Genomic DNA, 57,671 nt, shown 5'->3' with positions numbered 1-57,671 from the left:
CCCGACATTCATCGCGGTCTGCTGCAACCCGCCCGCCACCCCGGCCGACTCGACCGGGCTCTGCCGTACGACGACATGGGTCGCCGCGACCATCACGGTCCCGAACCCGGCCCCCAGCAGCGCGAATCCCGCGCACAGCGCGAAGGTCCCCGACGCCCGGTCGAGCACCAGGACCCCGGCGGCCAGCACGACCATCGCCGCCGCCGTCGTACGACGGGCCCCCACCCGGCGCAGCAGCACCGGGCACCCCGCGGCGGCGGCCACCATCAACACCGCCAACGGCAGACAGCGCAGGGCGCTTTGGAAGGGGTCGAGACCAAGCGTCTCCTGGAGGACGTACGTACCCAGGAACAACGTGCCGGACAGGGCGGCCGACGCGGCCACGAGCACACCGAGGGGCGGACCGGGGATGCCCCGGGGGATGAGCGGGCCCGAGGTGCGGCGCCCGTGGCGCACGAAGGCGACACCGGCCACGACGGTCACTGCGGCTCCGGGCCACTGCGGGGAGACGAGCGTATGGACGAGGGCGCCCAGGGCGACGGCGAGCAGGAGGGCGCCGGGTATGTCCAGCCGGACGGCCGTCGGCGGCTCCGGCCCACTCCGAGCGGTCGTCGCTAGGCCGCCCCGGACGTCAGGCGTGCCTCCTGGCTGCCGCGCGGCTGGTGCGAACCCGCCTCGCACGTCAGTCGTGGGCCCCGAGTCCTGCGCGGCCAGGGCGAGCCCGTCCCGGACGTCCGTCGTGCGCCCCGGCTCCCGCACGGTCAGCGCGAGTCCGCCGAACACGACTGCGGGGAGTACGTTCAGGAAGAACACCGCCCGCCACCCGGCCCCGGCCACCAACACCCCGCCCACCAGCGGCCCCACCGCGGCGGACACCCCGATCGCCGCCGTCCGCAGCGCGATCGGCCCCCGCAGCCGGTCCGGCGGATACGCGGCCCGCAGCATGCCGAGCGTCGCGGGCTGCAACAGCGCCCCGAACACCCCCTGCACGACCCGCAGTCCGACCACCCAGCCGACCCCGGGCGCGAGGCCGATGCCCGCCGACGCCACCCCGAACCCGACCATGCCGACGCCGAAGACCCGCCGGTGCCCGTACCGGTCGCCGAGCCGCCCCGCGAACACCAGCAGGCTCGCCACGGCGATGAGATAGCCGGTGCTGGTCCACTGGACCTGGGCGAAGGTGGCGCCCAAGTCCCTTTGCAGCGTGGGCTGGGCGATGGTGAGCACCGTGCCGTCGAGGGCGACGATCACGGCCCCGGTGACACTGCTCGCGAGCACGAGACGCGGGTTCACGCGCCGTCCTTCCCCAGGTGCGAGTCGAGAGCGTTCCGCAGAAGGGGTACGAAGTCGTCGGCGCCCGTGGCGAGTTGGAGGCTGCCCCAGCCCCACAGCTGGGCGATGCCGTGCAGGTTCGCCCACAACGCACCCGCGACGAGCCGGGCGTCCGCATCCGGCCGGACCAGACCGACCAGCTCCACGAGGCGGCCGAAGAGCGGCAGGCTGGTGTCCCGGAGGCCCAGATGGCCGCTCTCCAGCAGATCATGACGGAACATCAGCTCATACATCCCGCGATGGTCCAGCGCGAACTCCAGATAGCAGTGCGTCAGGGCGGCCAGCTGAGCCCGAGGGCTCACCGCGCCGACATCGGCCCCCGGCGCTGTCGCTGCCGTCGCCCGCTCCGCCAGCTCGGCGAAGCCGCGGCGCGCGATGGCCGACAGCAGCTCCAGGTGGGTGGGGAAGTAGCGGCGCGGCGCACCGTGCGAGACGCCCGCCCGTCGGGCGATCTCCCGGAGGGTGAGTGCCTGCACGCCCTCCCGGTCCACCAGATCCACACCGACGTCGACCAGCCGGGCCCGGAGCCCGGTCTCGGGTTCATGCATAGACAGTGTCTACCAGGTCGACGTAGACAGTGTCTACGGAGTCGCTGTTCACGGGAATGCGTGCACCCAGGTACCGGTTGACCCAGATATGACTCAGGACGCCACGCAGAACGCACTGCTCGGGCTGCTCTCCGAGGGCCACGGCGGGGTGCTGACCACCCTCAAGCGCGACGGCCGGCCCCAGCTGTCGAACGTCAGCCACGCCTACTACCCCGACGAGCGCATCATCCGCGTCTCGATCACGGACGACCGCGCCAAGACCCGCAACCTGCGCCGGGATCCGAGGGTGTCGTACCACGTGACCAGCGCCGACCGCTGGGCGTACACCGTCGCCGAGGGCACGGCGGAGCTCTCGCCGGTGGCGCGGGACCCGTACGACGACACGGTCGAGGAACTCGTCCGGCTCTACCGCGACGTCCTGGGCGAGCACCCCGACTGGGAGGACTTCCGGGCGGCGATGGTGCGGGACCGGCGGGTGGTGCTGCGGGTCAAGGTGGAGCGGGCGTACGGGATTCCGAAGGGGGCGAACCGGGGCTGAGCGGGCGCCTCACCCGTGCAGGCGCAAGAGCGGTACCACAAAGCTTGATTGACGTGCCGTCACTCCGACCGCGGCTCGCTAGGGTTGATCCACTGCGAGTGACGCGGAGCCTCGGACGGGGGAGCGATCGGCATGATGGACCTGATCTCGGTGGGGGCGATCAGCGCCGTTCTCACCACGGTCTGGCAGGGGATGGGCAGCGAGGCGGGCAAGTCGCTCTGGGTGTCGGCGGGCGGGCTGGTCCGCCGGATCGCCGGGCGGGAGGTGACGGCGCCCGCCACGTCCGCCCAACTGGACGGCGTGGTCCGGCTGGTGCACGAGCGGGTGCACTCGGATCCGCAACTGGCCGACTCCTGGCTGATGTTCGCCCGCACCGTCCCCGCGTCCGGGGCGTCGCCGGTCCGCCGTCGCCCGTCCCTGCCCAACGCCCCGCGCTACTTCACCGACCGCGAGACAGCGCTGAGGCTCCTCGACAAGGAGGCCAACCGCGCCCATGACGGCCGCCCGAGGCTCGCCCTCCTGCACGGCCGCGAAGGCATCGGCACCAGCACCCTCGCCCTCCACTGGGGCTGGCGGCAGACCGCCCGCTTCCCCGACGGCCAGACCTACGTCGACCTGCGCACCCTCGGCCCCGACGCCGCCGTCGCCCACGCCCTGCGCCAACTCGGCCTGCGGGACGAGGAGATACCCCCGGCCGCCCGCGACCGCGCGGAACTCCTCCGGCACTGTCTGGCCGAGCGCCGGATGCTCCTGGTCCTGGACCACGCCCGGTCCCTGGCACAGATCGAACCCCTGCTCACCTCAGCGCCCGGCGTGTTCACCATCGTCGTCGCCCCGCAGCCGCTCGTGGGCCTCGGCGCCCTGAACATCCCGGTCGGGCCCCTGGCGAAACGGGACGCCCGCCTGATGCTGGACCGCATCACCGACAAGTCCGCCGTCACCACGGCCCTCGCCACCCACCCCACCCTCCTCGACCGCTGCGCCGGCTCCCCGTACGCCCTGCACGCCGCCGCGCTGAGGCTGGCGCCCGCGGATCCGGAAGGACGGCTCACCGCGGCCGGGGGTGCCCCGGTCCGTACCGCCGCCCAGCCCGAAGGGGCGTCCATCCTGCCCGACAGCGACCCCGTCCATGCCGCCGCCGAGGACTCGTACCGTCTGCTCACCCCCGACGCCGCCCGTCTCTACCGCCTCGCCGCCCTCCGCGACTGGCCCGCCCTCGACACCGCGGCGGCCGCTCGCGCCGCGGACGTCGACCTCACACGGGCCGGTGAACTCCTCCGCGAACTCGTCGACGCACTGCTCATCGAGCGCGTCGACACCGGCCGCCACCGCTACCGCCCCGCCGTCCGTGCCCACGCCGAACGCACGGCATCCCTGGTCGACGGAGTACCGGCCTGCTCGGCGGCCGTCGCCCGCGTCGTCGAGGGCTACCGGCACCTGGCCGTCGTCGCGGCCCGCGCGGCGCTGCCGCAGAGCTGGCGCATCCCACCGGAGCCACCGGCCGGGTACACCGACCCCGGCGTAGCCGGCGTACCCGGCGTACCCGGCGTACCCGGCGTACCCGGCGCACCCGTCGGCGACGGCGGCCGGCGACTCGGTCTCACCCCCGGCGCAGCCGTCGCCGCCCTCGCCGCCGAGGCACCGAGCCTGGTCGAGGCGGTGCGGACGGCCGACGACTACCGCGACTGGGACACCGTCGTCCTGCTCAGCCAGTCCCTGTGGCCGCTCCAGCTCAAGGCCGGTCACCTCGATGTCCTGCTCCCCGCCCTGCGCACCGCGGCACGCGTCGCCGACGAGCGCTTCCCCGGCAGCCGCACCGCAGGCGCCCTGCACTTCCAACTCGCCCACTGCCTGATGGAGCTGACCCGCTGGGCCGAGGCCGAGACCGAGGTGCTCGCCGCCGCCCGCGACGAGCGCGCGGCGGGACATGTACGGGGTCACGCCTCGTCGGTCGAGCTGCTGGGCATCCTGCGGCTGCGCCAATGGCGGTCCGAGGAGGCGCTGGCGTGCTTCGAGGAGGCGTACGACCTCTACGGCACCATCGGCCCCGGCGACGAGGGGTTCGCCGACCTGCCCCGCGCCCGGGCGTTGCTGGACCGGCACCGGGGTCATGCCCTCGGACAGCAGGGCCGGCGCCAGGACGCGGTCGAGCTGCTCGGCCGCGCCCTGCGCTTCTTCCGCGACAGCGGCGAGGCCTACAACACCGCCCGCACGCTCACCGACCTCGCCGGTCTCCACGTGGACGGCGGTGAGCCGGACCTGGCGCTGCCGTTGATCGACGAGGCGCTCCCGGCGCTCGACGGCGAAGCGGCCGAGCACCATGTGCGGCGGCTGCGGGTGCTGCGGGAGCGGTGCGTCAGGCCGGAGTGACGTTCACCGTGTGCGTGACGCGGCCCGTGCGGACCCGCAGCCCATGGGCGAGCAGTTCCTCCAGCGACTTGCCCGCCCCCAGCCACGCGTGGAGCGCGGAGGCGTACCCAGCGGGGTCCGCGTCCCCGTCCGCGCCCATGCCTGCCGTCGTGAGGCGCAGCAGCTCCCCGGCACGGGTACGCACGACACACGACCCCGGCCGGGTGACGTACGCCGCGAGCGCGCAGTACCGATGCCGGTCAAGGACCTCCGTCGTCCACAGCGCGGGTGATCCGAACCGTGGGTCGGCCGCGTCTCCGTACCGGAACACCACATCCGCCAGGTCGAGTTGATCCGTCTCCCGCGTGTCCTCATGCACCGCGACATGCGTCTCGCCCTCGCCCACGGGTGCCGGATGCGGGCCCGCGAACCGGGTCACCGCGACCTCGCCGGAGCCGAGCAGCCTGGTCCGGACGGTGAGGGGCACGGTGGGGACCGCCGGTTCGTACGCCGGCAGGGGGAGCGGTACGAGACGGGCGGGTTCCTCGGGTTCGGGGATGCCGATCCGGTCGTAGAAGAGGCGGCGCAGGCGGGGTGCCGACTCGCCGGGTACCGAGCTGATGAACTCGGCCTCGGGGCCCATGGGTTGGCGTGCGAGGGCGTCGACTTGCGGGCGCAGTGGGCGTGTCGGGTCCAGGCGTGGTGCCGTGCGGACGAACTCGTGCACCGGGGCCTGGGGATCGAGCCCGTCGAGCGGTGCCGCCCCGAGCAGGACCGGGGTGCCGAGGGCGGCGGCGTAATAGGTGACCGAACCGTGGTCGCCGATCAACGCGTCGGCGGCGAGCAGGGTCTGGCGCCAGCCGTGCAGGGGGTCGATCAGGGTCAGGCCGGAGCGGCGGGCGCGGTCGAGCCAGGCGCGGATCTGGCCGGGGCCGTGGCCGTGCCAGATGTTGGGGTGCAGGACGGCCGCGAGCCGGTACTCGTCGGCCGGGAGCTCCGAGGTCAGCCGGGGGAGCAGGGAGGGCAGTACGTCATCGCCGCCGTCGCCGAACAACCCCTCGGGATTCCAGGTGGAGTTGAGGACGATCAGGCGCTGCCCGCGGCCCACGCCCAGGGCGCGGCGATAGCGGTCGCGGTACGCGCGGGCCGCCAGCATGCGGTCCCAGCAGGGGTCCCCGGCGATGACCGCGGTGGACGCGGCCTCCGGGCAGACGGCGCGCAGTCGCTCGTACTGCTCGGGGTGGGAGAGCACGAGGGCGTCGGCGAGGGGTTTCCCGTCCTCGTCGAGCAGCCACTCCGGTGACATCCCGAAGACCGGATCCGACCGCTCGCTCCCACCGACGGCCGTCGGGTGTCGGGTGTCGGGTGTCGCCAGCCTCTTAGTATATCCGACACCATGTGACAACACGGTCAATACACCGGAAAGTGCTCGGAGTTGACCGCCGAAGCTCGCTGACAGCGCGAGTGCGACCGGAGTCCTGATCGCCTGCTCCCACGGCAGCACGCTCACCTCGGTCCCCGCCAGCAGTTCGGTCAGCCCCGACTGGAACGCCGACGAGCCGGGGGAGGTCGCCAGCAGCTGCAATCTCAAGTCGTCGTGGAAGAGCGGGAGTACGTCGAGGAGACGGGTCGCCGCGGTGACGTTGTGGACGACGAACAGCACTGGGAGGCTCTTGCCCCGCGTGGTCCAGCGGGCGGCGTCGTCGCCGACCGGCACCCGTATCCAACCGGCCCCCGTCACGCCCTCGCCGCCTCTCGCCGCCCGCTCCTGTGATCGGGCAACGATAGACAACGGCCGCTCCGCGCGTACCGGCCGCCCCTGAAACCGGCCGGTACGCGCGAAGCCCTCCCTCCCCGGGCCGACGGGAAGTGTGGCGCGCCTGTTCGTTTCTGCTCGCTCCGGCCGATGTTCTTGCTGAAAACGTCAGCTGTCAACGGGGGCGGAGCGGCTTGTGCGGTCCTAGGACCCGCGGCGCAGGACGGACGACCGATGGTCCCGCGATCACCCGTCCCCTAGGCTTCCGGAGGAGAATCCGCAGCTCAAGAGGACGTCAGGATGGTCGGAATGCTGTCAACGGCCGCAGCCACATCCGTATCGCCCGCCCCTCCCGCGACCTCACGGCCGCCGAGCGGTTCTGGGCCGACGGGCTCGGCCTGGCCGTCGTATGGCGGGCGGAGGGCGGCACCGAACCGGGCGAGCACGATCTGCTCATGCTCGGCTGGCCCGACGCCGAGTGGCATCTGGAACTCGTCCACGAGGCCGGGCACCCCGTCGAGCCCCGGCCCACGGAGGAGGACCTCCTGGTGATCTACGTGGACGGGCCGGTGCCGGAGGACCTCGTCGCGCGGCTCGAACAGCACGGCGGCAAGCGGGTCCCCTCGCCCAACCCCTACTGGAACGAGTGGGGCGTGACGGTCGAGGACCCGGACGGCTACCGGCTGGTGCTGTGCGAGCGCGCCTGGTCCAACTCATAGCCGGACCAGGCACGTTCAGGTTCACGCCCCGACATACTCCGCGAGATGCTCCCCCGTGAGCGTCGAGCGGTCCGCGATCAGGTCTGCCGGTGTCCCCTCGAAGACGATTCGCCCGCCGTCGTGCCCGGCGCCCGGGCCGAGGTCGATGATCCAGTCGGCGTGTGCCATGACCGCCTGGTGGTGCTCGATGACGATGACGGACTTGCCGGAGTCGACCAGCCGGTCGAGCAGGCCCAACAGCTGCTCCACATCGGCGAGATGGAGTCCGGTCGTCGGCTCGTCGAGCACGAGGACCCCGCCCTTCTCGCCCATGTGCGTGGCCAGCTTCAGCCGCTGCCGCTCGCCGCCCGACAGGGTCGTCAGGGGCTGCCCGAGGGTGAGATAGCCGAGGCCGACGTCCGCGAGCCGCTCAAGGATCTTGTGCGCCGCCGGCGTACGCGCCTCGCCCGCGCCGAAGAACTCCTCCGCCTCGGTCACCGACATCGCGAGCACCTCGCTGATGTCCCGGCCGCCCAAGTGGTACTCCAGGACCGCCGCCTGGAACCGCTTCCCCTCGCACTCCTCGCAGGTGGAGGCGACCCCGGCCATCATCGCCAGGTCGGTGTAGACGACGCCGGCGCCGTTGCACGTGGGGCAGGCGCCCTCGGAGTTGGCGCTGAACAGGGCCGGTTTCACGCCGTTGACCTTGGCGAAGGCCTTGCGGATCGGCTCCAACAGCCCTGTGTATGTGGCCGGGTTGCTGCGCCGGGAGCCGCGGATGCCCGTCTGGTCGACCGTGATCACCCCGTCCTGCCCGGAGACCGAGCCGTGGATGAGGGAGCTCTTGCCGGATCCGGCGACCCCGGTGACCACGACCAGCGCGCCGAGCGGGATGTCGACGTCGACGTCCCGAAGGTTGTTGGTGGCGGCGCCGCGCACTGCCAGCACGCCCGACGGCTCGCGCACCGAGTCCTTCAGCGAGGCCCGGTCGTCCAGGTGCCGTCCGGTGAGCGTGTCGCTGGCCCGCAGCCCCTCGACCGTGCCCTCGAAGACCACCTCGCCGCCCGCCGTACCGGCCCGCGGGCCGAGGTCCACGACATGGTCGGCGATCTCGATCGCCTCCGGCTTGTGCTCCACGACCAGCACGGTGTTGCCCTTGTCGCGCAGCTGGAGCAGGAGTTCGTTCATGCGGCGGATGTCGTGCGGGTGCAGGCCGATCGTCGGCTCGTCGAAGACGTACGTCACATCGGTGAGGGAGGAGCCGAGGTGGCGGATCATCTTGGTGCGCTGGGCCTCGCCGCCCGAGAGGGTGCCCGAGGGGCGGTCGAGGCTGAGGTAGCCGAGGCCGATCTCGACGAACGAGTCGAGTGAGTGCCCGAGGGAGGCGAGCAAGGGGGCCACGGACGGCTCCTTGAGCCCGCGGACCCAGCCGGCCAGGTCGTCGATCTGCATCGCGCAGACGTCGGCGATGTTCTTCCCCTTGATCTTCGACGCCCGCGCCTCCGGGCTGAGCCGGGTGCCCTCGCACTCCGGACACGTCTGGAAGGTCACCGCCCGCTCCACGAAGGCCCGGACGTGCGGCTGGAGCGCGTCGACGTCCTTCGACAGGAACGACTTCTGGATCTTCGGGATCAGCCCTTCGTACGTCAGGTTGATGCCCTCGACCTTGATCTTGGTGGGCTCCTTGTGGAGGAGGTCGTGCAGCTCGCGCTTGTTGAACCGGCGGATCGGCTTGTCCGGGTCGAAGAAGCCGCAGCCGCGGTAGATACGGCCGTACCAGCCCTCCATGCTGTAGCCGGGGATGGTCAGGGCGCCCTCGTTGAGCGACAGGCTGTCGTCGTACAGCGCCGTCAGGTCGAAGTCGCTGACCGCGCCCATGCCCTCGCAGCGCGGACACATGCCGCCAAGGCGGTGGAAGGTGGCCTTCTCCGCCTTGGTCCTGCCGCCGCGCTCCACGGTGATCGCGCCGCTCGCCGACACCGACGGGACGTTGAAGGAGTACGCGTTGGGCGGGCCGATGTGCGGGCTGCCGAGGCGGCTGAACAGGATTCGTAGCATCGCGTTGACGTCGGTGACGGTGCCGACGGTCGAGCGGGCGTTGGCGCCCATCCGCTCCTGGTCGACGATGATCGCCGTGGTCAGACCGTCCAGTACGTCGACCTCGGGACGCGCCAGCGTCGGCATGAAGCCCTGCACGAACGCGCTGTACGTCTCGTTGATCAGCCGCTGCGACTCGGCGGCGATGGTGTCGAACACCAGCGAGCTCTTGCCCGAACCGGAGACCCCCGTGAACACCGTCAGCCTGCGTTTGGGGATCTCGATGCTGACGTCCTTGAGATTGTTCTCGCGCGCGCCGTGCACGCGGATCAGATCGTGACTGTCGGCGGGGTGCGCCGCGGGCGACGGGGCGTTCGTCGTCTTGGCCATCTCATCGTCTCCATGTTCGGGAGCTCGGAGTCTTCGTGTGCGGGAGCTCGGAGTCTTCGAGCATCCTTCACGCTAGGCGCCGTCCAGGGGTGGGCGCTTCTCGAAAACTGACGGTTCCCTCCCGGCCGCGCCGTGCCCGAGCCGCCGGTCCTTGCCACCCGGCCCACGCCTCACTAGCCTCCCGCGCGTGATCAATGGGGCACATGTGGTGATCCACAGCCGTGACAGCGAGGCGGACCGCGACTTCCTGCGGGAGGTGCTGGGCTGGTCCCACGTCGACGCCGGACGCGGATGGCTGATCTTCAAGGCGCCGCCGACGGAGGTCGCCTGCCATCCCACGGACGGCGAGGCGACGTACGAGCTGATGCTGATGTGCGACGACGTCGAGGCCACCACCGCCGAGCTGGCGAACAAGGGCGTCGCGTTCGTCCGCCCGCTCCAGGACGCCGGCTGGGGCAGGGTCACCGGCTTCCGGCTGCCCGGCGGCGCCGAGGTCGGGCTGTACGAGCCGCGTCACCCGCGCCCGTAGCCCGTACGAAAGCCCGAGTCCCCGGAGCCGTTGCGGCGTCCGGGGACTCGGGAGTCCTGCGGGGGAGAGGTCAGGCGGTCACGGCCTCCCGCTCCGCAGCCGATCGCGGGGTGCGCTCGCCGAGCAGCTCCGTCGGGACCGTGTGGGTCTCGCGGGCCGTGAGGGCGGCGATGACCGGTGGGACGCACAGGGCGGCGGTGAACAGGGCGACCGACGACCAGTCGTTGCCGTCGGGGCCCGCGATCTGCGCGGCGAAGGTGACCGCGAACCCGGCCACGGCGAAGCCGATCTGGGTGCCGATCGCCATGCCGGACAGCCGGACGCGGGTCGTGAACATCTCGCCGTAGAAGGACGGCCACACACCGTTCGCGGCGCTGTAGACCACGCCGAAGGTGACGATGCCGAGGAGCAGGATCAGCGGGTAGTTGCCCGTGGAGATCGCCCACAGGTAGGCGAACATCGCGATCGCGCTGCCGACAGCGCCGATCAGATAGACCGGGCGGCGGCCGATGCGGTCCGACAGCGTGGCCCACGCCGGGATGGCGCCGAGGGCGACCAGGTTGGCCAGCGCGCCCACCCACAGCATCGAGGACCGGCTCATGCCGACGGAGTCGCTCGTCGCGTACGCCAGCGCCCACACCGTGAAGATCGTCGAGACCGAGGCGATCAGCGCGCCCGCGACCACCCGCAGCACGTCCGCCCAGTGGTTGCGGGCCAGGAACGCGAGCGGCAGCTTCACGACGCCCTCGGTGGCGGTCTGCTGCTCGAAGGCCGGGGTCTCCGCCAGCTTGCGCCGGATGACATAACCGACGACCGCGACCGCGATGCTCAGGAAGAACGGGATCCGCCAGCCCCACGACAGCAGCTGGTCCTCGGGGAGCGCGGCGATCGGGATGAAGGCGAGGGTGGCGAGGAGCTGACCGCCCTGGGTGCCGCTGAGGGTGAAGCTGGTGAAGAAGCCGCGCCGGTTCGGCGGCGCGTGCTCCAGCGACATGGAGTTCGCGCTCGCCTGCTCACCGGCGGCGGAGATGCCCTGGAGGACCCGGCACAGCACCAGCAGGACCGGGGCGAGACCGCCGACCTGGGCGCGGGTGGGCAGACAGCCGATGAGGAACGTCGACAGGCCCATCAGGATCAGCGTGAAGACCATGATCCGCTTGCGGCCGACCTTGTCGCCGAAGTGGCCCAGGAAGAGCGCGCCGATGGGACGGGCGGCGTACGCGACACCGAACGTGGCCAGCGACAGCAGGGTCGCGTTGGCCGGGTCGGACTCGTCGAAGAAGACCTTCGGGAAGATCAGCGCGGCCGCGCTGCCGTAGATGAAGAAGTCGTAGTACTCCAGCGCGCTGCCGATCCAGGCGGCAGTGGCCGCCTTCTTCGGCTGCCCGACGGATTCGGCAGGGTCGCGGGGTGCGGCGTTTGAGGCCACGGGGTTGCTCCTTTGGGGAACTCCAACGTAAGCGGAGTGAGCGGCGGGAAGAAGTGCCTGACCTCGTGGGGGTGTGCTGGGTCGGCCGCGCTGGCTCCTCGAGGGTCTGCGGTTAATTAACCCACTAGGTAGTTAGTAGCGCTTGGGTAGGGATGTTGCGCCCGCGTTTCCCACGTGTCAAGAGGTCGGGTCGAAGGATCTTCTAGTCCGCGATGCGCTCCGCGGTCAGGTAGGCGATCACCATGTCGCCCAGCATGTTCCGGTAGTGCTCGCGCTGCGCCGGGTCGATCAGGTCGCGGCCGAACAGAGCCCCGAAGGTGTGCCGGTTGGCGACCCGGAAGAAGCAGAAGGAGCTGATCATCGCGTGCAGGTCGACGGCGTCCACGTCGGCCGTGAACAGCCCGGACTCCCGGCCCGACGCCAGGATCCGGCGAATGACCTCCAGGGCCGGCGAGCCCATCTTCCCGAGTTCCTCGGAGGCGGCGATGTGCTCGGCCTCGTGGATGTTCTCGATGCTGACCAGGCGGATGAAGTCCGGGTGCTGCTCATGGTGGTCGAAGGTGACCTCGGCGAGCCTGCGGATGGCGGCGACCGGGTCCAGGTGCTCGACGTCCAGCTTCTGCTCGGCCTCGCGGATCACCCCGTACGCCCGCTCCAGGACGGCCGTGAACAGCTGCTCCTTGCCGCCGAAGTAGTAGTAGATCATCCGCTTCGTGGTGCTGGTGAGGGCCGCGATGTCGTCGACCCGGGCCCCGGCGAAGCCGACCCGGGCGAACTCGTGGGTCGCCACGTCCAGGATCTCGGCCTTGGTGCGCGCGGCGTCCCGCGTGCGCCCGCCTGGTCGTGCCGGTTCTTCGACGCTGGTCATCGGGTTCCTTCGGGTGTGCGGCCAGTGCCGCGATTCTAGAAGCCCGGTCATCCCGCGGGACGGGTGAGGGCTTCCCAAGCGAGCGCGACGGATGCTATGACTAACTCACTAGTTCGTACATTAGTGAGCCGCTCAGGAGGTCCGCCGTGGCCAAGGACTCGTATCTCGTCGGACTGATCGGTGCGGGCATCGGCCCCTCGCTCAGCCCGGCCCTGCACGAGCGGGAGGCCGACCGCCAGGGTCTGCGCTATCTGTACCGGCTCATCGACATCGACGTGCTCGGTGTCGCTCCCGAGGCGGTCGGCGAGCTGCTGCGGTCCGCCCGGGACACGGGTTTCGACGGGCTCAACATCACGCACCCGTGCAAGCAGCTCGTCATCGAGCACCTCGACGCGCTCTCCCCGCAGGCCGAGGCGCTCGGCGCGGTCAACACCGTCGTCTTCGAGGACGGCCGGGCGATCGGCCACAACACCGACGTGACCGGCTTCGCCGCCTCCTTCGCCCGCGGCCTGCCCGACGTACCGCTGGAGAAGGTCGTCCAGCTGGGCGCGGGCGGCGCGGGCGCGGCCGTCGCACACGCCACGCTCACCCTGGGCGCCGAGCGGGTCACCGTTGTGGACGCGCTGGCCGACCGGGCCGCGGAGCTGGCCGCGTCCCTGAACCGCCACTTCGGCGCGGGACGCGCCGCCCACGCGGGACCGGACCGCCTCCCGGAGCTGCTCGCGAGCGCCGACGGAATCGTCCACGCCACCCCCACCGGCATGGCCGCCCACCCCGGCCTCCCCTTCGCCGCCGAGCTCCTGCACCCCGGTCTGTGGGTCGCCGAGGTCGTCTACCGCCCGCTGGAGACGGAACTCCTGCGCACCGCCCGCGAGATCGGCTGCGCCACCCTGGACGGCGGCGGCATGGCGGTCTTCCAGGCCGTGGACGCGTTCCGTCTCTTCACCGGCCGGGAACCCGACAGCGCGCGGATGCTCGCCGACATCGCCGAGCTCGCCGGTGCCGTGGGAACCCCGAAGTAGGAAGAGGTACCGACGTGCGTACGTCCATCGCCACCGTCTCCCTCAGCGGATCCCTCACCGAGAAACTCACGGCCGCCTCCCGGGCCGGCTTCGACGGGGTGGAGATCTTCGAGAACGACCTCCTCGCCAGCCCCCGCACCCCCGAGGAGATCCGCACCCGCTGCGCCGACCTCGGCCTCACCATCGACCTCTACCAGCCGATGCGGGACATGGAGGCGGTCCCCGAGGAGCTGTTCGCGGCCAATCTGCGCCGCGCCCGCCACAAGTTCGAGCTGATGGGCCGCCTCGGCACCGACACCGTCCTCGTCTGCTCCAGCGTCCACCCCCTCGCCGTGGACGACGACGCCCTCGCCGCCGAGCAGCTGGGCCGACTGGCCGATCTGGCCCAGGAGTTCGGCATCAAGGTCGCCTACGAGGCGCTGGCCTGGGGCCGGCACGTGAGCACGTACGACCACGCCTGGCAGATCGTGAAGGCCGCCGACCATCCGGCGCTGGGCACCTGCCTGGACAGCTTCCACATCCTGTCCCGGGGCTCGGATCCGAAGGGTATAGAGGACATCCCCGGCGAGAAGATCTTCTTCCTCCAGCTCGCCGACGCCCCGCTGCTCGCGATGGACGTCCTCCAGTGGAGCCGCCACTACCGCTGCTTCCCGGGACAGGGCGGATTCGATGTACCGGATCTTGTACGCCGTGTATTGCATACAAGCTACGACGGTCCGCTCTCCCTGGAAGTCTTCAACGACGTCTACCGGCAGGCCGACGCAGTCCCCACCGCCGTGGACGCCCACCGCTCACTCCTGGTCCTCCAGGAGGCGGTCGGCGTGACCGCCCCGCCCGCGCCCGTCGTCCCCACCGGTGTCGCCTTCGCCGAGCTGGTCACGCCCGACGCCGAGCCGGTCTCCGCGGTACTCGGCGCGCTGGGCTTCGCCCGTACGGCACGGCATCGCAGCAAGCCGGTGGACCTGTGGCAGCAGGGCGAGGCACGGCTGCTGGTCAACACAGGGCCGGCCGGACGCCGGGACGGCACGGGGCTCGCCGCGATCGGTCTGGAGTCTCCCGACCCCGCCGGCGCGGCCCGCCGCGCGGAGGCCCTGCTGGCACCGGTCCTCCCGCGCCGCCGCGCCGTCGAGGACGCCCCGCTGGACGCCGTGGCGGCGCCCGACGGCACGGAACTCTTCTTCTGCGCGACGGACCGCCCCGAACTGCCCAACTGGCGGGGCGACTTCGGGGACGTGCCGCATGAGCCGGGGACGGGTGGGGAGGGGAGCACCGATCATCGGGTCCGCCGCATCGACCATCTGGCCCTCGTCCAGCCCTGGCACCAGTTCGACGAGGCGACGCTCTTCCATCGCAGCGTCCTCGGACTGCACGCCCAGGAGAGCGTGGACGTCGCCGACCCGTACGGGCTCATGCGCAGCCGCGCGGTGACCAACACCGACGGCAGCGTCCGTATCGCGCTGAGCGTCGGCGCGGCGCCCACGGACGACACCGTGCACGCCCAGCACCTCGCGTTCGCCACGGACGACGTGGTCAGCGCGGCCCGCCGCTTCCGGGACGCGGGCGGCCGCCTGCTGCCGATCCCCGCCAACTACTACGACGACCTCGCGGCCCGATTCGAGTTCGCCGACGGCGAGTTGGAGACCTACCGCGAACTCGGCATCCTCTACGACCGCGACGCGTACGGCACCTTCCGCCACTGCTACACCCGCACGGTGGGCCGGGTCTTCTTCGAACTGGTCCAGCGCGACGGCTACCGAGGCTACGGCGCCCCGAACGCGCCCGTGCGGCTGGCCGCGCAGCACGGGGTCACTGGCGGCTGACGGCCCGGGTCACACCGGTCACCACGGTCGTGGCGAGGATCCACCCGGTGATGACCAGGGCATAGGAGAGCGCCTGATACCCGCCCTTCGGGGCGAACGCGCCCTCCTGCCCGAACGAGATCACCGGCAGCAGCAGGTCCAGCGTGAAGAACACCGGGTTGAAGTCCGGGTGTTCGCCCGCCTTCAGCGGCGGCGGCTCGTGCACGGCGTACGCGACCGAGCCGAGCGCGAGCAGGGAGACCAGCCACGCGCAGGCGCGCAACGGGCGGAAGCCGTAGCCGACGGTGACGTCCTGGAGGTAGCCCCAGAGGCGGCCGTACCAGGCGCGGGTGCGTCTGAGCCTGCGCTGCTTGGCGAGTTGGACCTGGCGGGCGGCGTGGTCGTCACCGATGCGCTGGTACAGCCCGGTCAACTGCTCGTAGGCGTGCGGGACATAGCCGTCGACGTCCCGCTCCAGCACCGGCAGCCAGCGCTCGGCGGGGACGTGCGGGGACAGCATGGTGTAGCTGAGGCCGTTGAGCCGTACCTCGCCGGGCAGGGTCTCCGGGGCCACGCGCAGGAGGTCGGTCTGGGTCTGCCGGAAGTTCACCGAACCGGAGAGGGGCTCGGCTTCGTTGAGCCACAACTCCCCGATCACCGAGCTGCTCGCCTGGAGCACGGTGTGGCCGGGGTGCGACAGCCGGGAGTGGGCGAGATCGAGCCGGCCGGTGACGCGGGCGCCGCGCAGGTCCAGCCGGCCGAGAGCGGTGAGGCGCCTGGCGTGCAGGTCGGAGGCCACGGAGAGGGTCTCGGCGTCGAGGGCGGTGCCGCCGGGGTTCTCCAGCGTGGCGTCGTGGAGGTTGACCGACGCGGCGACGGTGGCGTCGTTGATGACCATCCGGCCCCGGACCCGCGTCCAGGACGCCACCAGGTCCTCCCCGATGGAGGAGTGGTTGAGCCGCAGCGCGGGCTCCTCGCCGCCGTCCGGGGCGTGGAACTCGGCCCGGTCGATGAACAGCGCCCCGGAGATCTGGGACCCCGCGAGGCTCACCGGGCCCCGGAACCGGCAGTCCGTCAGCCGCAGCACGCCCTCCACGCACAGGGTCGCGGCGGCCAGGCCCGGCAGTACCGAGCCGGTCAGGTTGAGCTGCCGGAACCGGCTGCCGTAGAGGCGGGGCACCTCGTCGAAACGGCACTGACTCAGCCGTACATACGTCTCGACCGTCCCGTACTGCACATCGAGCACCCCGGTGATCCGGGCCCCGGACACCTTCAGCCCGGGGATCTCCCCGTCCCGGCGGGGCCCGTTGAGCATGAGGGCCCGCAACACCGAGGCCCGCAGCGCCTGTTCGGGGCCGTCGCTCAGGTCCACGGCGGCCCCGGTCGGGAACGCCTCCCGCACCTGCCGCTCGACCGGGGTCAGCTCGTCGATCTCCACGCACCGGGACTCTAGTCCCACAACTCCGCATGCAGGGACGTCCCGTTTGTGTTCCGGGACATCGAGGCGGCGGTCGAGGACCCGTACCTTCGCCCGCAGGTAGTACGTGCCGGTGCCGTCGATCCGGTCAGCCCCGGATGTCCGTCAGCCGCCCTCACGCGCGCCGCCGTCGCCCGTCGGGCGTACCGTCCGCCACGGTGCGAACGCGCCGGCCCCGCGCGGCAGCAGGGCCGCAAGCTCCGGGCAGTGCCGCAGGACGACGGAGTTCATGCCGCCCTTCTCCACCCAGTCGATGCCGAGCGGTGTGTACACCTCGGGCCGGTAGTCGACGTTGAGGAAGCGGTCGGACTGGAGCCGCCTGCTCGCCATCAGGATGAAGACGCGGAACGCGGTGTCGCTGAAGCCGAAGCCCGTCGGCGGGTTCTCCCCGAACAGGCCCACCACGGTGTCGATCTCGTCGACCGAGCGGTAGACCTCCTTGAGCCGCGCCAACGTCTCGGCGTTCTCGGTGAGTTCCTCGAAGGAGCGGATGCGCTGCTTGTGCAGTCCCTCACGGAAGTCGTTGTAGCGCGGGACGCCCCGCCGCCGGGTGCGGACCAGGTCCACGACCGACAGATCGATGATCTCGCCGTCCCGCTCGAACGCCTGGAGCGAGCGAGGGAAGTTGTGGAGGGTGATCGCGCCCGGGTGCGCGATGCCGAAGGAGTACAGCGAGTTCGCCAGGCCCGTCTTGCGGATCCGGCTCTCCGCCGCGCCGCCCTGGATGTCGAGGAAGCCGACCTTCTCCAGGCGTTGTCCGAAGTGGTGCTCGCGCAGCTCGAAGTCGTCCGGGATCAGGGGGTGCATCCGGTAGACGGTGACGAAGTCCTCGGTCAGCGAGTACGGGGCCGCGTGATGGTCGGGCAGGGTCTTCGGGATGCCGGTCAGGGAGTGCGCCTCGAACAGCCACAGGCCCAGCTGGTTCAGCCAGTTCTTCGGCGGGCCCTGCCAGTTGGTCTTGAGGGCGATGTCGATGGCCTCGGTGGCGAGGATCGCCGGGGTCCACTCCACGGTGTGGATCTTCGCGATGAGAGCCGACACGACCAGACGGGCCGTGTGGTGGATGCGCTCCTCGCTCATCGACGGATACTCCGAACGCAGCGCCCCGCACACGGCGTTGTGCTCCCGCGCGAACAGCGTGTGCATGGCGCTCAGGCCCATCCACCAGCTGTCGTTGAACCCCGTCAGCGGGATGCCGCCGTTGGTCCCGGTCGGCAAGTGCCCGTCCTCCAGGCGGAGTTCGGCACGGCCGTCCGGCTCGCGCAGGAAGCGGGCGGTCTGTTCGTCGGCGCCGTACACCTCCGAGCCGTCCCACCAGTGCGAGGCGGTGTTGCCGAAGAGGATCGGCGGGCGGTCGCCGGGCTGCTCGATGCCCTCGTTCTCCGCGAACCGCATCACGCTCTCGGCGGGACCGCCCGGCGTGTTGTGCCAGGGTCCGCTGCCGGGCGGCAACGGCACCTCGACACTGCGCTCACCGGGCTTGTACCGGCGGTGGTTGACCCAGTCGTGCACCTGGAACTGGATCCAGGCCGCCGCCAGCACGTTCAGCGAGGTCGCGGGCACGAAGCTCTCGCGGTACAGGAGTTGGCGGCTGACGGTGACCGGGTTCGGGGTGTCGAAGAGGTCGGGCCGGTAGACCGGCGTCAGATTGCGGCCGAAGGCCGAGCCGACCGCGCCCATCGCGGGGGCCGACAGATCGTTGTGCGTCCCGTCGTACGACCGCTCGCCGCGCAGCCGCTCCGGGATCGGCGCCGGCACCGGCTGGGCGCGCGGCGGGGCCTCGCGCGGCTCGGTGTCGAGGAGGTTGCGGCGGCGCAGCACCTTGCGCAGGAACACCAGGTTCAGCAGGCTCAGCTGCAATGGCAGCCGGTGCCAGGGGACATACCGGTTCAGCAGGGCGAAGCCCGCCTCCAGGGGCCGGCCGAGCACCCGGTTGCGGAGCGGCTCCTCGGTGACGAAGCGCAGGCCGAGGCGGTGGGCGCCGCTCGCCTGGTACGCGGCCTTGCGCGCCCGGTTGATGTTGCCGAGCGGCCGGAACTCGTCGGTCGTGTACCAGGGATTGAATGCGATGTCCTGGATCCTGCGTACCGTCGCCCGCGCCTCCGCCGTATCCAGATCCTGGCTCGGAATGGTCAGCCGGGCCACCGGCAGCGCGGGGGAGACCCCGTCCCTCCACTCCACCGACGCGTCCTCGACCGGGGTGCGCCGCTCGTCGACGTACCGCTGCACGCACAGGTCGTAGCTCACGTCCGCCTGCGCGAGCCGGTGCGCGAACTCGCGGTGCAGGAAGTCCGGGTCCCGGCGGTCGGGGGCCGGCGCGGGCGGGCTGCCCGGGGCGGGGCGCAGCAGATAGCGCACGGGTCCGGCCTCGCCCCACAGGATCGCGCCCCGGCTCCAGAAGGTCTCCCCGGCAAGGGAGTTCACCGTGTGCCGAGTCGCCGCCTGAACGTTTCGCCTCATCCGGTTCGCGGTGCCGAGGCCCACCGCCAGCGGCAGCTTCACGAACAGCCCGAACGCCTTCTGGAGGGGGCTGCGCGCGCCCGCCATCGCCTTGGCGAACGCCACGAACTCCCGGGCGTCGCGGGCGTGCGAGACCGGATAGCTCGTCGCGAGCAGATCGTGGCTCTCCTCCTCCGACACCCGCACCCGTACCGCCGCGCCCCGCAGGTCCGGCGAGCCGTCGCCCTGCCGGATGCCGCTCGCGTTGGACAGCCGTACCACCGCCGGATACTCGGCGCCCGGCTGGGCGAACCCGACGCGCAGCGCCGCCGGGAGGTCGTCGTGGAAGCGCAGCCGCGCGTTCTCCACGGCCACCGGCGCCTTGGCGTGGAAGGCCCGCTCGATGCCCCCGCCGCCACCGGCCCGGCGATTCCTGACCTGCACCTTCATCAGCTCGCGGGCCAGCTGCTCGAACACCAGCCGTTCCGCCTCGGGGCTGCCGCCTTCGTACCGCTCGTAGAGCTGTTCGTGCCGCGCGGTCTCGGTCATCGGTCGCTTCCTTCGTGCGGATGCGTACGGGACAGGGGCCAGCACGCTACCGACGGCCGAAGAGCACGCGCAGCGAGGGTTCGCGCCGATGTGCGCCGTCTTGCGCCCCATGCGAACAATTGCACGGATGCGGTAATCAGGCACGTCAGCAAGGGGTGCCGGAGCCCCCGCTCACGACGCGCGCCGCCCCCGTTTCCCACCCACCCCATCCGGCCGCACCCGGCTTGGCCGGGGAGCGACGCCCCGCCGGTTGACGGCGCACGGCCGCGGTGGTGTGGTCCGTCCATGCGGGACAGCCATGTGAAGGGGCCTGGCTTCGCCGCCCTGCGCCCCTGCAAACAGGAGACCGATCCGAGCAGTTTCCCCGTCTACCCCGACCTGGTGGACCGGCTCGTGGCGAACAAGGAGCAGCCCGATCCCGACGGGGTGATCCCGCACGTCATGGCGGTCTGCTCCGCCTACTCGTACGCCGGTTTCCAGTACCGCGGGGACCCCGGGACCCTCGCGGTGATGATGGCGCGGCTCGGTCTGGACGAGAACGACATCCGGCTCTTCGAACAGCGGGTCGACGCCCTGTACATCGCCTCCGCCGCCTACCTCGTCCAGGACAAGGACCGCCGGATCGCGATCCTCTGCTACCGGGGCACCCAGCCCGAGGACATCATCAGCATCCTCACCGACGCCGACGTCCGCCCCGAGACCCTCGCCGTCGAACTCGAAGGCCGCCGCCACGAGGTCCACGCCGGCTTCTACCGCAACGTCCGCGCCACCCGCCACCATGTCGTCGAGGCCCTGGAACGCGCGGTGCGTGGCGAGTCCGTCGCCCCCGACGAGCCCGGCACCAAGGGCGACGGTCTGGAGGCGCTCTACATCACCGGGCACAGCCTCGGCGGCGCGATGGCCGCGATCATGGCGATGATCCTGGTGCACGAGCCCCGCTACCGGCACATCACCGAGCGGCTCAAGGGCGTCTACACCTTCGGCCAGCCCATGATCGGCGGCCCGGACCTCGCCCGCGCCTGCGAGGAGGCACCCGGACCGCACGACACCCACGTCCTGCGCGACCGGCTGCTCCGCTACATCTTCGACCGCGACGTGGTCCCCGCCCTGCCGCCCCGCCCCGTCGGCCCCTACGCCCCGTTCGGCCGCGAGTTCCTCCCCCACTGCCTAAAGGGCGTGGGAGGTGCCCCCACCGCAGGCCCCGCGGCCTCACCGACACGGCCCTCGCTTTCGCCGCCGACTCGGCGGTCGACACCCTCACCCTGCCCGCCGACGTCCTGCGCGCGACCGCGAACCGCGACTGGGGAGGGCTGGCGGTCCGTCTCACCGACGGGATGCGGCGGTCCGTACGACCCCTGCCGCGCACCGGCACCCAGGGCTGGACGGAAGTCCCCGAACCGGGCCTGCACTACCCCCAGACGGACAGCCTCGCGGGTCTCGCGGTGGTGGCGCCGCTCGCCTTCTTCGCCACCCGGCTCGCGCTGACCCGGACCATCCCGTTCAGGTACTCCTTCGACGACCACGGCCCGGGCCACTACGTCAACTCCCTCGCCCCACCAGGGGTGTTGAGCGAGTTCGGCGACGTGTTGTAGCCCGGGCCGGGGTGTTCAGAGCCGTGCGTTCCACTCCGCGATGACGGGGCGGCCGTGTTCGGTGGACAGCCGGCTGACCGTACCCGTCGCCAGCTGGAACAGCCGCCCGTCGGCGGGCTCCAGGCCCAGCCGACGAGCCGTCAGCACCCGCAGGAAGTGGGCGTGCGCCACGAGGACCACGTCCCCGTCCGGCAGCGCCGCGTCCACCCGGGCCAGCACCCGGTCGGCCCGCGCCCCCACCTCGGCGGGCGACTCGCCCGGATGCCCCTCCGGGCCGGGCGGCACGCCGTCGGTCCACAGGTACCAGTCGGGGCGGGTCCGGTGGATGTCGACGGTGGTGACGCCCTCGTAGCCGCCGTAGTCCCACTCGTGCAGATCGTCAAAGGGCAACGCCCCGGTGATGCCCGCGAGTTCGGCGGTGCGTATCGCGCGGCCCAGCGGGCTGGTCAGCGCGAGCGAGAAGGTCCGTCCGGACAGGAGCGGAGCGAGCGCCTTGGCCTGCTCCTCACCGTGCGAGGTGAGGGGCAGGTCGGTCCAGCTGGTGTGCTGTCCCGACACGCTCCACTCCGTCTCCCCGTGGCGGACCAGCAGGAGATCCCCCACGGTGCGCCTACTTCGACTCGACGGCGTGCCCGCCGAACTGGTTGCGCAGCGCCGCGATCATCTTCATCTGCGGTGAGTCGTCCTGACGGGACGCGAACCGCGCGAAGAGGGAAGCGGTGATCGCGGGCAGCGGTACGGCGTTGTCGATGGCGGCCTCGACGGTCCACCGGCCCTCGCCGGAGTCCTCCGCGTAGCCGCGCAGCTTGTCCAGGTGTTCGTCCTCGCCCAGGGCGTTGACGGCCAGGTCGAGGAGCCAGGAACGGATGACCGTGCCCTCCTGCCAGGACCGGAAGACCTCGCGTACGTCGGTGACGGAGTCGACCTTCTCCAGGAGCTCCCAGCCCTCGGCGTAGGCCTGCATCATGGCGTACTCGATGCCGTTGTGGACCATCTTCGCGAAGTGCCCGGCGCCGACCTTGCCGGCGTGGACGAACCCGAAGTCGCCCTCGGGCTTCAGCGCGTCGAAGACCGGCTGCACCTTCGCCACGTGCTCGGCGTCGCCGCCGACCATGAGCGCGTAGCCGTTCTGGAGGCCCCACACACCGCCGGAGACACCGGCGTCGACGAAGCCGATGCCCTTGGCGCCGAGCTCCTCGGCGTGCTTCTCGTCGTCCGTCCAGCGGGAGTTGCCGCCGTCGACGACCGTGTCACCGGGGGAGAGCAGGTCGCCCAGCTCGTCCACGACGGACTGGGTGGGGGCGCCGGCCGGCACCATCACCCAGACCACGCGCGGGCCTTCGAGCTTGTCGACGAGCTCGGCGAGGCTCGCCACGTCGGAGACTTCGGGGTTGCGGTCGTAGCCGATGACGGTGTGCCCTGCGCGGCGGATCCGCTCGCGCATGTTGCCACCCATCTTGCCCAGGCCGATGAGTCCGAGCTGCATCTCAGTGCACTTCCTTCAGTTCACGGTAAGCGGCCACGAGGGCGGCGGTTGACGCGTCGAGGCCGGGGACCGAGCCCGCCGCGTCAGCGGCTGATGTAAAGGTTTCGGTGAGGGCGGGCTCGACCCGCTTGGCGAGCACCTTGCCCAGCTCGACGCCCCACTGGTCGAAGGAGTCGATGTGCCAGACGGCGCCCTGTACGAACACCTTGTGCTCGTACAGCGCGATCAGCTGGCCGAGGACCGACGGGGTCAGTTCCTTCGCCAGGATCGTCGTGGTCGGGTGGTTGCCCTGGAACGTCTTGTGGCTGACCAGTTCCTCGGCCACGCCCTCCGCGCGTACCTCGTCCGGCGTCTTGCCGAAGGCGAGGGCCTGTCCCTGAGCGAACAGGTTCGCCATCAACAGGTCGTGCTGTGCCTTGAGTTCGTCGCTGAGCTCGTCCACCGGCTTGGCGAAGCCGATGAAGTCCGCCGGGATCACCTTGGTGCCCTGGTGGATCAACTGGTAGTACGCGTGCTGCCCGTTGGTGCCGGGCGTGCCCCACACCACCGGACCGGTCTGCCAGTCCACGGGCCGGCCGTCACGCTGCACCGACTTGCCGTTGGACTCCATGTCCAGCTGCTGCAAGTAGGCGGTGAACTTGGACAGGTAGTGGCTGTACGGCAGTACCGCGTGCGACTGGGCGCCCAGGAAGTTGCCGTACCAGATGCCCAACAGGCCCAGGATCAGCGGGGCGTTGGCCTCGGCGGGGGCGCTGCGGAAGTGCTCGTCGACGATGCGGAAGCCGTCGAGCATCTCGCGGAAGCGGTCCGGGCCGATGGCGACCATCAGGGAGAGCCCGATCGCCGAGTCGTAGGAGTAGCGGCCGCCGACCCAGTCCCAGAACTCGAACATGTTGTCCGGGTCGATGCCGAACTCGGTGACCTTGCCGCCGTTCGTCGACAGTGCGACGAAGTGCCTGGCGACCGCCTTCTCGTCCCCGCCCAGACCTTGGAGCAGCCAGGAGCGGGCCGAGGTGGCGTTGGTGATGGTCTCGATGGTGGTGAACGTCTTGGACGCGACGATGAACAGCGTCTCCGCCGGGTCCAGGTCGTGCACGGCCTCGTGGAGGTCGGAGCCGTCCACGTTGGAGACGAACCGGAAGGTCAACTCCCGTGCCGTGAAGGCGCGCAGCGCCTCGTACGCCATCGCCGGGCCCAGGTCCGAGCCGCCGATGCCGATGTTGACGACGTTCTTGATCCGGCGGCCCGTGTGGCCGGTCCACTCGCCGGAGCGGACCCGGTTCGCGAAGCCGGCCATCTTGTCGAGCACGGCGTGCACCTGCGGCACGACGTTCTCGCCGTCGACCTCGACCACCGCGTCGGCCGGGGCCCGCAGCGCGGTGTGCAGGACCGCCCGGTCCTCGGTGACGTTGATCTTCTCGCCGCGGAACATGGCGTCCCGCAGGCCGAACACATCGGTGGCGGTGGCCAGTTCCTGGAGCAGGGCGAGGGTCTCGTCCGTGATCAGGTGCTTGGAGTAGTCGATGCGCAGATCGCCGACGCGTACGACGTACCGCTCCGCGCGCCCGGGGTCGTTCGCGAACAACTCCCGCAGATGCGTGAGCCCTTGGGCGCGATGGTCCTCCAGGGCGGTCCACTCGGGCCGCCGGGTGAGGGTGGGGGTGTCGGACATCAGCCGTTCTCCTTGGTGCCCTCGCCCCGCAGGGCGACGGCGTACATCTCGTCCGCGTCGAGGCGCCGCAGTTCCTCGGCGATGAGTTCGGAGGTGGTGCGGACCTTCAGCGCGAGGGTGCGCGAGGGCTGGCCGGGCAGCGACAGCGTGGCCAGCGGGCCCTCGGGGCGGTCGATGACGATCTCGCCGCTCGCGGTGCCCAGACGCACGGCCGTGACGACCGGACCGGCGGTGACCACGCGGTCGACCTTGACGCCGAGACGCGCCTCCAGCCAGCGGGCCAGCAGCTCGGCGGCCGGGTTCTCCTCCTCGGCCTCCACGGCCGCCGAGGTGATCTTCGCGCGGGCCTGGTCGAGCGCGGCGGCCAGCATCGAACGCCACGGGGTCAGCCGGGTCCAGGCGAGGTCGGTGTCACCGGGGGCGTAGGAGTTCACCCGGGTCTTGAGGACCTCAAGGGGGTTCTCCACCGCGTACAGGTCGGTGATCCGGCGCTGCGCCAGCGCGCCCAGCGGGTCCTTGCTCGGGTTCTCCGGCGCCTCCACCGGCCACCACACGACGACCGGCGCGTCCGGCAGCAGCAGCGGCAGCACCACGGAGTCGGCGTGGTCGGACACCTCGCCGTACGTCCGCAGGACCACCGTCTCACCGGTGCCGGCGTCGGCGCCCACCCGCACCTCGGCGTCCAGCTTGGACGACTGGCGGTCGCGGGGGGTGCGGGCGTGCCGCTTGATGACGACCAGGGTGCGCGAGGGGTGCTCGTGCGAGGCCTCCTCGGCCGCCTTGATCGAGTCGTAGGCGTTCTCCTCGTCCGTGACGATGACCATCGTCAGGACCATGCCCACGGCAGGGGTGCCGATGGCGCGGCGGCCCTGCACCAGCGCCTTGTTGATCTTGCTTGCCGTGGTGTCGGTCAGGTCGATCTTCATGGCCTGCGCCAGCTCCGTCCGTCTCGTGCGAGCATCTCGTCGGCTTCCTCGGGACCCCAGCTGCCCGACGCGTACTGCGCGGGCTTGCCGTGCCGTGCCCAGTACTCCTCGATCGGGTCGAGGATCTTCCAGGACTCTTCCACTTCCTGGTGACGGGGGAACAGGTTCGCGTCACCGAGGAGGACGTCCAGGATGAGCCGCTCGTACGCCTCGGGCGAGGACTCGGTGAACGACTCGCCGTAGGCGAAGTCCATCGACACGTCCCGGATCTCCATCGAGGTGCCCGGAACCTTCGACCCGAACCGCACCGTCATGCCCTCGTCCGGCTGGACGCGGATGACGATCGCGTTCTGCCCGAGCTCCTCGGTGGCCGTGGAGCCGAAGGGGGAGTGCGGGGCGCGCTTGAAGACGACCGCGATCTCCGTGACCCGGCGGCCGAGCCGCTTGCCGGTGCGCAGATAGAACGGGATGCCCGCCCAGCGCCGATTGTCGACCTCCAGCTTGATGGCCGCGTAGGTGTCGGTCTTCGACTGCGGGTCGATGCCCTCCTCCTGGAGGTACCCGGCCACCTTCGCACCGCCCTGCCAGCCCTCGGCGTACTGCGCCAGCACGGTGTGCTCGCCGATGTTCTCCGGCAGCCGCACCGACTTCAGCACCTTGAGCTTCTCGGTGAGCAGCGACTCGGCGTCGAAGGCGATGGGCTCCTCCATGGCGGTCAGCGCCATCAGCTGGAGGAGGTGGTTCTGGATGACGTCACGGGCGGCGCCGATGCCGTCGTAGTACCCGGCACGGCCGCCGATGCCGATGTCCTCCGCCATGGTGATCTGTACGTGGTCGACGTACGACCGGTTCCAGATGGGCTCGTACATCTGGTTGGCGAAGCGGAGCGCCAGGATGTTCTGGACGGTCTCCTTGCCGAGGTAGTGGTCGATCCGGAAGACCTGCTCCGGGTCGAACACGTCGTGCACGAGGGCGTTCAGCTCCCGCGCACTGGCGAGGTCGCTGCCGAACGGCTTCTCGATGACCGCGCGCCGCCAGGAGCCCTCGCGGGCGTCCGCCAGGCCGTGCTTCTTCAGCTGCTGGACGACCTTCGGGAAGAACTTCGGCGGTACGGAGAGATAGAAGGCGTAGTTGCCGCTGGTGCCCCGGGAGGCGTCCAACTCGTCGACGGCGGCGCGCAGTTGCTTGAACGCCTGGTCGTCGTCGAAGTCGCCCGGGATGAACCGCATGCCCTCGGCGAGCTGCTGCCAGACCTCCTCGCGGAACGGCGTCCGCGAGTGCTCGCGCACCGAGTCGTGCACGACCTGCGCGAAGTCCTGGTCCTCCCAGTCCCGGCGGGCGAACCCGACGAGCGAGAAGCCCGGCGGCAGCATGCCGCGGTTGGCCAGGTCGTACACGGCCGGCATCAGCTTCTTGCGGGACAGGTCACCGGTGACACCGAAGATGACGAGCCCCGAGGGACCGGCGATGCGGGGCAGCCGCCGGTCGCGGGGGTCGCGGAGGGGGTTCTCCCAGTCGAACCCGGCCCAGGCCTCGGAGGTCACCGAGGCTGCTTCGGCCGCCTCGCCGGCTTCGACTGTCCCGGCGGTTGCGACCGTCTCGTTGGCAGGAGTCTCGGTCATTCCGCGTCGACCCCCTTGCTGTCCAGCGACTTGGCGACGGTGGCCAGCAGGTCGTTCCACGCCACCTCGAACTTGGCGACGCCCTCGTCCTCCAGCTGCTGCACGACCTCGTCGTAGGAGATCCCGAGAGCCTCTACGGCGGCCAGGTCCGCGCGCGCCTGCGCGTAGCCGCCGGTGACCGTGTCGCCGGTGATCTCGCCGTGGTCGGCGGTGGCGTTCAGCGTCGCCTCCGGCATGGTGTTGACGGTGCCGGGCGCGACCAGGTCGTCGACGTACAGCGTGTCCTTGTACGCCGGGTCCTTGACGCCGGTCGAGGCCCACAGCGGGCGCTGCTTGTTGGCCTTGGCGCCGGCGAGAGCGGTGAAGCGCTCACCCGCGAAGACCTCTTCGTACGCCTCGTACGCGAGCCGCGCGTTGGCGAGGGCCGCCTTGCCCTTGAGGGCGAGGGCCTCGTCCGTGCCGAGGACGGTCAGCCGCTTGTCGATCTCGGAGTCGACGCGGGAGACGAAGAAGGAGGCGACGGAGTGGATGGTGGAGAGGTCGATGCCCTTCGCGGCGGCCTTCTCCAGACCGGCCAGGTAGGCGTCCATGACCTCGCGGTAGCGCTCAAGGGAGAAGATCAGCGTGACGTTGACGCTGATGCCGAGGCCGATGACCTCGGTGATCGCCGGGAGACCGGCCTTCGTCGCCGGGATCTTGATCATCACGTTGGGGCGGTCGACGAGCCAGGCGAGCTGCTTGGCCTCGGCGATCGTGGCCCGCGTCCGGTGGGCGAGGCGGGGGTCGACCTCGATCGAGACGCGCCCGTCACGGCCGTTGGACGCCGTGTATACGGAATCCAGAATATCGGCGGCGGCCCGCACATCGGCGGTCGTCATCATTCGTACGGCCTCGTCGACCGTCACGCCGCGCACGGCGAGGTCGGTCAGCTGCTCCTCGTAGCCCTCACCCGAGCCGATGGCGGCCTGGAAGATGGACGGGTTCGTGGTGACGCCCACGACGTTCTTGTTCTCGACGAGCTCGGCGAGGTTCCCGGACTCGATCCGCTTGCGCGACAGGTCGTCCAGCCAGATGGAGACGCCCTCGTCGGACAGGCGCTTGAGTGCTCCCGCGGTCGCGGTTGCTTCGGTCACAGTGATCATCTTCTTTCTGGCGATCGGATCAACCGCGCGCGGCGGCGAGGGATTCCCGCGCTGCTGCGGCGACGTTCTCGGCGGTGAAGCCGAACTCGGCGAAGAGGGTCTTGGCATCGGCGGAGGCGCCGAAGTGTTCGAGGGAGACAATGCGTCCTGCGTCACCTGTGAACCGGTACCACGTCAGACCGATCCCGGCTTCGATCGCGACGCGCGCTCGCACGGACGGCGGAAGGACGGCGTCCCGGTACTCCCGCGGCTGCTCCTCGAACCACTCCACCGACGGCATCGACACGACCCGCGTCCCGACCCCCTCGGCCTCAAGCAGCTCCCGCGCGGCGACGGCCAGCTGGACCTCGGAACCGGTGGCGACGAGGACGACGTCGGGAGTCCCGGTGGACGCGTCCTTCAGGACGTAACCGCCCTTGGCGGCATCCTCGTTGGGCGCGTACGTCGGCACGCCCTGACGGGTGAGGGCGAGACCGTGCGGGGCCGGGTTCGTGGTGTGCCGCTTGAGGATCTCGGCCCAGGCGATGGCGGTCTCGTTGGCGTCGGCGGGCCGCACGATGTTCAGGCCCGGGATCGCGCGCAGGGCGGCCAGGTGCTCGACGGGCTGGTGCGTGGGGCCGTCCTCGCCGAGGCCGATGGAGTCGTGCGTCCACACGTACGTCACCGGGAGCTGCATGAGCGCCGACATGCGGACGGCGTTGCGCATGTAGTCGGAGAACACCAGGAAGGTGCCGCCGTAGATCCGCGTGTTGCCGTGCAGCGCGATGCCGTTCATCTCGGCGGCCATCGAGAACTCGCGGATGCCGAAGTGGACCGTACGGCCGTACGGGTCGGCCTCGGGCAGCGGGTTGCCCTTCGGGAGGAAGGAGGAGGTCTTGTCGATCGTCGTGTTGTTGGAGCCGGCGAGGTCGGCGGAGCCGCCCCACAGCTCGGGGAGCACCGCGCCGAGCGACTGGAGGACCTTGCCGGAGGCGGCGCGGGTCGCGACGGACCTGCCCTCCTCGAAGACCGGAAGGGCGTCCTGCCAGCCCTCGGGGAGCTGCCCCGCGACCACGCGGTCGAAGAGCTCGGCGCGCTCGGGCTGGTCGCCCCGCCACTCGTCGAGCTGCTTGTCCCAGGCGGCGTGCGCCTCGGCGCCGCGGTCGAGCGCCGTACGGGCGTGGGCGAGGACGTCGGCGTCGACCTGGAAGGACCGCTCGGGGTCGAAGCCCAGGACCCGCTTGGTGGCTGCGATCTCGTCGGCGCCGAGCGCGGAGCCGTGGGAGGCCTCGGTGTTCTGCGCGTTCGGGGCGGGCCAGGCGATGATCGTGCGCATCGCGATGATGGACGGCCGCTCCGTCTCCGCCTGCGCCGCCTTCAGCGCCGCGTACAGGGCGGGTACGTCGATGTCGCCGCTGTCGGCGGGCTCGACGCGCTGGGTGTGCCAGCCGTAGGCCTCGTAGCGCTTCAGCACGTCCTCGGAGAACGCGGTCGCGGTGTCGCCCTCGATGGAGATGTGGTTGTCGTCGTAGAGGAAGACCAGGTTGCCGAGCTTCTGGTGGCCGGCGAGCGAGGAGGCCTCGGCGGAGACGCCCTCCTCCAGGTCGCCGTCGGAGACGATCGCCCAGATGGTGTGGTCGAAGGGCGACTCGCCCTCGGGGGTCTCCGGGTCGAAGAGGCCGCGCTCGTAGCGGGCGGCCATGGCCATGCCGACGGCGTTGGCGACGCCCTGTCCGAGCGGCCCTGTGGTGGTCTCGACGCCGGCGGTGTGGCCGTACTCGGGGTGCCCGGGCGTCTTGGAGCCCTGGGTGCGGAACGCCTTCAGGTCGTCGAGCTCGACCTCGTACCCGGCGAGGAAGAGCTGGGTGTAGAGGGTGAGCGAGGTGTGGCCGGGGGACAGGACGAACCGGTCACGGCCGGTCCACTCCGGGTCCGCGGGGTCGTGCCGCATCACCTTCTGAAAGATCGTGTACGCGGCGGGGGCCAGGCTCATCGCCGTCCCCGGGTGGCCGTTCCCGACCTTCTGCACGGCATCCGCCGCCAGCAGGCGGGCGGTGTCGACGGCACGCCGGTCGAGTTCGGTCCATTCGAAGCTGTCCGGTGTCTGCGTGCTCATCTTCAAGAAATCCTCGGTTCGAGCGGGGAGCTGCTCTGACGCGTTCAAAAGTAAAAGTCTGACTTTTACGAGGGAAGGTCGGGGTGTGTCAGCCTGTGGTGAAAGTGGGACACGGACGGCTTGAGCTAGGCGGCACGAGTAGGACATGGCGGACAGACCCATCCAAGGCGGAGACGGCGACGGCGGTGTGAACGGGATCAGAACCTTCCCCTTCCCCATCGAGCTCAGCGTCGGCGGTGTCGGCATGCAGGTCGGCCCGATGGGCCCGCACCGCACCTGGCACGCCGACGCCCCGCTGCACCGCGTCCACCGCATCGACTTCCATGTCGTGATGCTCTTCGACAAGGGCCCCGTCCGCCACATGATCGACTTCGCCGAGTACGAGGCGTACGCCGGCGACGTGCTGTGGATCCGTCCGGGCCAGGTCCACCGCTTCTCGAAGTTCAGCGGGTACCGCGGAACGGTCCTGACCATGCAGCCCGGCTTCCTGCCGCGGGCGACGGTCGAGGCCACGGGCCTGTACCGCTACGACCTGCCGCCGCTGCTCCACCCGGACGCGGCGCAACTGGCCGGCCTCGGGGCGGCGCTCGCGCAGCTGCGCCGCGAGTACAAGGACACGGCGACCCTGCCCCTCAGCCTGCACACGGCCGTGCTCCGCCACTCCCTCACCGCGTTCCTGCTCCGCCTCGCCCATCTCGCGGCGAGTTCGCAGGAGGCGGCGCGGGGGCAGGCGGACACGACGTTCACCCTCTTCCGGGACGCCGTGGAGAAGGACTTCGCCACGAACCACAGCGTCAGCGCCTACGCCGACGCCCTCGGCTACTCCCGCCGGACCCTGGTCCGCGCGGTGCGCGGCGCGACGGGGGAGACCCCCAAGGGCTTCATCGACAAGCGGGTCGTCCTGGAGGCCAAACGGCTCCTCGCCCACACGGATCTGCCGATCGGGCGGGTGGGCGCGGCCGTGGGGTTCCCGGACGCGGCGAACTTCTCGAAGTTCTTCCAGCTGCACGCGGGGCGGACGCCGGTGGCGTTCCGGGCGGAGCTGCGCTGACCCGGCGGACCGCGGAGCCGCGCCGGCTCAGGAGACCGTCGGGGCGGCCAGCCACGGCATCCGGTGTACGAGGGTGTCCCGCATCCGGGTCAGGGCCTCGACGCGCTCGTTCAGCTCGGCCACCCGCTGGGCGCCGACCTCGTAGTTCGCGGCGCACGAGTCCGAGTACGCGAACACCTCGGGCAGATCGGCGTCCAGGAACCGTACGAACGACTTGACGTTCTCCACGGTGAACCCGGAGGCGAGCAGATCCCGGATGTTGCGCACCCGGGCCTCCGCCCCGGGCCCGTAGACGCGGTAACCGGCCGTGCTGCGGCCGGACTCCAGCAGGCCCTGCTCCTCGTAGTAGCGCAGGGCGCGGGTCGTCGTGCCGGTCCGCGCGGCCAGGTCGCCGATCAGCATCTGAGCCACCTCCGGGTTCTCCCTCTCTCGGCTGTCCTGGGCGTCAACCGCCCAGCCGTACCACGGTCTTCCCGGTGTACGCGCCGCGCACGAGATCGATCAGGGCGCGGGGCGCGTTCCGCAGCCCGTCGATCACCGTCTCGTCGTAGACGAGGGAGCCCTCGCGCAGCCGGTCCCGGAACAGTTCGCCGAACTCGGCCGCCAGGTCCATGTGGTCGCGGACGGTGAAGCCGCGGAGGGTCAGCCGCTTGCCGACGACGGTCAGCAGGTCGCCAGGGCCTTCGTCGGGGCGGCCGGTGCTCTGCCGGGCGAGTGCCCCGCACACGGCGATCCGGCCGTGCGGGTTCATCACCTCGATCGCGGCCCGCAGTTGCTCGCCGCCGACATTGTCGAAGTACACGTCGATGCCGTCGGGGGCGGCCTCGCGCAGCCGGTCCAGGACGGGCCCCTCGTGATGGTCGAAGGCCGCGTCGAAGCCGAGCCGCTCGGTGAGGTACCGGACCTTCTCCGCCGAACCGGCGCTGCCGATCACCCGGGCCGCGCCCATGAGACGGGCGATCTGACCCGCGAGGCCGCCGATGGCGCCGGCCGCGCTGGAGACGAACACCGTGTCGCCGGGCTTGAGTTCGGCCACGCGCAGGAGTCCGGCGTAGGCGACGAGACCGAAGCCGAAGTGCAGGGAGGGGTTCGGATAGGCGGTCCTGTCGACCTTGCGGAAGGCCTCTGCCCCGGCCACGGCGTACTCCCGCCAGCCGAGCCGGTGGGCCACCAAGTCGCCCTCCGCCAGGGACGGTTCGGCGGAGGCGACGACCTCGCCGACGGCGTCCCCGTACAGCACCTCGCCGAGTTCGTAGCGGGGCGCGGGCACGCCGGGGTGCTCCGCCGTCAGCAGCACCATGCCGGGGTCGAGCGACATGTACAGGTTGCGGACCAGCACTTGGCCGGGCGCCGGATCCGGCACCGGGACCTCGGCGAGCCGGAAGTCGTCGGGGGTGGGCAGTCCGCTCGGACGGGACGCGAGGTGGATCTCCAGTCCCGTACGGGAGTTGGAGGAGGGAGCGTATGGACGGAAAGGAGAGGAGGAAGTCGTCATGGCGGCGACGCTAGGCGTTGACCCATACGTCAAGGTCAAGCCGCCCAGCGTCGCCGACTCACGCCTCAGTGCCCGAAGGTGAACCAGTTGACGTTGACGAAGTCCGCCGACTGGCCGCTGCTGAAGGTGAGATAGACGTCGTGCGTGCCGGTGACCGAGCTGATGTTGGCCGGGACGGTCCTCCAGGTCTGCCAGCCGCCGGTGTTGGCGATCGAGAAGCTGCCGATCGGGGTGGCGGTCGCGCTGTCGAGGCGTACCTGGACCAGGCCGCTCACTCCGCTCGCCGCACCGCTCGCCACCCGGGCGTTGAACTGGGTCGCCGCCGTGGAGCCGAAGTTGACGCCCTTGTACAGGGCCCAGTCGCCGTTGGCGAGGTAGCCGATGTCCGAGCCGCCGCCGGTGTCCGTGGTGGTCTCCGTGGTGACGCCGGACTGGCTGTCGTAGGACTCGGCCTGGATGGTGCTGTAGGCGTCACGGCTGCCGGTCGGCGGGGGCGTGGTACCGCTCCCACTTGCCGACAGCACCTGGACGTAGTCGACGGTCATCGGAACGCCGGACTGGGTGCCGGAGTCGAGCCCGCCCCCGTACGCGTCCGGGAAGCCGCCGCCCATCGCCACGTTGAGGATGATGAAGAAGCCGTGGTTGGTGGCGTTGGACCAGGTCGTGGCGTCCACCTGGGAGGCGTTGACCGAGTGGAACTGGGTGCCGTCGACGGAGAAGCGGATGGTCTCCGGGCTCACCGAGCGGTCCCACTCCATGGTGTAGGTGTGGAACGCCGCCTGGCAGGTCGAGCCGGGACACGTCGTGTTGTTGCCGATGCCGGTCGTCTCGTTGCACGGCCCGCCGGGGCTGGTGCCGCAGTGCACCGTGGCCCACACGCGGTTGAGGCCCTGGACGTTCTCCATGATGTCCAACTCGCCGACGCTGGGCCAGTTCTGGTAGTTGCCCCGGTACGGCGCGCCCAGCATCCAGAACGCCGGCCAGTAGCCCTCGGCCGCCGTCCCGGTCACGTTGGGCATCTGGATCCGCGCCTCCACGCGCAGCTTCCCGCCGGACGGGGGCTGGAAGTCGGTCCGGTTGGTCTCGATACGGCCGGACGTCCAGTTCCCCGCCGAGTCGCGGACCGGGGTGATACGGAGATTGCCATTGCCGTCGAGCGAGACATTGGAGGTGCTGTTCGTCATCGTCTCGACCTCGCCGGTACCCCAGTTGGCGGGACCGCCGGGATATGAAGTCCCGGTCGCGTACTGCCAGTTGGAGGTGTTGACGCCGGTTCCGGCGGAGCCGTTGAAGTCGTCCACGAAGACCTGCGTCCAGCCGCTGGGCGGCGTCGGCGCGGAGGCGTTCGCAGGCAGGGTGGCGGCCGACGCGACGGCGGCCGCCAGGCCGAGCGTGGCGAGCACGGCGATGAGGGTCCGGCGGCGTCTGGATGTTCCGGAGGGTGCACTCATGGGGTGTGCCTCTCGGGTACGGAGTGAGGTGCGCGGGTGCCCCGAGAGTCCTTGAGAGCGCTCTCAGGGTGGGGTCAATGTGCTCTCGGCCACTGCGGTCGTCAAGAGGTGTAACCGTGAAAGTACTTGGCGGGCGGGCGAGTTCACCCCATGAAGGCATGAATGTGCCGAGAGGTCGCCGCCCGGGGGCGCCGACAGGCGTACCGTCGGACCGGGTCCCGGAGAAGTGGGGGCGTCATGAGCCGGCACTCCGTCACCGAATGCCATCTGCGGCTGATGCTCGACGTCGTCGACGAGGCACGGCACGACGAATCCGACGAGTTCCCGCCCTACTCCCTCCTCGAAGGGCTGGGGCGCCTGATCTCCTGCGACCTGGTGGAGTTCAGCGAGGTCGACCTCCCCACCCGCCGGGGACTGGGCTACCAAGCGGTGCAGTACGGCGGCCCGTACCCGGAGTGGGACGACGAGGTGTGGTGGCTCTGGAAGCACCAGCACCCGCACTGTGTGGACGTGGAGCGCAGCCACGGGCACCTGGATGTCGGCCAGTTGACGGACTACATGCCGACCCGGGAGTTCCGTGACACCGCGCTGTACACGGACTACATGCGGCCCTTCGTCGCCATGATGGTCGTCGCCCTGCCGACCGCGCCCGGGCGCATCCGCATGTACTCCGTGTCCCGTGATCGCGACCGGCCGTTCAGCGATCGCGACCGGCTGACCCTTCAACTGCTGCGCCCGCACCTTCACGCCGTCTACCACGAGGCGGCCCGGCGGCGGCGCGAGCCCGTGCGGCTCACCCCGCGCGAACTCGACGTGCTGCTGGCCGTGGCCAACGGGCTCGGGACCGAGGGCATCGCGGGGCAGTTCGTGGTCTCACCGAGCACGATCCGCAAGCACCTGGAGAACATCTTCCGCAAGCTCGACGTCTCCAGCCGTACCGCGGCCGTCGCCCGGGTCTTCCCGGAGCCCGAGGCGTCCCCGCCCTGACCGGTCCTACAGCGCGCTGCCCGCCTTCCACTCCGCCCAGGACAGGTTCCAGCCGTTGAGGCCGTTGGCCGGATCGACCGTCTTCTCGCCGGAGTTCTTCACGATGACGACGTCGCCGAGCATCGAGGACTTGTAGAACTTGTAGCCCGCGACCGAGCTGTCGTTCGCGCCCTTCGCGTCGTGCAGGCCGACGCAGCCGTGGCTGGTGTTCTGGCTGCCGAAGACCGAGGTGGACGCCCAGTAGTTGCCGTGGATGAAGGTGCCGGAGGTGGTGAGGCGCTGGGCGTGGGGGACGTCGGAGATGTCGTACTCGTCGCCGAGGCCGACCGTGGAGGACTCCATCCGGGTCTCCTTGAACCGCTCGCTGATCACCATGATCCCGGACCAGGTGGTGTGGTCGGAGTCGCCGCCGGAGACGGGGTAGGTGGCGTAGGTCGCCCCGTCCCGCTTCACGGTCATCTCCTTGGTGGCCAGGTCGACCGTGGTGATCTGCTCGCGGCCGATGTGGAAGGTGACGTCCTTCGACTGGATACCGTATACACCATCCTGTCCTTCGACGTCCTTCAACCGCAGACCGAGGGTGATCGTCGTACCCGCCGCCCAGTACGTCTCCGGCCGGAAGTCGAGCCGGGTGTCGCTGAACCAGTGGCCGACCACCTCGACAGCGGGGTCGGCGGTGACGGTGATCGCCTTCTCGACGGCGGCCTTGTCGGACACGGCGTGCGTGAAGTTGATCGACACGGGCATGCCGACACCGGAGGTCGAACCGGCCTCGGGGGTGAAGTAGCCGACGAAGGTCTCGCCGGGAGACTTGGTGGTGAAGGTCGCGGTCTCGGCGTCACCGCCCTCGGCCTGTGCCGTGACCGTGTACTTCGTGCCCGAGTACGGATTCTCCGTCGACGTCCACGAGGTCTTCGCGTCGTTGTACGTGCCGGCCAGCGTGGAGCCGTCGTTCCCGGTGACCTCGACGGAGGCGAGCGTGCCGTCGGTCACGGTGACCTCGACGGGACTGGTGAACGCGGCCTTCTTCGTACCGTCGGCCGGATTCACCGACACGACCGGCTTCTTCGTCGCCACGGCCTTCGCCGACGCCGACGCCGACGCCGACGACTTCGCCCCCTCCGAGGCATCCGCCGACCCGCTGCACCCGGTGAGCACCGCGGCCGGGACCACGCCCAGCACGGTGAGCACCCCGCGCCGCGACCACCTCTCCGACGACTGGTCGGAACGGTTCGATATGTGCGAGACGCCCACGGCAGGCCTTCCTGGGATATCCACCTTTTCCGGGTGCATCCTGCGCCGCGCAGATTTGCTGATCCTTTGAAACCCCGGGCCGTTTCCTGAGATTCCTGTGAGGACGCGGTCCGAGGGGACCCGGCCCCCGACCGGGTCCCCTCGGCGCCGGGCGCCCTCAGGCGTTCATCGGCACCTGCGGCTCCGGCTCGGCCCCCTCGCTCAGCCCGAACCGGTCGTGCGCCCGCCGCAGCGGCTTCGGCGCCCACCACGCCCGTCGTCCCAGCAGCGCCATCGTCGCCGGGACCAGCAGCATCCGTACGACGGTGGCGTCGATCAGCACCGCGAGGGTGAGCCCCAGTCCGATCTGGAGGATCGGGGAGAAGCCGCCCGTCATGAACGCGCCGAAGACGACGGCGAGCAGCAGCGCGGCGCAGGTGACGACGCGGCCCGAGCGGCGCAGTCCGGTGACCACGGCCTCCTGGTCGTCGCCGGTGCGGCGCCGGGCCTCGCGCATCCGGGCCAGGATGAACAGCTCGTAGTCCATGGCGAGACCGAAGGCGATCGCGATGATCAGCGGCGGGGCCGTGAGGCTGAGCGATCCCAGCCCCTGCGCGCCCAGCAGCCCGGCCAGATGACCGTCCTGGAAGACCCACACCACCACACCGAGCGCGGCCCCCAGACTGAGCAGGGTCGTGGCGATCGTCCGCAGCGGGATCAGCACCGAGCCGGTGAACGCGAACAGCAGGACGAAGATGCCGACGAGGACCGTCACGGCCGCCCAGGGCGCCCGGTCGGCGAGCATCGCGCGGAAGTCGACCAGCCGGGCGGCGGGTCCGGTGACCTGCACCGGCTCGGCGCCCCGCACCTCCCGTACGCGCTTCACCAGGTCCGTGGCCCCGTCGCCGTCCACGCTGCCGGGCGGTGGCAGTTCCACGACGGTGGTGCCGCCGGGCAGGTCCCGCGTCTCGGCGCGAGGACTGAGCGACTGTATGCGATCGACGGTCGACTGTCGTGTGCCCGGCTTCAGGACGACCGTCACCGGCGACACCCCGGTACCCGGCGGGAAGTGGGCGTCGACGGTGTCGTACAACTGGCGGGCCTCGGTGCTCGTCGGCAGCTGCTCGGCGCCGCCCAGGTTGATCCGCATCCCGGCGACCGGCAGCGCCAGCACCAGCAGGGCCGGGACGATCACCGCGAGGACGGCGACCCGGTTGCGGGCGGAGAAGCGGGCCAGCCGGGCGAAGACGCGGCCCTCCTCGCCCTCCGCCCGTACCTTCGCCGGCGGGATCCTCCCGCCGAACCGGGTGAGCAGCGCGGGCAGCAGGGTGAGCGCGGCCAGCATGTCGACGACGACCACGGCGGCCACCGCCAGACCCATGCTGCGCAGGAACACGCTCGGGAAGACCAGCAGCCCGGTCAGGCTGACCGCGACGGTGAGCCCGGAGAACAGCACCGTCCGCCCGGCCGCGGCGACGGTCCGGTGCACGGCCTCGGTGACGTCCTCGGTGCTGCGGCGCTCCTCCCGGAACCGGACCAGCATCAACAGGGCGTAGTCCACGGCCAGTCCGAGCCCCAGCATCGTGGTGACCTGGATCGCGTACACGGAGATGTCCGTGACCCCGCTGAACAGGAACAGCGCCAGGAACGCGCCCGCGATGCCGCTGACCGCGACGACGAGGGGCAGGGCGGCCGAGCGCAGCCCGCCGAAGATGACCAGAAGCAGGGCGAGGACGACCGGCAGGGAGATCAACTCCGCGTTCCTGACGTCCTCCTGGGCCCGCTCGCCGATCTGGAGCCCGAGCAACGGGCCGCCGCTGACGTGGACTTCGGGCGCGTCGATCCTCTCGAAGCGGTCGGAGACGTCGTTCACCGTCCGTTCCTCGGCGTCGTCGTCCAGGCCGCCCTCCAGGGCGACGGGGACGATCAGCGCCCGTCCGTCCTCGGCGAGCAGACCGGGCGTGCCGTACGGATCCGGCACGGCGGCGACCCCGGCGAGGTCCCGGACGTCGGCGACGGCCCGCTCGACCTGGGCCCGAACTCCCGGATCGGACACGGCTGTCGCTTCGACGACGGCCGTGATCGAGTCGCCGTCGGGGTCGACCCGGTCGAGATACTGCGCGGCCGCCTCCGACTCGGTGCCCGGGACCTCGGGCACGTTGTCCGACAGGCGGCCGAACACACCCGTCCCGAGCCCGAAGCCCAGCAGCAGGAAGACCACCCAGAGCGCGATGACGGTGAGCGGACGGCGCGTGGCCGTCCGGGCGAGTGTGGAGAGCACGGTCCCTCCCGGCGAGGCGTCGGTTGACATGCCCCTCAGGCTCGTGCGGGAAGGGGCGGTGCCGGATCGCCGGGGGGAGCGGTTTCGAGGGGTCAGCCGTACGGGGGAGTCGAGGGCGCGGCTCACTCCTCAGAGGGAGGAATCGACGGGACCGGTAACGGAGTTGACCATGGTGAACACCGATGATCCCGAAGGAGCCCGCATGTCCGACACGCCCGCAGTACGTGAACTCCGCCTCGTCGTCACGGCCGACGACTACGACGAGGCCCTGCGCTTCTACCGTGACGTCCTCGGTCTGCCCGAACGCGCCGCGTTCTCCTCGCCGGACGGCCGGGTCACCATCCTGGAGGCAGGCCGGGCCACGCTGGAGATCACCGACCCGAACCACGCCGCCTTCATCGACGAGGTCGAGGTCGGCCGCCGCGTGGCCGGACATGTCCGGGTCGCCTTCGAGGTCGACGACTCCACCGCCGCCACGGCGAGACTCGCCGAGGCCGGCGCCGAGGTGATCGCCGAACCGACCCGCACCCCCTGGAACTCCCTCAACTCCCGGCTGGAGGCCCCGGGCGCCCTGCAGTTGACGCTCTTCACCGAACTCGGCGAGAAGGACTGAGGCCCGCGACGCAGGCGTGATCCGCCGGACAGGCCTATCCGGCCCCCGGGGTCACCAGGCCGGTCTCGTACGCGCAGATCACCGCCTGCACCCGGTCCCGCAGCCCCAACTTGCTCAGCACATTGCTGACATGGGTCTTCACGGTGTGCTCGCTCACGAACAGCGTCGTCGCGATCTCCGCGTTGGACAGTCCGCGGGCGAGCATCCGCAGCGTCTCCACCTCACGGGCCGTCAGGACGTCCAGGCGCTGCGGGGTGACATCGGCGGCGGCCTCCTCGCGGCGGCGCCGCACGATGTCCGCGACCAGCCGCCGCGTCACCGCGGGCGCCAGCAGCGAGTCGCCGGCCGCGACCACCCGCACCGCGTGCACCAGGTCGTCCCGGCGCACGTCCTTCAGCAGGAAGCCGCTCGCGCCCGCGTACAGCGCCTCGTACACGTACTCGTCGAGGTCGAACGTGGTGAGCATGACGACCTTGCACGCGGACTGCGCGCACACCCGCCGGGCCGCCTCCAGCCCGTCCATCACGGGCATCCGGATGTCGAGGAGCAGCACGTCGGGCGCGTGCCGCCGCACCGCGTCGACCGCCTCCGTGCCGTCGCCCGCCTCGGCGACCACCTCGATGTCGGACTGCGCCTCCAGGATCATGCTGAAGCCGCTGCGGACCAGTTCCTGGTCGTCGGCGACGACCACCCGGATGCTCACCCCAGCGCCGCCTGCCGGTCCGCCACCGGAAGCCGTACGACGACCCGGAAGCCGCCGTCCGGACCGCGCCCGGCGCGGGCGTCACCGCCGCAGGCCGCGGCCCGCTCCCGGATCCCGATCAGCCCGTGCCCGCCGCCCGGGGCCGCGGGGCCCCGCCCGTCGTCCGTCACCGTCAGCGTCAACGCCTCCTCCGTCCAGTCGAGTTCGACCGTCGCGGAGGCAGCGTACGCGTGCTTTACCGTGTTGGTGAGGGCCTCCTGGATCACCCGGTAGGCGGCGATGTCGGTGTCCGGGGGCAGCGGACCGGGCTCACCGGTGGTCCTCAACTCGACGCGCAGGCCGGTGGATTCGCCGACCCCGCGCAGCAGGGCGGGCAGCGCCGCGAGACCCGGCTGCGGTGAAGTCCCGTTGCGCTGCTCCTCCTTGAGGACGCCGAGGATTCGCCGCAGCTGCCCCATCGCGTCCCGCCCCGCCGCCGCGATCGCGTCGAAGGCGGCCTCCGCGCGCGCCGGATCGCTGCGCACCACGACCGGACCGGCCTCCGCCTGCACCACCATCAGGCTCACGGCGTGCGCCAGGATGTCGTGCATGTCCCGGGCGATCCGGGCGCGTTCCTGCGCCGTCGCCCGCGCGGTGTCCGCGGCCCGCTCCCGCTCCAACCGCCGTGCCCGGTCCTCCAGTTCGGCGGTGTAGGCGCGCTGCACCCGGGCGAGCACCCCGAAGGCGTACGCGAGCGCCACGCTCAGCAACTGGAAGGCGTACTCGAAGGGTTCGGGCGACTCCTTGTGCGTCATCACGAGCGTGACACCGATCGTCCAGCCCACCAGCATGAAGCGGCGCTGCCAGGGTCTGCCGCCGGCGGCCATCGTGTACAGGACCACCATGCCGCCGTACATCAGGTCGGGCGGCGGCGCGTGATGGATCGCCTGGACCGGGGTGGCCACCGACACCGCGCACGCCGTCGCGAACGGCGCGCGCCGCCGCCACGCCAGGGGCAGCGCCGAGGCCGCGCCGAGCAGCCAGCCCACCAGGGTGAGCCGGTCGCCCCCCTCGTCCGGGAAGATCCACTGGAGCGAGGCGGCGAACAGGACGAGCGCGGCGAGCGCCGAGTCGACGACGTACGGATTCGTCGTACGCAGCCGGGCGGCGACCGGAGTGAACCAGGGCTGAGCGGACATGGGCGGCTCCTCGGGGCAAGGGCCGTACCAGTATCGCGAGGGGTGCGCCGCGCGGGCCTCGCCGGTGAGAGGGATATGCGGGGCTAGTCAGCGGTGCGCAGACCCGGCGTCCACGGTTCGTCCTCCTTTAACTACCAGCGCTTACCTACGCGTCCGTAACCTCACGGCTCCCTCTCACCGCACAGAAGGGACGCTCTGAGGTGAAGTCACGAAAACCCCTGCTCCTGGGCATCGCCGCATTACTGGCCGGCGCGCTGGCCGTCCCGGCCGTCAGCGCCCGGGCCGAGACACCGGCGCCCTGCTCCGCCGCCGACGCCACGATCTACCGGCCGCCCGCACAGCCGTCGGCCCCGGGCACCGTCATCGCCTGCCGCACGGTCGACTCGCTGCCGCTGGTCGGCGACGGCACACCGATGCGCGCGTGGAAGGTCCAGTACGGATCGACCGACGGACACGGGAGGCCGATCGCCGTGGCCGGCACGGTCGTCGTCCCCGACGAACCGTGGACCGGGCCGGGCGAGCGCCCCCTCGTCGCCTTCGCCCCCGGCACACTCGGCATCGGACCGCGGTGCGCCTTCTCCAAACAGCTCGCCGGGGAGTGGGTCGACGCCTACGAGGGCCCGAACATCGCCGCTCTCCTCAAGGCCGGCTACGCGGTCGCCGCGACGGACGGCGTCGGCTACCTCGACGGCCAGGTCCACCCGTACGTCTCCGGCCTCGACGCCGGTCACGCGGTCCTGGACATGGCCCGCGCCGCGTCCGAGGTGCCGGGCGGCGGGGTGAGTCCGGCGGCGAAGGTCGGCCTGTGGGGCTACTCCGAGGGCGGCTCCGGCAGCCTGTGGGCGGCCCAGCTCGCCGCCTCCTACGCACCCGAGCTGAACGTGGCCGGCGTGGCCTCCGGCGGAGTCCCGGGCGACCTCAGGCAGGTCGGCGCCCAGCTCAACGGCGGCGGCTTCGCCGGATTCCTCGTCGACGCGGTCATCGGCCTGTCTGTCACCCACCCCGAGATGCCTTTCGATGAACTCCTCGACGACGAGGGCCGCCAGGCCGTGGCCAAGGCCAAGTCCCTGTGCGCGGTCGGCACGGTGGCCCATTTCATCGGCGCCCGCATCGAGAACTACACCGCCGACCGGCTCTCCCTGGACCGTATCTACGCCCTGCGCGGCCCCGACGGCACCACCTGGGGCGAGATCGTCGACCGCAACCGCCTCGGCGTCGGCATCGGCCGCCCCGGCTCCGGCGCCCGCTACGAGATCGGCTTCCCGGTACTCCAGTACCGCGGCCTCCTCGACGAGGTGATCCCCGCCGAGACCGGCTACGGCACCCGCCGGGCGTACTGCGACGCGGGGATCGCGACACGGTGGAAGTCGTACGCCGGCGACCATCTGCTCGGGGATCCGCAGGCGATCGACGATGTGGTGACGTGGCTGGGGGACCGGTTCGCGGGGCGGGCGATGGCTGCGAGCTGCTGACGGGCGGGCGACGGCATACGGTCGACGGTCGGCCGCGTGTCTACCGTCGACTGTCGACCAGCTCCCTACCGTCGACTGTCGACCAGCTCCCTACTGTCGACTGTCGGCCGGGTGTCTACCGTCGACCGTCGAATGTCGACCGGCTGTCTACCGTCGACTGTCGACCGTCGACCGCCCGCCCACCGTCGACTGCCGCCCGTCGACCGCAGGCTGCCACCCCGCCGCCCGCGATATCCCCCGCGCCGCCACCCGCACCGCCGGTATCAACACCGGTACCTGCGCGTCGACTTGAGGCACCACGATCGACACGGCGGCCACCACCGCACCGCCCGGCCCGCGCACGGGGGCGGCCACCGACAGGGCGTCGTCGGTGACCTGGCGGTCGCTCACCGCCACCCCCGTGCGCCGTACGTCGGCCAGGATCCGGCGCAGCCGGGCCGGGTCGGTGATGGTGTACGGGGTGAAGGAGGCCAACGGGCCCGCGCAGTAACGCTCCTGGAACTCCGGTGACTCGGAGGCGAGGAGCGCGAGGCCGACGCCGGTGGCGTGCAGCGGCCAGCGGGCGCCGACGCGGATGTGGACGCCGACCGAGGAACGCCCCGACAGCCACTCGATGTAGACGACCTCGGCACCGTCCCGCACCGCCAACTGGACGTTCTCGTGCGTGGCTTCGTACAGGTCCTCCAGATACGGCAGCGCGATCTGCCGCAGCGCGAGGCCGCGCGGGGCGAGTGCCGCGAGCTCCCACAGGCGCAGTCCGACGTGGTAGACGCCGGACTCGTCCCGCTCCAGGGCGCCCCACTCGGTGAGGGCGCCCACGAGCCGGTGTGCGGTGGTCAGGGTCAGCCCGGCCCGCCGGCTGATGTCCGTCAGGCTCAGGGCCGGATGCTCGTGGTCGAACGCGGCGAGCACGGACAGCAGTCGGTCGGGCGCGGAGCGGACGGTCATGGCCGGGCGTCTCCCGGGTGGGCGAGGTCGTACGGGCGGGGGTAGGCGGCGGGGCGGTAGCTCACGTAACGCGGCTCGGACGCCGGATCCTCTTGCGCGGCACGGCTGTTGAGGGCCTCCGGTGAGGCGTCCCAGCGGCCCGTGTCCAGGCGGTGCTCCAGGGTGTGCAGGGCGCCGGTCATCTCGCCCGTGGTGAAGGCGCAGTGGCCGGGGCCGTCGACGTAGGCCTGGCGGAGCAGTGGCCCGGAGCCCGCCGTGGTGGCGGCCCGCCGGTAGGCGCTCTCGGCCTGGACGGGGATCAGCGCGTCGCCGGTCGTGTGGATGTTCAGCTGGGGGTCGGTGAGGCGGCCCGAGAGCACGCTGGTCCGCCGCATCCACCGTACGGCCTCGGCGTCGGCGGATATCCGGGGTGCCCGGTTCAGGGCCTTGAGGTCGGTGCGCAAGGACAGCCCCGCTTCCTTGTAGAGCTCCGTCACCTCTTTGTACAGCGGGGAGCGGCCGAGCATCGCCGTGTAGTCGACGCCCGTGTTCCACGACATGTTGCCGCCCGCCCGGCTCTCGGCCTCCTGCCGCCAGCTGAACGCGGGCAGCCCCAGCAGCCCGGAGACCGCCGCGTACTGGTTCGCCTGCTGAGCCGCCCAGTCGGTGGGGCCGGGCTCGGTCTGGGAGGCGTCGTTGTAGCCGGGGATGTTGTGCAGCGCGGCGGCCAGGGCGATACGGGCCCGGCCCGCCGGGGTCTGCTGGGCGTCGGTGACCTTCGCCGAGAGCGCGTTCGCGGCGCCGGCGGCGGCCGACTGGTCGGCGAAACCGGCGAGTTGGATGTCCGCGTCCGGCGCGAGCAGCGTCTTCAGCGCGAACACCGGGTCCAGGGTGCTGTTCCAGTTCGCGACGCCGCCCTGCACCAGACCGCACATCGACAGCGAACCGTCGAAGCGGTCGGCATACCGCTCGGCCAGGGTCGTCGTGACGAAACCGCCGTACGACGTGCCCCAGGCGATGCTCTCCCGCGCCTTGCCGAACTTCGCCGTGAACAGGTCCAGCGTGGCGAGTTGGTCCGGTACGGCGTCGGTGATCGCCCAGCCGTTCGTCGCGTACGAGGAGCCGATGAGCGCGTACCCCTCGGCGAGGAGCTTGGCCAGGACGGCCGAACTCGGCGCGTTCTGGGCGGAGACGGGGGCGCCGGCCGGGCGGTAGCCGTGGCTGTAGAGCAGCACGGTGCCGTTCCAGTCGGCGGGGACGTCCATCAAGTACTTGGCGCCAGAGGGGAGTTGGCCTTCGAGATGGGTGTCTGTCGCGGCGGCTGCCTGGGCGGGGACGGCGGTGGCCGCGCACAGGGTGGCGGTCAGTACGGCGAGAGCGGTGGGGGTTCTCAACACGGGGTCCCTTCCGATGCGGGGGCGGGGGTGCGGGACGCGAGTGAAGTTAGGCAACTCTCACACTGCCGTCAACAACTTGCACAACATTAGTTCAGTCCGTCCTCCGCGATCCGCAGCAGCAGCCCGTGCAGAGCCTCCCGCTCGGCCGCGTCCAGCGGGTCCAGGAGCTCGTTCGTGACGCGCAGGCCCGCCTCGTCGGTGTCGCGCAGGAACGCGCGGCCGTCCTCGGTCAGGACGACGATCCGGCTGCGGCGGTCGTCGGGGGAGGGCCGCCGCTCGGCGAATCCCAGCTTCTCCAGATCGTCGACCAGGCCGACGATTGCGCTCGGGTCGTAGCCGAGCCGATTGCTCAGCTCCCGCTGGAGCGCGCCCTCGGAACCGGCGAGAAAGCGCAGCACCGCGTAGTGGCGCAGTCGCAGCCCCGACTCCTGAAGAAACGTGTTGAACAGCTGACCCGAGCGCAGCCCCAGGCGGTACAGCAGATAGCCCGTGTCGGCGTGCAGCCCGCGCATCCATGGCTCGTCCGCGTCGATCGGGTTCGGATTCGTGACGTGCTGGCGTGTGATGGCGGGCTCCCTGGGTCGGTCTGTGGTGCAGATTCCAGCATGACCTACCCGTAGGTCATGAACAACTATTGACGTCAACAATTATTGCTCTTAGCTTCGATCTCGAAGCCGCACCCTCTGTGGGCAGCCGCACCCCGTGTGAGCAGCCGCACTCCATGTGAAGGGACCCTCCCGTGCCCAGCATCGATCTCTCCGGCAAGGTCGCCGTCGTCACCGGCAGTGGCCGGGGCCTCGGCCTCGCCTACGCGCACGCCCTCGCCGCCCACGGCGCGTCCGTGGTCGTCAACGACGTCGACGAGGCGGTGGCCGAGGCGGCCGTGAAGTCCATCGTCGAGGCGGGCGGCACGGCCGTCGCCGAGGTCGTCCCCGTCGGCACCACCGAGGCCGCCGAGCGGCTCGTGAACCGGGCCGTCGCGGAGTTCGGGCGGATCGACATCCTGGTCACCAACGCGGGCATCCTGCGCGACAAGGTGCTGTGGAAGATGACCGACGACGACTTCGACGCCGTCGTCGCCACCCACCTCAAGGGCACCTTCACCTGCGCCCGCGCCGCCGCGATCCGCATGCGCGAGCAGGGCGAGGGCGGCTCCCTGATCCTCGTCGGCTCCCCGGCCGGCCAGCGCGGCAACTTCGGGCAGACGAACTACGCCGCCGCCAAGGCCGGCATCGCCGCCTTCGCCCGCACCTGGTCCATGGAACTCGGCCGCGCCGGCATCACCGTCAACGCGATCGTGCCGGTCGCCGCCACCGCCATGACCGAGACGATCCCCGCCTTCGCCCCGTACATCGAGGCCATGAAGAACGGCGAGCCGCTCCCCGACTTCCTCCGCAAGGGCGAGGGCTTCGGCACCCCCGAGGACTGCGCGGCCCTCGTCCCCTTCCTCGCCTCCGAGGCTGCGCGGAACATCACAGGTCAGGCCATCGGAATCGGTGGCGACAAGGTGGCACTCTGGTCGCACCCGCAGGAGATCAGGACGGCGTACGCCGACGGCGGCTGGACCCCGGACACCCTCGCCGACGCCTTCCCGACGTCGGTCGGCGCCGAACTCCAGTCCGTCGGCATCCCGGCCCCGAAGCTTCCGGAGGCGTGACCATGGCGAACCTCAACGTCGAGGAACTCGTCGCGATCGACGTCCACACCCATGCGGAGGTCTCCTCCAAGGGCCACTCCTCCCTGGACGACGACCTGCACGACGCGTCCTCCGCCTACTTCAAGGTCGAGGGCAAGCGGAAGCCGACCCTTCAGGAGACGGCCGCCTACTACCGCGAGCGGAAGATGGCCGCCGTGATCTTCACGGTGGACGCGGAATCGGCGACCGGCACCGCGCCCGTCCCGAACGAAGAGGTCGCCGAGGCGGCCGCCGCCAACTCCGATGTCCTCATCCCCTTCGCCTCCATCGACCCCTTCCGCGGCAAGGCCGGGGTCAAGCAGGCCCGCCGCCTGGTCGAGGAGTACGGGGTGAAGGGCTTCAAGTTCCACCCCAGCATCCAGGGGTTCTTCCCCAACGACCGCTCGGTGGCGTACGACCTGTACGAGGTCATTGAGGAGACGGGCACGATCGCGCTGTTCCACACGGGCCAGACGGGCATCGGCGCGGGCGTCCCGGGAGGCGGCGGCATCAGGCTGAAGTACTCCAACCCCCTCCACGTCGACGACGTGGCGGCCGACTTCCCGCACCTCAAGATCATCCTGGCGCACCCGTCCTTCCCCTGGCAGGACGAGGCCCTCGCGGTGGCGACGCACAAGCCGGGCGTCCACATCGACCTCTCCGGCTGGTCCCCGAAGTACTTCCCGCCGCAACTGGTCCAGTACGCGAACACGCTGCTGAAGGACAAGGTCCTCTTCGGCTCCGACTTCCCCGTCCTCACCCCCGACCGCTGGCTCGCCGACTTCGAGAAGCTGTCGATCAAGGACGAGGTCAAGCCGAAGATCCTCAAGGAGAACGCCGCCCGTCTGCTCGGGCTGACGAAGCCGTAAGGGGCCGTACATGCGCAACGAGGGACTGGGGTCCTGGCCCGCACGCCGGGCCCGCAAAACCCCGCACCGCACGGCTCTGGTCCACGGTGAGCAGTCGACGGACTACCGTACATTGCATACACGCACCACGCGCCTGGCCCACGCCCTGCGCGCCCGGGGCGTCCGGCGCGGCGACCGCATCGCCTACCTCGGCCCGAACCACCCCTCCTACCTGGAGACCCTGTTCGCGGCCGGCACCCTCGGCGCGGTCTTCGTCCCCCTCAACACCCGCCTCGCGGGCCCCGAGATCGCCTACCAGCTCTCCGACTCCGGAGCGAAGGCACTCGTCTACGGCCCCTCGCACGCGGGGCTCGTCGCCGGCCTCCCGGGCAGCACCGACGTACGGACGTACGTCGAGGTGGGCGCCGAATACGAGGAGGCGCTGGCGTCGGCCCCGGCCGAGCCGATCGACGAGCCGGTCGCCCCCGACGACACCTGCATCATCATGTACACCTCGGGGACGACCGGCCGCCCCAAGGGCGCCATGCTCACCCACGCCAACCTCACCTGGAACGCGATCAACGTCCTCGTCGACACCGACCTGATCGCCGACGAACGCGCCCTGGTCTCCGCCCCGTTGTTCCACACGGCGGGCCTGAACATGCTCACCCTCCCCGTGCTGCTGAAGGGCGGCACCTGCGTCCTGGTGGAGGCCTTCGACCCGTCCGCCACCCTCGACCTGATCGAACGGCACCGGATCACCTTCATGTTCGGCGTGCCCACGATGTTCGAGCAGGTGGCCCGCCACCCCCGCTGGGCCGGCGCCGACCTTTCCTCCCTGCGGATCCTGACCTGCGGCGGCTCCCCGGTCTCCACGCCGCTGATAGCGGCCTACCAGGAACGCGGCCTCACCTTCCTCCAGGGCTACGGCATGACGGAGGCGAGCCCCGGCACGCTGTTCCTGGACGCGGAGCACGCGACCAGCAAGGCGGGTTCGGCGGGCGTACCGCACTTCTTCAGCGACGTACGCGTCGTACGGCCGGACCTCGGGGCGGCCGACGTCGGCGAGACCGGCGAGGTCCATGTCCGCGGACCCCACGTCATGCCCGGCTACTGGGGGCTGCCCGAGGAGACCGCCGCCGCCTTCGCGGACGGCTGGTTCCGCAGCGGGGACGCGGCGCGGATCGACGAGGACGGTTACGTGTACATCGTCGACCGCATCAAGGACATGATCATCTCCGGTGGGGAGAACGTCTACCCGGCCGAGATCGAGGACCTGCTCCTCTCCCACCCGGACATCGTCGAGTGCGCGGTCATCGGCGTACCGGACGAGAAGTGGGGCGAGGTGCCGCGCGCGGTCGTGGTACTCCGCGAGGGCGCGTCGCTGGACCCCGACGAGGTACTGGCCTCCCTCTCCGGCCGCCTCGCCAAGTACAAGATCCCCAAGTCGGTGGTCATCGCGGACGAGTTGCCGCGCACCGCCTCCGGAAAACTCCTCAAGTCCCGTGTCCGCAACCGGTACGGCAACATTTAAGGAACCCCATGAGCATCACCGTGAACGGCCTCGACGAACTCAAGAAGCTTGCGGGCAGCGACCTCGGCACCAGCGAGTGGATAGAGATCACGCAGGAGCGCATCAACACGTTCGCCGACGCCACGGGCGACCACCAGTGGATCCACGTCGACCCGGAGCGCGCCGCCGAGGGCCCCTTCGGCGCCCCCATCGCCCACGGCTATCTGACCCTCTCCCTCTTCATCCCGCTGTTCACCGAGCTGTTGGACGTCCAAGGCGTCACGACAAAGGTCAACTACGGCCTGAACAAGGTCCGTTTCCCTTCCCCGGTCAAGGTCGGTTCCCGCATCCGCCTCGTCGGGAAGCTGGCCGAGGTCGAGGACGTGGCGGGCGGAGTGCAGATCACCGTCGACGGCACGATCGAGATCGAGGGCGGGGCGAAGCCGGCGGCGGTGTTGCAGAGTCTGTCGCGGTTCTACGCCTGACGGGCGGGCCCCTGTCACCCGAGCGCGCTACTTCTGTCTCAGACACCCCACTGGTGACCTGGGAAAATGAACACACCCTGGCTGAAAAGGCTCCATAGCACCTCAACCAACGGTAGCGTTCTGTCTGAGACACTCCCTTCCCCGAATTTCCGGCGAAGGTCTTTCACCTCTGCCCCTCTGGGCACGCTTCCAACAGGGAACGCCGTGACGATTCAAGCAAGCCTCGCTGCAAGAGCAAGTGCGCAGTCAGCGATCGCCGTCGAATCTTTCGAGCCTGCGTCGCGCCATCATGCACTCGATGCAAGCCATGATCAGAAGAGTGCCCGAGGTGCGCGCCGGGCCCTCTCGTCCCCCGCGGTACGCAAGAAGGCAGGGACGGCTTTCAACTCGAGCATCTGACGACCATCAATAGCTTGTGAATGATCCGCACGTTCCGTTGCGGCAACTCGTACTCAAAGTACACAGCAGGTGCGATCTGGCCTGCCGTCACTGCTATGTGTACGAACATGCCGACCAAAGCTGGAGCGCCAGGCCCAAATTGATCTCTGACGAGGTCATCTCGCGGGTGGCCCTTCGGCTGGTCGAGCATGCCCGAGAACACCAACTCGCCTCCGTCCAGGTGATCCTGCACGGAGGCGAGCCTCTGCTCGCCGGACCGGTACGCCTGCGGCACATCTGTGAGACCCTGCGTGCCGCTCTGTACGGAGTGGCCGATCTCGATCTGCGGATCCACACCAACGGCGTCCAGCTGAGTGAACGTCACCTCGACCTCTTCGCCGAGTTCGACGTGCGCGTGGGCATCTCCCTGGACGGGGACCGGGCGGCCAACGACCGCTATCGGTTGTTCGCCAACGGCCGCAGCAGCTACGACCAGGTGCTCAAGGCGATCGGCCTGCTCAACCAGGACCGTTACCGCCACCTGTACGCCGGGATCCTCTGCACGGTGGACGTGCGCAACGACCCGGCCGCCGTGTACGACGCCCTGGCCGCCGCGGATCCCCCGCGCATCGACTTCCTCCTGCCGCACGCCACCTGGGACACGCCTCCCTTACGTCCCGACGGTGCCGCCACGCCGTACGCCGATTGGCTGCTCGCCGCCCACGACCGCTGGAACGACCAGGGCCGTCCCATGCGGGTGCGGCTCTTCGACTCCGTGGTCAGCACCCTCGGCGGCGGCCCCGCTCTCACCGAGTCCATGGGGCTGGAGGCGGCCGACATCGTCGTGATCGAGACCGACGGGACCTATGAGCAGGCCGACTCGCTCAAGACCGCGTACGACGGAGCGCCCGTCACCGGAATGAACGTGTTCCAGCACTCGCTGGACGACGTGGCCCGGCATCCCGGGATGACGGCCAGGCAGCACGGAATCGACGACCTCGCCGAGCAGTGCCGCACCTGCCCCGTGGTGCGCTCCTGCGGCGGTGGGCTCTTCGCCCACCGGTATCGAGGTGACGGAACGGGCTTTCACAACCCGTCCGTCTTCTGTGCTGACCTCAAGCAATTGGTCCTTGGCATCGATGCCCGCACCGGCGCCGGAGCCCACCGGCCGATCGAGGGCTTCGACGCCTTGGCCGAAGGCACCGACGACGGGGCGGCATTGGGGGTGCTGGTTCGCGCCAGGCGGGAGGTCACCCGCGAACTGCTGGTGATGCTGAACGAGCAACGAGGCCTCCACGAGGGCGAGTTGTGGGACTCGGCCTGGGAACTCGCCCTCGAACTCGGGCAGTCCGGCGGGGACTTCCTGGATTCCTTGTTGTCCCACCCCTACACGCGGACCTGGGCGGCACGCTGTCTCGACGGCGAGGCCCGTCCAGGAGACCTGGCCTGTCTGGTGGCCGCTGTCGCTCTGCCGACCGGACTCGTCGGTCAGGTCAGGGTGCCGGTGCGCGACGGCTTCGTCGCGCTGCCCGGCCTCGGACGTATTCGTGTCCAAGGCGATGGCACAGCAACGGATTTGACGTATTCTCACTTCTCCGACTCGGCCCCTGGATGGGAGCCGCTGCGGTGGATCCGCGCCGAGGGCATGGAAGTCGCCCTGGACGACGTCGACCCGCACCGGGACTGCTACGGCGCCCCGGTCTCCGCACGGCTGACGGATGAGGAGGCGGAGCAATGGCGACATGTTCTGCCGCAAGCCTGGGCACTGATCCACAAAGCCCTGCCCGAAGTCGCCTCCGCGATGGCTCAGGGCGTCCACGTCATCACACCTCTCGCCGACCCGGTCGATCCCGAACTGGCCACCCCCGGGGGCGGGTTCGCGGCGCTTGGTCTCCACCTCGACGCCGATCCGGCACGCGTCGCCGTCGATCTGGTGCGCGGATTCCGGCTCGGCCTGCTGGACGTCCTGCTCGACAGATGCGAACTGTACGACGAGACGGACAAGCGCGCCGGCAGGCTGCTCGCCGACACTTACGCGCGAGTGGCGACCGACGCTCTGCGACACGACCCGGAATCGGTCCGTCGCACCCGGGCGCAATGGGCGGAACTGGCCGCGTCCTCCGTGCTGACCTCGCTCGGGCGGCGGTTCGTCGACGGTATCGGACGATGCCTGTGAGATTCGGTCGCTCGCTCCGGGCGCAGCTCCGGGCGATGGGTGTCAGGCGCGGCGGCGTGCTCCTGGTGCATGCCTCCCTGCGCTGGGTCGGGGTCGGGCCTCATGAGGTCATGGCGGCTCTGCTCGATGTGCTCGGTCCCAAGGGAACGCTGGTCGTTCCCGCATTCACCCCCGGCAACTCCAAGACGTCACTGGCCTATTTGGAAGCCACCCGGCGCATGACCGAACAGCAGCGAGTCGACTATGACGAACGCATGCTGGCGTTCGAGCCAGGGAAGACGCCTTCAGAAGGCATGGGCGTGCTCGCGGAGACGGTTCGACTGCATCCGGACGCGGAGCGCAGTGCGCATCCTCAGACGTCGTTCGCCGCGGTGGGGTTCAGGGCCGCCGACCTGGTCGGAGGGCATGACGAGGAGTGTCATCTGGGAGAGCGGTCCCCGCTGGCCGGACTGTACGAAGCCAAGGCACAGGTGTTGCTTCTCGGTGTCGGCTACGACGTGTGCAGCGCCTTCCACCTCTCCGAGTATCTCGTCGACAGGCAACTGCCCTTCCGGGAGTACGGATGCTGGGTGCTTCGCGGCGGCGAGCGAATCTGGCTCCCCTACAAGGACGTTGACCTCGACGACAGTGACTTCGGGTTCCTCGGCGAGGACTTCGAGGCCGAGGACGCGCGGCGCGCGGAACCGGTCGTTCGGCGCCGGCTTCTCGGCGGGGCCGCCGCCCGACTGTTCCCGCTCACGGACGCCGTCGACTTCGCCACTCAATGGCTGACCGGAAATCGCCCCTACGGCATGGCTACAGACCAGTCACAAGAAGCGGCCACGTCCCTACACTGAGTGTCCGCACCTCCACGAGACGGGGACCGGGGCGGGATCGGGGGATCGCGTGGAGTCGTCGGAATCCTTGGGGGCGGGGGCAGCCGTCCCTTACTTCTTTCTGAGCTATGCACACATTCCCCCGGACGGTTCGTTCGACGACCCTGATCCGAACCTGTGGGTCCGGCGCCTCTTTCGCGATCTCTGCTCCCACATACGGAACATCACCAACGTGCCGGTCGGTGGGGCCGGGTTCATGGACGGTTCGATGCAGGCGGGGCAGATCTGGCCCGAGGAACTCACCCGCTCGATCGCCCGCTGCAAGGTGTTCGTGCCGTTGTACTCGCCCCGGTATTTCAACAGTGCTTGGTGCGGCAAGGAATGGGCGCTGTTCGACAGACGCCGGGTGCGGGTCGATGGGCAGGGAGACCACGGTGGAACTCCCATTGCGATGGTGCCGGCCCTGTGGTCACCGATAAGTGATCGTGAACTCCCGGAATGCGCCAAGGGCATCCAGTACGCGCATCCCGACCTGGGGGCGCGTTACCGATCATTCGGCTTGTACGGTCTCATCAAGGTCAAAGCCTTCCGCACGGACTACGAGCGCGCCGTGCTGCAACTGGCGTACCGCATCAAGGAAGTAGCGGAAAGTGTCAGCGTGGAGCACGGCATCGCCGCCGATCTGGCGAACGCACGCGATGCCTTCGCCCCGCCGGCGACCACGCACTCGTCCACAGGCCGCACACTGCGGATCAGCGTGGCTGCGGGCTCGACGGGCCGGTTGCCCCAAGGGAGCAGCCCCGAGTGCTACGGCCCTTCGCCGCTTGACTGGAACCCCTACCACGCCGACCCCGACCAGCCGCTCGCCAAGACGGCCGAGGCCATTGCCGCACGTCTCGACTACCGGCCCGTGGTCCAGGAATTCGACCCCGCCTTCGGACCGGCCGACGCTCCGGAGATCCTGCTCCTCGACCGCTGGATGCTGCGCGACTCGGAACAGCTGGAGCAACTGAGAGCGTTCGACAGCGACAACACGCGGTCGACCGGACTGGCCGTTCCTTGGAACGAAGCGGACGACGACAACAAAGGCGTCCGCCAGAAACTGGTCGACGACGTGGAGGCCGCCCTGCCCAACACGACGCGTCGGCAGCGTCCGGCGCTCAAGTCCACGGCACTGGGCATCCCCGATCACCGTACGTTCGACGACGTGCTGCCGAAGGTCGTCGCCTGGGCCTCCAGGGAGTACCTGCGCAACGCCCCACCCTGTCCGCCACCCGGCACTGGCCCCGAGAGATTCAGGGTCGGCGAGGCGGGCGGTCATGCCGGGCGGCCCATGGAACACCGTCGGAACGCCGAGGAGGGAAACCGCGATGAGCAGCCCTGACCGACCGGACGGCCGTAACGGCCGCATAGTGACGTTCTACTCCTTCAAGGGCGGCACCGGCCGGACGATGGCACTCGCCAACACCGCCTGGATCCTCGCCGCGAACGGCAAGCGCGTCCTCGCCGTCGACTGGGACCTGGAAGCCCCCGGGCTGCATCGTTTCTTCCACCCGTTCCTGGACCCGGCCACCATCGGAGCCACCACCGGGGTGATCGACCTCCTCAACGACTACGCGTGGGCGGCGACCGGCGACGCCGACAGCCAGAAGCAGCGGGCGGCGGACTGGCACCTGGAATATGCCCGCATCCAGCGCCACGCCGTCTCCCTGACCTGGCCTTTCCCCGAGACCGGAACGCTCGACCTGGTCTCCGCCGGACGGCAGAACCGCGACTACTCGACCTTCGTGAACTCCTTCGACTGGGACAACTTCTACGGCCGGCTCGGCGGTGGCCTCTTCTTCGACGCGCTGCGGGACGACATGCGGCAGAACTACGACTACGTGCTCATCGACAGCCGCACGGGTCTCTCCGACATCGCGGACATCTGCACCGCCCACCTACCCGACATCCTGGTCGACTGCTTCACCCTCAGCAGCCAGAGCATCGACGGCGCCTCCCTCGTCGCCCACGACATCGCCGAACGCTTCCAGAGCCGCGAGGTACGCATCCTCCCCGTACCCATGCGGATCGACGAGGGCGAGAAGGTGAAGGCGGACGCCGGCCGCTCGCTGGCGCGGACGAAGTTCGAGGGGTTCCCCGCCGGGATGACCGAGGAGGACCGAGCCGCCTACTGGGGAGCGGTGGAGGTCCCGTACCGCCCCTACTACGCCTACGAGGAGACGCTGGCCACCTTCGGCGACGAGGCCGGCAACCCGACCTCCCTGCTGTCGGCCTTCGAGCGGCTCACCAGCGTCATCAGCGACCAGGTCGTCAAGGCGCTGCCCCGGATCGACGACGAGGCGCGCCGACGGGTCAACAAGCTGTTCACGCGGACCCGTTCGCCGCTGCCGTCCGACCTGACCGTCAGTTATGTGTCCGAGGACCGCATGTGGGCCGACTGGATCGCCTCGACGCTGTCCCGCGCGGGCTTCCGTGTCGCGCTGAAGTACGTCGGCGGCGAGGACGACGGCGCGGAGAAGCCCGCCGATCGCACGGTCGTCGTGATGTCCGCGGCCTACCAGCGCTCCGCGCGGGCCCACCAGGTGTGGGAGGCGACCGTCGGCGGCACCCACACGGGCCGGCGCCAGGTCGTCGCGGTCAGGGTCGGTGACCTGCGCCCCTCACCCGCGTTCAGCGAACTGGCGTCGGTGGACATGGTGCGCATCACGGAGAACGGCGACTCCTCCGCGCTGCTCAGGACCCTGGGCAAGCCCGCGCTGCCCGCGGAACTGTCCGACGAGGACATGCCGGCCGAGGTCCGCTTCCCGACCGCGTCGCCCAGGACCTGGAACGCCCCGCAGCGCAACACCTCCTTCACCGGCCGCAGCAAACTCCTGGAAGACCTGCGCGACGGGCTCGTCAGCGGTGGCTCGGGCGGCACCCCGTCGACGTACGCCCTGTACGGGCTCGGCGGTGTCGGCAAGACACAGATCGCACTGGAGTACGCGCACCGGTTCGCCGCGGACTACGACGTGGTGTGGTGGATCACCTCCGAGAAGCACGAGTTCGTGGTCTCGGCGCTGGCGGCGCTGGCGGCCAAACTGGGGCTGCGCGTCGGCGAGGACGCGGCACAGGTCGCGCAGGAGGTCCGCGAGTATCTGCGGCAGTCGAGCGGGACGCTGCGCTGGCTCGTGGTGTTCGACAACGCTGACGACGAGCCGAAGAAGTTCCGTGAGCACTTTCCCGGCGGCAACGGCCACATCCTGGTCACCTCCCGCGACCAGACCTGGCTGCAGTTCGCCGAGGCCCTGGAGATCGACCCGTTCCGCCGCGAGGAGAGCGTCGAGCACCTGCTGCGCCGGGCCGCGGGCCTCACCCCGGAGGAGGCGGACCAGGTCGCCGAGGCCGTCGGAGACCTGCCCCTGGCGCTCGACCAGGCGGGTGCCTGGCTCGCCGAGACCGGCACGCGGGTCGACAGGTATCTCGCCGAGCTGGAGGAGCAGACCGAGCGGGTGCTGTCGATGAGCCAGCCGACGGACTACCCGGAACCGGTCGGCGCCACCTGGAACGTCTCCATCGAACGCCTCAAGGAGCGCTCCCCGGCGGCCGTGCGGCTGCTCCAGCTGTGCGCCTTCTTCGCCGCGGAGCCGATCTCCCTGGACAACCTGCTCTACGGCGACGCGATGATCCGCGCCCTGTCCAAAGTGGACCCCTCGCTTCAGGAGAAGATGGTCCTCGGCAAGGTGATCCGGGAGATCGGCCGGTTCGCGCTCGCCAAGATCGACCGGGCGGCCGGCTCGATCCAGGTGCACCGGCTGGTCCAGGCGGTGATCCGCGACCAGCTCTCACCGCGAGAGCAGGAGGACGCCCAGCACGTGGTGCACCGCGTCCTCGCCGGCGCGCGTCCCCCGGGCGAGGAACCGATCGACGACCCGAAGAACCAGGCCATCTTCGCCGCGATCTGGGCCCATCTGGAGGCCTCCGAGGCGAGCACCTGCGACGAGCCCGAGACCCGGCAGCTGCTCATCGACCGCCTCCGCTACCTCTGGAAGCGCGGCGACCTGGACAGGGCCAGTTCCTTCGGCGAGGAGCTGCACAGCCTGTGGGAGCGCCAACTGGCCGACAGCCGCAAGCGCGTCGCCCAGCTCGAACAGGGCACGACCCCCGACCCGGTGCCGCTCACCGGCGCGGACGGCAGCGACGACACCCGGGCGCCCCGCAGCCTCGACGACGAGCGGATCTACGCCGCCAACCTGCAGATCCAGCTGCTCTACCTGCAGTTCCACCGCATCAACGTGCTGCGCTCGCTGGGGAAGTACGTGGAGGCGGCGCAGTTCGGCGAGCAGACCCTGATCCGCCAGCGCGAGGTGCTGCCACCCGGGCATCCGCACATCCTCATGACGGCCAGTGGCCTCTCCATCGACCTCGGCAGCATCGGCAAGTTCACCGAGGCCCTGGAGACCGCCACGGAGGCGTACGTCGGTTTCCGGGAGAGCTTCGGCGAGGACCACCCCCGCACCCTCTCCGCCAACAACAACCGGGCCTGGTGCCTTCGGGTGCTCGGGCGCTACAGCGAGGCCCGCGACGTCGACCAGGAGGTCTACGACCGCCGCCGTGAGGACCTGGGCGCCGCACATCCGTACACCCTGTCCAGCGTGCTCAACCTGGGCCGCGACCTGCGCGAGACCGGTGACTACGAGGAATCGATCACGCTGC

At 70.5% G+C, this 57,671-nt stretch carries 46 protein-coding genes (2 of these 46 only partly in view); 21 read left to right on the top strand and 25 right to left on the bottom strand.

Going from position 1 to position 57,671, the window contains the following annotated elements:
• Both ABZ928_RS08305 and ABZ928_RS08300 read right to left on the bottom strand, forming a co-directional pair.
• A protein-coding gene (locus ABZ928_RS08305; RefSeq protein ID WP_361516002.1) for an MFS transporter crosses the window boundary here: on the bottom strand, positions 1 to 1,293 show its 5' portion. The gene continues 156 nt to the left of window position 1, outside the view; only the first 1,293 of its 1,449 coding nucleotides appear in the window; the start codon lies at positions 1,291 to 1,293; the stop codon falls past the left edge of the window.
• Entirely contained in the window at positions 1,290 to 1,880 is a 591-nt protein-coding gene (locus tag ABZ928_RS08300; RefSeq protein ID WP_361516000.1) for a TetR/AcrR family transcriptional regulator, read from the bottom strand. Before ABZ928_RS08300 ends, ABZ928_RS08305 begins: the two co-directional genes overlap by 4 nt.
• 88 nt (positions 1,881 to 1,968) lie before the next feature.
• On the opposite strand from ABZ928_RS08300, the gene ABZ928_RS08295 reads away from it, so the two are divergent.
• Both ABZ928_RS08295 and ABZ928_RS08290 read left to right on the top strand, forming a co-directional pair.
• Positions 1,969 to 2,418 (top strand): PPOX class F420-dependent oxidoreductase, encoded by a 450-nt coding sequence (locus ABZ928_RS08295; RefSeq protein ID WP_361515998.1) that lies wholly within the window; start codon positions 1,969 to 1,971, stop codon positions 2,416 to 2,418.
• 132 nt (positions 2,419 to 2,550) lie between these two features.
• Positions 2,551 to 4,788 carry a tetratricopeptide repeat protein gene (locus tag ABZ928_RS08290; RefSeq protein ID WP_361515996.1) on the top strand — a complete coding sequence of 746 codons (2,238 nt, stop codon included), beginning with the start codon at positions 2,551 to 2,553 and terminating at the stop codon, positions 4,786 to 4,788.
• Here ABZ928_RS08290 and ABZ928_RS08285 read toward each other — a convergent pair.
• A complete protein-coding gene (locus ABZ928_RS08285; protein ID WP_361515994.1) occupies positions 4,775 to 6,508 on the bottom strand; it encodes a hypothetical protein in 1,734 nt (577 codons plus the stop codon). The genes ABZ928_RS08290 and ABZ928_RS08285 overlap by 14 nt on opposite strands.
• A 290-nt stretch (positions 6,509 to 6,798) precedes the next feature.
• Between ABZ928_RS08285 and ABZ928_RS08280 the strand changes: the two genes are divergently transcribed.
• Positions 6,799 to 7,242 carry a VOC family protein gene (locus ABZ928_RS08280; RefSeq protein WP_361516168.1) on the top strand — a complete coding sequence of 148 codons (444 nt, stop codon included), beginning with the start codon at positions 6,799 to 6,801 and terminating at the stop codon, positions 7,240 to 7,242.
• A 21-nt stretch (positions 7,243 to 7,263) separates the two neighbouring features.
• On the opposite strand, the gene ABZ928_RS08275 is transcribed toward ABZ928_RS08280, so the two are convergent.
• Positions 7,264 to 9,648, bottom strand: a complete 2,385-nt coding sequence (locus ABZ928_RS08275) for an excinuclease ABC subunit UvrA (RefSeq protein WP_361515992.1) — start codon at positions 9,646 to 9,648, stop codon at positions 7,264 to 7,266.
• A 187-nt stretch (positions 9,649 to 9,835) separates the two neighbouring features.
• On the opposite strand from ABZ928_RS08275, the gene ABZ928_RS08270 reads away from it, so the two are divergent.
• Complete coding sequence (locus tag ABZ928_RS08270; RefSeq protein WP_361515990.1) at positions 9,836 to 10,177, top strand: VOC family protein; 342 nt, start codon at positions 9,836 to 9,838, stop codon at positions 10,175 to 10,177.
• A 70-nt stretch (positions 10,178 to 10,247) separates the two neighbouring features.
• On the opposite strand, the gene ABZ928_RS08265 is transcribed toward ABZ928_RS08270, so the two are convergent.
• Both ABZ928_RS08265 and ABZ928_RS08260 read right to left on the bottom strand, forming a co-directional pair.
• Positions 10,248 to 11,606, bottom strand: coding sequence for an MFS transporter (locus ABZ928_RS08265; RefSeq protein WP_361515989.1), 1,359 nt, complete (start codon positions 11,604 to 11,606; stop codon positions 10,248 to 10,250).
• A gap of 202 nt (positions 11,607 to 11,808) precedes the next feature.
• Entirely contained in the window at positions 11,809 to 12,474 is a 666-nt protein-coding gene (locus ABZ928_RS08260; RefSeq protein WP_361515987.1) for a TetR family transcriptional regulator, read from the bottom strand.
• A gap of 146 nt (positions 12,475 to 12,620) precedes the next feature.
• On the opposite strand from ABZ928_RS08260, the gene ABZ928_RS08255 reads away from it, so the two are divergent.
• Both ABZ928_RS08255 and ABZ928_RS08250 read left to right on the top strand, forming a co-directional pair.
• Positions 12,621 to 13,496, top strand: a complete 876-nt coding sequence (locus ABZ928_RS08255) for a shikimate dehydrogenase (protein WP_361515985.1) — start codon at positions 12,621 to 12,623, stop codon at positions 13,494 to 13,496.
• A 14-nt stretch (positions 13,497 to 13,510) separates the two neighbouring features.
• Entirely contained in the window at positions 13,511 to 15,316 is a 1,806-nt protein-coding gene (locus ABZ928_RS08250) for a TIM barrel protein (RefSeq protein ID WP_361515983.1), read from the top strand.
• Here ABZ928_RS08250 and ABZ928_RS08245 read toward each other — a convergent pair.
• Complete coding sequence (locus ABZ928_RS08245; RefSeq protein WP_361515981.1) at positions 15,303 to 16,733, bottom strand: membrane-associated oxidoreductase; 1,431 nt, start codon at positions 16,731 to 16,733, stop codon at positions 15,303 to 15,305. The genes ABZ928_RS08250 and ABZ928_RS08245 overlap by 14 nt on opposite strands.
• A 144-nt stretch (positions 16,734 to 16,877) precedes the next feature.
• Positions 16,878 to 19,760, bottom strand: coding sequence for a peroxidase family protein (locus ABZ928_RS08240; protein WP_361515979.1), 2,883 nt, complete (start codon positions 19,758 to 19,760; stop codon positions 16,878 to 16,880).
• A gap of 285 nt (positions 19,761 to 20,045) precedes the next feature.
• On the opposite strand from ABZ928_RS08240, the gene ABZ928_RS08235 reads away from it, so the two are divergent.
• Both ABZ928_RS08235 and ABZ928_RS08230 read left to right on the top strand, forming a co-directional pair.
• Positions 20,046 to 21,245 carry a hypothetical protein gene (locus tag ABZ928_RS08235; protein ID WP_361515977.1) on the top strand — a complete coding sequence of 400 codons (1,200 nt, stop codon included), beginning with the start codon at positions 20,046 to 20,048 and terminating at the stop codon, positions 21,243 to 21,245.
• Positions 21,206 to 21,352, top strand: coding sequence for a hypothetical protein (locus ABZ928_RS08230; protein WP_361515976.1), 147 nt, complete (start codon positions 21,206 to 21,208; stop codon positions 21,350 to 21,352). The genes ABZ928_RS08235 and ABZ928_RS08230 overlap by 40 nt, the downstream gene beginning before the upstream one ends.
• A 15-nt stretch (positions 21,353 to 21,367) precedes the next feature.
• Here ABZ928_RS08230 and ABZ928_RS08225 read toward each other — a convergent pair whose 3' ends face one another.
• The 7 genes from ABZ928_RS08225 to tkt are packed head-to-tail and all read right to left on the bottom strand — an operon-like array spanning position 21,368 to position 30,295.
• A complete protein-coding gene (locus ABZ928_RS08225) occupies positions 21,368 to 21,955 on the bottom strand; it encodes a histidine phosphatase family protein (RefSeq protein WP_361515974.1) in 588 nt (195 codons plus the stop codon).
• A gap of 7 nt (positions 21,956 to 21,962) precedes the next feature.
• A complete protein-coding gene (gene gnd / locus ABZ928_RS08220) occupies positions 21,963 to 22,838 on the bottom strand; it encodes a phosphogluconate dehydrogenase (NAD(+)-dependent, decarboxylating) (RefSeq protein ID WP_361515973.1) in 876 nt (291 codons plus the stop codon).
• Position 22,839: 1 nt separating this feature from the next.
• Entirely contained in the window at positions 22,840 to 24,510 is a 1,671-nt protein-coding gene (gene pgi / locus ABZ928_RS08215; RefSeq protein ID WP_361515971.1) for a glucose-6-phosphate isomerase, read from the bottom strand.
• The gene (gene opcA / locus ABZ928_RS08210) at positions 24,510 to 25,436 is read right to left on the bottom strand and encodes a glucose-6-phosphate dehydrogenase assembly protein OpcA (RefSeq protein ID WP_361515969.1); all 927 of its coding nucleotides are present in this window, start codon (positions 25,434 to 25,436) and stop codon (positions 24,510 to 24,512) included. Before opcA ends, pgi begins: the two co-directional genes overlap by 1 nt.
• Positions 25,433 to 27,058 carry a glucose-6-phosphate dehydrogenase gene (gene zwf, locus ABZ928_RS08205; RefSeq protein WP_361515967.1) on the bottom strand — a complete coding sequence of 542 codons (1,626 nt, stop codon included), beginning with the start codon at positions 27,056 to 27,058 and terminating at the stop codon, positions 25,433 to 25,435. The genes opcA and zwf overlap by 4 nt, the downstream gene beginning before the upstream one ends.
• Positions 27,055 to 28,200, bottom strand: a complete 1,146-nt coding sequence (tal, locus tag ABZ928_RS08200; RefSeq protein ID WP_361515966.1) for a transaldolase — start codon at positions 28,198 to 28,200, stop codon at positions 27,055 to 27,057. The genes zwf and tal overlap by 4 nt, the downstream gene beginning before the upstream one ends.
• Positions 28,201 to 28,219: 19 nt before the next feature.
• On the bottom strand, positions 28,220 to 30,295 hold the full coding sequence (gene tkt / locus ABZ928_RS08195; RefSeq protein WP_361515964.1) for a transketolase: 2,076 nt from the start codon (positions 30,293 to 30,295) through the stop codon (positions 28,220 to 28,222).
• 145 nt (positions 30,296 to 30,440) lie between these two features.
• Here tkt and ABZ928_RS08190 point away from each other — a divergent pair, with 145 nt between their 5' ends.
• Positions 30,441 to 31,346, top strand: a complete 906-nt coding sequence (locus tag ABZ928_RS08190) for an AraC family transcriptional regulator (protein ID WP_361515962.1) — start codon at positions 30,441 to 30,443, stop codon at positions 31,344 to 31,346.
• Positions 31,347 to 31,373: 27 nt separating this feature from the next.
• Here ABZ928_RS08190 and ABZ928_RS08185 read toward each other — a convergent pair whose 3' ends face one another.
• The 3 genes from ABZ928_RS08185 to ABZ928_RS08175 form a co-directional block, all read right to left on the bottom strand.
• Positions 31,374 to 31,748 carry a MerR family transcriptional regulator gene (locus ABZ928_RS08185; protein ID WP_361516166.1) on the bottom strand — a complete coding sequence of 125 codons (375 nt, stop codon included), beginning with the start codon at positions 31,746 to 31,748 and terminating at the stop codon, positions 31,374 to 31,376.
• A 43-nt stretch (positions 31,749 to 31,791) separates the two neighbouring features.
• Positions 31,792 to 32,841, bottom strand: coding sequence for an NADP-dependent oxidoreductase (locus ABZ928_RS08180; protein WP_361515960.1), 1,050 nt, complete (start codon positions 32,839 to 32,841; stop codon positions 31,792 to 31,794).
• A 65-nt stretch (positions 32,842 to 32,906) separates the two neighbouring features.
• Positions 32,907 to 34,292, bottom strand: a complete 1,386-nt coding sequence (locus tag ABZ928_RS08175; RefSeq protein ID WP_361515959.1) for a glycoside hydrolase family 16 protein — start codon at positions 34,290 to 34,292, stop codon at positions 32,907 to 32,909.
• Between the two features lie 237 nt (positions 34,293 to 34,529).
• On the opposite strand from ABZ928_RS08175, the gene ABZ928_RS08170 reads away from it, so the two are divergent.
• Positions 34,530 to 35,279 (top strand): helix-turn-helix transcriptional regulator, encoded by a 750-nt coding sequence (locus ABZ928_RS08170; protein ID WP_361515958.1) that lies wholly within the window; start codon positions 34,530 to 34,532, stop codon positions 35,277 to 35,279.
• A 6-nt stretch (positions 35,280 to 35,285) separates the two neighbouring features.
• Here the strand turns inward: ABZ928_RS08170 and ABZ928_RS08165 are convergent, their stop codons facing one another.
• Positions 35,286 to 36,329: an Ig-like domain-containing protein gene (locus ABZ928_RS08165; RefSeq protein WP_361516164.1), complete on the bottom strand. Its 1,044-nt coding sequence runs from the start codon at positions 36,327 to 36,329 to the stop codon at positions 35,286 to 35,288.
• Here ABZ928_RS08165 and ABZ928_RS08160 point away from each other — a divergent pair.
• Positions 36,259 to 36,603, top strand: coding sequence for a hypothetical protein (locus ABZ928_RS08160; RefSeq protein WP_361516176.1), 345 nt, complete (start codon positions 36,259 to 36,261; stop codon positions 36,601 to 36,603). The two genes, ABZ928_RS08165 and ABZ928_RS08160, sit on opposite strands and share 71 nt — an antisense overlap.
• Before the next feature lie 87 nt (positions 36,604 to 36,690).
• Here the strand turns inward: ABZ928_RS08160 and ABZ928_RS08155 are convergent, their stop codons facing one another.
• The gene (locus ABZ928_RS08155) at positions 36,691 to 38,793 is read right to left on the bottom strand and encodes an MMPL family transporter (RefSeq protein WP_361516162.1); all 2,103 of its coding nucleotides are present in this window, start codon (positions 38,791 to 38,793) and stop codon (positions 36,691 to 36,693) included.
• Between the two features lie 202 nt (positions 38,794 to 38,995).
• On the opposite strand from ABZ928_RS08155, the gene ABZ928_RS08150 reads away from it, so the two are divergent.
• Positions 38,996 to 39,406: a VOC family protein gene (locus tag ABZ928_RS08150; RefSeq protein WP_361515956.1), complete on the top strand. Its 411-nt coding sequence runs from the start codon at positions 38,996 to 38,998 to the stop codon at positions 39,404 to 39,406.
• A gap of 34 nt (positions 39,407 to 39,440) precedes the next feature.
• Here ABZ928_RS08150 and ABZ928_RS08145 read toward each other — a convergent pair whose 3' ends face one another.
• Both ABZ928_RS08145 and ABZ928_RS08140 read right to left on the bottom strand, forming a co-directional pair.
• Positions 39,441 to 40,109, bottom strand: coding sequence for a response regulator transcription factor (locus ABZ928_RS08145; RefSeq protein ID WP_361515955.1), 669 nt, complete (start codon positions 40,107 to 40,109; stop codon positions 39,441 to 39,443).
• Complete coding sequence (locus ABZ928_RS08140) at positions 40,106 to 41,287, bottom strand: histidine kinase (RefSeq protein ID WP_361515953.1); 1,182 nt, start codon at positions 41,285 to 41,287, stop codon at positions 40,106 to 40,108. Before ABZ928_RS08140 ends, ABZ928_RS08145 begins: the two co-directional genes overlap by 4 nt.
• 200 nt (positions 41,288 to 41,487) lie before the next feature.
• Here ABZ928_RS08140 and ABZ928_RS08135 point away from each other — a divergent pair, with 200 nt between their 5' ends.
• On the top strand, positions 41,488 to 42,759 hold the full coding sequence (locus ABZ928_RS08135) for a lipase family protein (RefSeq protein WP_361515952.1): 1,272 nt from the start codon (positions 41,488 to 41,490) through the stop codon (positions 42,757 to 42,759).
• 147 nt (positions 42,760 to 42,906) lie between these two features.
• On the opposite strand, the gene ABZ928_RS08130 is transcribed toward ABZ928_RS08135, so the two are convergent.
• The 3 genes from ABZ928_RS08130 to ABZ928_RS08120 form a co-directional block, all read right to left on the bottom strand.
• Positions 42,907 to 43,707: an IclR family transcriptional regulator gene (locus ABZ928_RS08130; RefSeq protein ID WP_361515951.1), complete on the bottom strand. Its 801-nt coding sequence runs from the start codon at positions 43,705 to 43,707 to the stop codon at positions 42,907 to 42,909.
• On the bottom strand, positions 43,704 to 45,080 hold the full coding sequence (locus ABZ928_RS08125; protein ID WP_361515949.1) for an alpha/beta fold hydrolase: 1,377 nt from the start codon (positions 45,078 to 45,080) through the stop codon (positions 43,704 to 43,706). The genes ABZ928_RS08130 and ABZ928_RS08125 overlap by 4 nt, the downstream gene beginning before the upstream one ends.
• Before the next feature lie 89 nt (positions 45,081 to 45,169).
• Positions 45,170 to 45,595, bottom strand: coding sequence for a MarR family transcriptional regulator (locus ABZ928_RS08120; RefSeq protein ID WP_361515948.1), 426 nt, complete (start codon positions 45,593 to 45,595; stop codon positions 45,170 to 45,172).
• Positions 45,596 to 45,822: 227 nt separating this feature from the next.
• Between ABZ928_RS08120 and ABZ928_RS08115 the strand changes: the two genes are divergently transcribed.
• The 8 genes from ABZ928_RS08115 to fxsT form a co-directional block, all read left to right on the top strand.
• Complete coding sequence (locus ABZ928_RS08115; protein ID WP_361515946.1) at positions 45,823 to 46,740, top strand: SDR family oxidoreductase; 918 nt, start codon at positions 45,823 to 45,825, stop codon at positions 46,738 to 46,740.
• Positions 46,741 to 46,742: 2 nt separating this feature from the next.
• Positions 46,743 to 47,627 carry an amidohydrolase family protein gene (locus tag ABZ928_RS08110; protein ID WP_361515944.1) on the top strand — a complete coding sequence of 295 codons (885 nt, stop codon included), beginning with the start codon at positions 46,743 to 46,745 and terminating at the stop codon, positions 47,625 to 47,627.
• Between the two features lie 10 nt (positions 47,628 to 47,637).
• The gene (gene menE / locus ABZ928_RS08105) at positions 47,638 to 49,140 is read left to right on the top strand and encodes an o-succinylbenzoate--CoA ligase (RefSeq protein WP_361515943.1); all 1,503 of its coding nucleotides are present in this window, start codon (positions 47,638 to 47,640) and stop codon (positions 49,138 to 49,140) included.
• 8 nt (positions 49,141 to 49,148) lie between these two features.
• A complete protein-coding gene (locus ABZ928_RS08100; protein WP_361515941.1) occupies positions 49,149 to 49,604 on the top strand; it encodes a MaoC family dehydratase in 456 nt (151 codons plus the stop codon).
• 415 nt (positions 49,605 to 50,019) lie between these two features.
• Entirely contained in the window at positions 50,020 to 52,158 is a 2,139-nt protein-coding gene (locus ABZ928_RS08095) for an FxsB family cyclophane-forming radical SAM/SPASM peptide maturase (protein ID WP_361515940.1), read from the top strand.
• The gene (locus ABZ928_RS08090) at positions 52,149 to 52,994 is read left to right on the top strand and encodes an AAC(3) family N-acetyltransferase (RefSeq protein ID WP_361515938.1); all 846 of its coding nucleotides are present in this window, start codon (positions 52,149 to 52,151) and stop codon (positions 52,992 to 52,994) included. Before ABZ928_RS08095 ends, ABZ928_RS08090 begins: the two co-directional genes overlap by 10 nt.
• Positions 52,995 to 53,043: 49 nt before the next feature.
• Entirely contained in the window at positions 53,044 to 54,357 is a 1,314-nt protein-coding gene (locus tag ABZ928_RS08085; RefSeq protein WP_361515936.1) for a TIR-like protein FxsC, read from the top strand.
• Positions 54,344 to 57,671, top strand: the 5' portion of a protein-coding gene (fxsT, locus tag ABZ928_RS08080; protein WP_361515934.1) for an FxSxx-COOH system tetratricopeptide repeat protein. The gene runs 746 nt beyond the window's last position; the window shows 3,328 of its 4,074 coding nt (coding positions 1–3,328); it begins with the start codon at positions 54,344 to 54,346; its stop codon lies off the right edge, out of view. The genes ABZ928_RS08085 and fxsT overlap by 14 nt, the downstream gene beginning before the upstream one ends.

Source organism: Streptomyces sp. NPDC046909 (assembly GCF_040644695.1).
Lineage (GTDB): Bacteria > Actinomycetota > Actinomycetes > Streptomycetales > Streptomycetaceae > Streptomyces.
Note: the sequence above shows the minus strand (reverse complement) of the source record. Positions and strands in the feature narration are given on the sequence as shown.

Bases quoted from the DNA above. Each gene is read 5' to 3' on its own strand.
- ABZ928_RS08300 (WP_361516000.1), bottom strand. From the start codon at position 1,880: ATGCATGAACCCGAGACCGGGCTCCGGGCCCGGCTGGTCGACGTCGGT.
- ABZ928_RS08295 (WP_361515998.1), top strand. From the start codon at position 1,969: ATGACTCAGGACGCCACGCAGAACGCACTGCTCGGGCTGCTCTCCGAG.
- ABZ928_RS08290 (WP_361515996.1), top strand. From the start codon at position 2,551: ATGATGGACCTGATCTCGGTGGGGGCGATCAGCGCCGTTCTCACCACG.
- ABZ928_RS08275 (WP_361515992.1), bottom strand. From the start codon at position 9,648: ATGGCCAAGACGACGAACGCCCCGTCGCCCGCGGCGCACCCCGCCGAC.
- ABZ928_RS08260 (WP_361515987.1), bottom strand. From the start codon at position 12,474: ATGACCAGCGTCGAAGAACCGGCACGACCAGGCGGGCGCACGCGGGAC.
- ABZ928_RS08240 (WP_361515979.1), bottom strand. From the start codon at position 19,760: ATGACCGAGACCGCGCGGCACGAACAGCTCTACGAGCGGTACGAAGGC.
- ABZ928_RS08235 (WP_361515977.1), top strand. From the start codon at position 20,046: ATGCGGGACAGCCATGTGAAGGGGCCTGGCTTCGCCGCCCTGCGCCCC.
- gnd (WP_361515973.1), bottom strand. From the start codon at position 22,838: ATGCAGCTCGGACTCATCGGCCTGGGCAAGATGGGTGGCAACATGCGC.
- pgi (WP_361515971.1), bottom strand. From the start codon at position 24,510: ATGTCCGACACCCCCACCCTCACCCGGCGGCCCGAGTGGACCGCCCTG.
- opcA (WP_361515969.1), bottom strand. From the start codon at position 25,436: ATGAAGATCGACCTGACCGACACCACGGCAAGCAAGATCAACAAGGCG.
- zwf (WP_361515967.1), bottom strand. From the start codon at position 27,058: ATGACCGAGACTCCTGCCAACGAGACGGTCGCAACCGCCGGGACAGTC.
- tal (WP_361515966.1), bottom strand. From the start codon at position 28,200: ATGATCACTGTGACCGAAGCAACCGCGACCGCGGGAGCACTCAAGCGC.
- tkt (WP_361515964.1), bottom strand. From the start codon at position 30,295: ATGAGCACGCAGACACCGGACAGCTTCGAATGGACCGAACTCGACCGG.
- ABZ928_RS08190 (WP_361515962.1), top strand. From the start codon at position 30,441: ATGGCGGACAGACCCATCCAAGGCGGAGACGGCGACGGCGGTGTGAAC.
- ABZ928_RS08185 (WP_361516166.1), bottom strand. From the start codon at position 31,748: ATGCTGATCGGCGACCTGGCCGCGCGGACCGGCACGACGACCCGCGCC.
- ABZ928_RS08180 (WP_361515960.1), bottom strand. From the start codon at position 32,841: ATGACGACTTCCTCCTCTCCTTTCCGTCCATACGCTCCCTCCTCCAAC.
- ABZ928_RS08175 (WP_361515959.1), bottom strand. From the start codon at position 34,292: ATGAGTGCACCCTCCGGAACATCCAGACGCCGCCGGACCCTCATCGCC.
- ABZ928_RS08170 (WP_361515958.1), top strand. From the start codon at position 34,530: ATGAGCCGGCACTCCGTCACCGAATGCCATCTGCGGCTGATGCTCGAC.
- ABZ928_RS08150 (WP_361515956.1), top strand. From the start codon at position 38,996: ATGTCCGACACGCCCGCAGTACGTGAACTCCGCCTCGTCGTCACGGCC.
- ABZ928_RS08140 (WP_361515953.1), bottom strand. From the start codon at position 41,287: ATGTCCGCTCAGCCCTGGTTCACTCCGGTCGCCGCCCGGCTGCGTACG.
- ABZ928_RS08130 (WP_361515951.1), bottom strand. From the start codon at position 43,707: ATGACCGTCCGCTCCGCGCCCGACCGACTGCTGTCCGTGCTCGCCGCG.
- ABZ928_RS08120 (WP_361515948.1), bottom strand. From the start codon at position 45,595: ATGCGCGGGCTGCACGCCGACACGGGCTATCTGCTGTACCGCCTGGGG.
- ABZ928_RS08110 (WP_361515944.1), top strand. From the start codon at position 46,743: ATGGCGAACCTCAACGTCGAGGAACTCGTCGCGATCGACGTCCACACC.
- menE (WP_361515943.1), top strand. From the start codon at position 47,638: ATGCGCAACGAGGGACTGGGGTCCTGGCCCGCACGCCGGGCCCGCAAA.
- ABZ928_RS08100 (WP_361515941.1), top strand. From the start codon at position 49,149: ATGAGCATCACCGTGAACGGCCTCGACGAACTCAAGAAGCTTGCGGGC.
- ABZ928_RS08090 (WP_361515938.1), top strand. From the start codon at position 52,149: ATGCCTGTGAGATTCGGTCGCTCGCTCCGGGCGCAGCTCCGGGCGATG.